Source organism: Aeromonas sp. 601027 (assembly GCF_049174455.1).
GTDB lineage: Bacteria > Pseudomonadota > Gammaproteobacteria > Enterobacterales > Aeromonadaceae > Aeromonas > Aeromonas veronii_A.
Genome location: NZ_JAAKTN010000012.1, coordinates 1 through 57671 on the forward strand (window position 1 = coordinate 1; position 57671 = coordinate 57671).

A 57671-nucleotide genomic window follows, 5' to 3' on the forward strand; every position below is an offset into this window, starting at 1 on the left:
TCCCATGCCGAACTCAGAAGTGAAACGCGGTAGCGCCGATGGTAGTGTGGCATTCGCCATGCGAGAGTAGGACACTGTCAGGCACCTATTTAGAAAAGGCCTCCCATTCGGGAGGCCTTTTTGCATTTCTGCAATTCAAAAACTGCCCTGCCGCCGGCATTTTAGTAAAAGTGCTGGGCTATCAAGGGATTGCCCGTTACTCTTTAGCCGTTGCCGATTAACACGTGATGCTGCCAGCGAGGTATTGATGGCTACGTTGAAGGAAATTGCACAGGAAGCGGGGGTTTCTCTCGCCACGGTATCCCGGGTACTGAACGAGGATCCCAGCCTGAGCGTCAAGGAAGAGACCAAGCAGCGGATCTTCGAGATTGCCGAACGGCTGGAGTACAAGACCAGCAGCGCCCGCAAGGGGGTACACAAGAGCAAGCTGCACTTTCTGGTGGTCTATGCCTATCCCCAGAGTACCGAGGTCAACGACCCTTACTATCTCGCCATCCGTTATGGTATCGAGACCCAGAGTGCCCGCCTCAATATCGAGCTGACTCATCTCTACAACTGTGGTGAAGGGCGCGAGCTGAGCGCCGTGGATGGCATTCTGGTGGTAGGCACCCTCACAGCCGAACGTCTCGTCCAGCTAAGGGCTTGTTCCAGCCAGCTGGTGTTTGTCGACTGCCGTTCACAAGGAGAGTTCGACTCGGTCGATGTGGATCTCGCCCTGATCAGCCAGCAAGTGGTGGATTATTTTATCGCTCAGGGACACCAGCGCATCGGTTATATCGGTGGCCAGGATGAGAATCCGGATCTGCGCGAACTGGCCTTCCGGGATTATGGTCAGCGGTTGGGGGTGGTGCAGGAGAGCGATCTCTATCGTGGGGACTTCTCCAGCGCTTCCGGCTACCAGTTGGCGAAGGAGATGCTGGCAGGGGATTGGCCCAAGGCGCTGTTCGTCGCCTCCGACTCCATCGCCATCGGTGTGCTGCGTGCCATTCATGAGAAGGGACTGGCGATTCCCCAGCAGATCGAGCTTATCAGCGTCAACGATATCCCGACCGCCAAGTTCACCTTCCCGCCGCTCTCTACGGTGCGGATCCACTCCGAGTTGATGGGCTCCCAGGGGGTCAATTTGCTGGTTGAGCGGCTGCGAGACGAGCGGGATATTCCCCTTCGGGTGCTGGTACCGAGCAAGTTGACCCTGCGTGGCACCACTCGCTGATTTTAGTAAAACATTCTGCTTTTTAGTCGCGCCATCTTGCGGTGGTGCGACTCCTCTCCCAAGTAAACTTATTTCCCATATCATCCCGTGACGTCATATCGTATTGTTTTATAGTTTATTTTATTGCAGTTCAGCCAACGGCTATCAACATCTATGCCACTCCTCCATATCTTGCTCTCCTTTATCTCCCGCTTCCGATCTCGCTCACAAAACCATCTGTTCATTGTGATCAGGTTAAAACTTTACCAATCCAAAGCTGATATTTAGTAAATGTTTATCTAGAGTTTACCCAGTTAACGTTGCCTTGTTCCGGGAGGACATGTGAATAACTGGGAAAACGTCCAATTCGTTGGTGAAAACAGGCTGGCCCCGCGTGCCTACTTCTTCTCTTATGCCGACCACGGGCTGGCGGCCACTATGCAGCGCGAGCTGAGCCGCCGTTTTCTGAGCCTTGGCGGCCAGTGGCAGTTCCACTACTTCGACCACCCCCTGCAGGTGCCGGAGGCCTTCTATCACAGCCCCATGAGCGAGTGGGGCCAGATCACCGTGCCCAACATGTGGCAGATGGAAGGACATGGTCAGCTGCAGTACACCGACGAAGGTTTTCCCTTCCCCATCGACGTGCCCTTCGTGCCGACCAACAACCCCACCGGCGCTTATCAGCGCAGCTTCATGCTGAGCCCGGCCTGGGACGGCGAGCAGGTGATCATCAAGTTTGACGGGGTGGAGACCTACTTCGAGGTCTATGTGAACGGCCACTACGTTGGCTTCAGCAAGGGCAGTCGTCTCACCGCCGAGTTCGATATCAGCGCCTACGCCAAGGTTGGCGAGAACCTGCTGTCGGTGCGGGTGATGCAGTGGGCTGACTCCACCTATATCGAAGATCAGGACATGTGGTGGATGGCGGGGATCTTCCGCGATGTCTATCTGGTGGGCAAACCGGCCGCCCATGTGCATGACTTCTTCATCCGCACCGCGCTGGCCGATGACAATCAGAGCGCTACCCTGAGCTGTGATATCCAGCTGGAAAATCTGGGGGCGCCCGTCCGTGATCACCGTCTGGTCTGGTCGCTCCTGGATCAGGGCAACGAGCTCGCCAGCGGTTTGCTCGATCATCTCGCCATCGACGGCAAGTGTGATTGCCGCTTCACGCTGGATCTGGCCAATCCCCATCTGTGGAGTGCCGAAGATCCTTACCTCTATCAGCTGCAACTCTCCCTCTACAACGGTCAGGGCGAGCTGCTGGAAGTGATCCCGCAGCGGGTCGGGGTGCGTGAAATCAAGGTCAAGGATGGCCTCTTCTACGTCAACGGCCACTACCTCAAGCTGCACGGTGTGAACCGTCACGACAACGACCACCTCAAGAGCCGCGCGGTCGGTATGGACCGTGTTGAGCGTGATATCGTGCTGATGAAGCAGCACAACCTCAACTCGGTGCGCACCGCCCACTACCCGAACGACCCGCGCTTCTATGAGCTGTGCGACCAGTACGGTCTGTTCGTGATGGCGGAGACCGACGTGGAGACCCACGGTTTTGCCAACGTCGGTGATCTCAGCCGCATCACCGACGACCCCTTCTGGGAGCCGGTGTTCGTGGATCGCATCGAGCGCCACGTGCACGCCCAGAAGAACCACCCCTCCATCATCATCTGGTCGCTCGGCAACGAGTCCGGCTACGGCTGCAACATCAGAGCCATGTACCAGCGCTGCAAGGCGATCGACCCGACCCGGCTGGTGCACTACGAAGAGGATCGCGATGCCGAGGTGGTAGATGTGGTGAGCACCATGTACTCCCGCGTCTCCCAGATGAACTGCTTCGGCGAGTTCCCGATGGCGAAGCCGCGTATTCTCTGCGAATACGCCCACGCCATGGGCAACGGCCCGGGTGGCCTGAGCGAATACCAGCAGGTGTTTGACCGTCATCCCCACATTCAGGGCCACTACATCTGGGAGTGGTGCGATCACGGCATTCTGGATCAGGACGAGCAGGGGCGCCCCGTCTACAAATACGGCGGCGACTACGGCGACTATCCCAACAACTACAACTTCTGCATGGATGGCCTCATCTATCCGGATCAGACCCCGGGGCCGGGCCTGCGTGAATACAAGCAGGTGATCTGCCCGGTCAAGGTGCGCGCGCTGGATCTGGCGAGCGGCAAGCTGGAAGTGGAAAACCGCTACTGGTTCTCCACTCTCGACGATATCCGCCTGCTGGTCGAGGTGAAGGCCGAGGGCGAGCTGCTGGCCAGCCAGCAAATCCGGTTGGAAGGGGTGGCTCCCGGTGCCATCACCGAGTTGCAACTCGAGCTGCCCACGCTCGATGGGCGGGAAACCTTCGTCCAGCTGCGGGTCATCAAGGCCACCGCCACCCGTTACAGCGCGGCGGAGCACCAGCTGGGCCAGTACCAGTTCCAGCTGAAAGAGTCGACTCGCCAGCTGCAGCCCTTTGCCAATCCCAACGCCACCCCGTTGCAGATTGCCGACGAACGGCTTGATCTGACCTTGAGCGGCAGCGGCTTCGCCCTGCGTTTCTCGCGCCTCGACGGCAAGCTGGTGAGCTGGCAGCAGGATGGTATCGAGCTCATCGAGCGCTCGCCGCGCCTCACCTTCTTCAAGCCGATGATCGACAACCACAAGCAGGAGTACGAGAGCCTGTGGCACCCGAACCACCTGCAGATCATGCAGGAGCACTTCCGCACTCTGAGCTGGCGTCAGCTGGGTGACGCGGTCGAGGTGACGGTGGAGAGTCTGATCGCGCCGCCGGTGTTCGACTTCGGCATGCGCTGCCGCTACGTCTACACCCTGAGCCCGAACGGTCAGCTGCATGTAGCGCTGTCCGGTCAGCCCTACGGCGGTTATGACGACATCATCCCCAAGATCGGCTTCGAGCTGGGCATTCGTCAGGATCTCGACCGGGTGCACTACTACGGCATGGGGCCGGGCGAAAACTATCAGGACAGCCGCCAGAGCAACTGGATCGACAGCTTCCAGAGCACAGTCAGCGAGATGTGGGAGCACTACCCCTTCCCGCAGGACAACGGCAACCGCCAGCAGGTACGCTGGGCGACCCTGACCAACCGTCACGGTGCCGGTCTCTACGTGCGACCCGATGCCCCCATCAACCTGAGTGTCTGGCCCTACAGCTGGGAGCATATCCACGCGGCGCAGCACATCAACGAGCTGGAACCGAGTGGCTATCTCACTCTCAACCTGGATCACAAGGTGCTGGGGCTCGGCTCCAACTCCTGGGGCTCCGAGGTGCTGGACTCCTGGCGGGTGCGCTTCGAGCCATTCAGCTTCGGCCTGACCCTGCTGCCCATCGCCCGTGGCAACCTCAATCCGGCTGCGCTGGCCGGGCTCGATCTCACCATCAACGGCGGGAGGAACCTCGCATGATCACCCTGGACAACCTGACCCTGTTCAAAAACATCTACCGGGAGGGCAAGAAGTGGGGCCGCTGCGTGGAGGCCATCAACAACCTGGCCAACCTCAAGCCCGGCATCTGCCACTCCATCGGTGACTCTCTCACCTACCGCTTGCAGGAGGGGGCCAGCCCGGCCACCTCACTGTTCGAGGGGCAGCGTCGCTACTTCGACGTCCACTACTACCTGGAAGGGGCAGAGACGGTGGAGTGGGCCCCCAAGTCGGATCTGCGGGTCGAGCAGGCTTATGACGACACCACAGACCGCGAGTGGCTGGCCGGCGAGGTGCGTGAGCGCCAGCAGGTGGGCAAGGGTCAGGTGGTGATCTTCGAGAACGACGAGGCTTACCGGTTTGTCGGTGATGCACTGGTGCGCAAGCTGATCATCAAGGTCACCGTCGAAGGCGGCTACTTCAAGAACAAATAACAAGCCGCTAGTTCTGCACTGACAAAGCCGAAAGGGCGGGGCTCACCCTACAAATCATGCCCCGCTCTTTCGCTGCAATAACTACAGGTCTGGAGATGCACCATGTCTGATTCCAAACGCAATACGATCGGCAAGTTTGGTCTGCTGTCGCTTACCTTCGCGGCGGTATTCAGCTTCAACAACGTCATCAACAACAACATCGAGATCGGTCTGGCCTCGGCCCCGATGTTCTTTCTGGCCACCATTTTTTACTTCATTCCGTTCTGTCTGATCATTGCGGAATTTGTGTCACTGAACAAAAACTCCGAAGCGGGGGTGTATGCCTGGGTGAAGAGCTCCCTCGGCGGTCGCTGGGCCTTTATCTCCGCCTACACCTACTGGTTCGTGAACCTCTTCTTCTTCACCTCGCTGTTGCCGCGGGTCATCGCCTACGCCTCCTATGCCTTCCTCGGCTACGAATACATTCTCACCCCGGTGGCGACCACGGCATTGAGCATGGTGCTGTTTGCCTTTGCCACCTACGTCTCCACCAACGGCGCCAAGATGCTGGGCCCTATCACTTCGGTGACCTCGTCCCTGATGCTGCTGTTGACCCTCTCCTACATCCTGCTGGCAGGTGCGGCACTGGTGGGCGGCGTGCAGCCAGCCGACCCCATCACGGTCGAGGCCATGGTCCCCGATTTCAGCTGGGCCTTCCTCGGCATCACCACCTGGATCTTTATGGCGGCCGGTGGCGCCGAGTCGGTGGCGGTCTACGTCAATGACGTGAAGGGCGGCTCCAAATCCTTCGTGAAAGTGATCATCGTCGCCGGGATCTTTATCGGCGTGCTCTACTCCATCGCATCGCTGTTGATCAACGTGTTCGTCCACAGCGACACCCTGAAATATACCGGCGGCTCGGTGCAGGTGTTTGAGGGGCTGGCAGCCCATTTCGGCTTGCCGGAGATCCTGATGAACCGCTTTGTCGGGCTGGTCTCCTTCACCGCCATGTTCGGCTCCCTGCTGATGTGGACCGCGACCCCGGTGAAAATCTTCTTCTCCGAGATCCCGGCCGGCATCTTCGGCAAGAAAACCGTCGAGCTGAACGAGAACGGCGTACCCGCCCGCGCTGCCTGGATCCAGTACCTCATAGTGCTGCCGCTGATGGTGATCCCGACCCTGGGCTCCAACACAGCGCAGGATCTGATGAACACCGTCATCAACATGACCGCCGCCGCCTCCATGCTGCCGCCGCTGTTCATCATGCTGGCCTACCTCAATCTGCGTCTGAAGCTCGACTACCTGCCGCGGGAGTTCAAGATGGGTTCGCGCACCACCGGCATCGCCGTGGTGTCGGTACTGATCGCCATCTTCTCGGTGGGCTTCCTCGCCTCCACCTTCCCGACCGGCGCCGACATCATGACCATCATCTTCTACAACGTCGGCGGGATCGTGATTTTCCTCGGCTTCGCCTGGTGGAAATACAACAGATACGAGGCCTCCCTCAGCGCCGAGGCGCGTGCCAAAGAGGCCCAGCCGACAGCGCAGGTTGCCATGCAGACGCCATAGGCACTGCAGTGAATCCGAATAAAACCGGGTGGCCGTTGGCCACCCGCAAACCGTTGAACCAGAAAAGGAAAAGAGCATGAGCGAGACGATCGAGTTTGCCGAATTCAAACGGGTCGAGATGAAGGTGGGCAAGGTGCTGGAGGTGGTGCGCCACCCCGGGGCCGACAAACTCTACATCGTCCAGATCGACGTGGGGGGCGAGCGACCGCTGCAGACCGTCACCAGTCTGGTGCCTTACTACAGCGAAGAGGAGCTGATGGGCAGCGAGGTGGTGGTGCTGACCAACCTCAAGCCCACCAGAATGCGCGGCGAGCGTTCCGAGTGCATGTTGCTCTGCGCCGAGATCCCGGACGAGAGCCAGAGCGTGCTGTTGCAGCCGCGGGTGCCGATGGCGCCGGGCACTCCGATCGTCTGACTGGTATTGCGAGCCGGTGCGGGAGACGGCACCGGTTCACCAACGAGGCCGTCCACGCGGCCCGATCATAACAAGAGAGTAAAGGGCGGGGCCGACAGACCCTTGCCAAACACATCACAGAGTCACAGCGTTACCCGCAGGGAGCGCGAGTCCACTGGAGGACACCATGTCTGAATCCGTACGCGGCACCATAGGCAAGTTTGCCCTGTTGTCGATGACCTTTGCCGCCGTGTTCAACGTGCGCAACATCGTCAACAACAACATCGAGCTGGGGCTCAGCTCCGCCCCCATCTTCCTGCTGGCGACCCTCGTCTACTTCATCCCGTTCGTCTTCATCATCGCCGAGTTCGTTTCGGCCAACAAAAACTCCGAGTCGGGGATGTACGACTGGCTTAAAAAACCGCTCGGCACCCGGATGGCCTATCTGGGTTCGTTTCTCTACTGGTTCGTGAACCTGTTCTGGTTTGTCTCCCTGCTGCCCAACGTCATCGCCTACGCCTCCTACGCCATGCTGGGCTATGAGTACAGCTTCTCGCCAATGGTCACCTCGATCATCTCCATCGTGCTGTTTGCGGCGGCGACCCACATCTCCACCAAGGGGGCGAGCTGGCTCGGCAAGATTGCCGAGATCGTGGCCTACGGTGTGTTTGCCCTGTTCGCCATCTATGTGCTGGGCGCCCTGATGGCCCTGAGTGGCGATCATGTGCCGGCCCAGCCCATCACGCTGGAGGCGATGACTCCCACAGTCAACTGGGCAACGCTGGGTATCATGTGCTGGATCTTCCAGGCGGCGGGCGGTGCCGAGACCGCAGCGGCCTACCTCAATGATGTCAAGGGCGGCCAGAAGTCCTTTATCAAGGTGATCATCAGTGCGGGTATCGTCATCGGTGCCATGTATGCGGTCGGTTCCCTTTTGGTGAACGTGTTCGTGCCGCGCGAGAGCCTCACCTATGCCGGCGGCATGGTGGAGATCTTCACTGGCATGGCCCAGTACTTCGGGCTTTCCGAGGCGCTGGTGGGCCGCTTCGTCGGCGTGGTGCTGTTTATCGCCATGTTTGGTTCCATGATGATGTGGACCTCGGCGCCGGTGAAGATCCACTTCTCCGAGATCCCGCAGGGGGTTTACGGCGAGAAGACCACCCAGCTCAACGAGCACGGCGTGCCGGTGCGCGCCGCCTGGTGGCAGTTTACCTTTGTGTTCGTGATGCTGGTGGTCAACGGCTTCGGTTCCGAGTCGGTGCAGCAGATGATGAACACCGCCATCAACCTCACCGCCGGCACCGCCATGTTGCCGCCGATCTTCATCATGGTGGCCTACTTCGTGTTCCGCTGGAAACATGACGATACCCCCCGTGACTTCCGCATGGGGTCGCGCAAGTTCGGGATGTGCGTAGTGTCGGTGCTGATCGCCATCTTCGTGGTGAGCATGAGCGCCTCCGCCTTCCCGGCCGGGGTGGATCTGGTGCGCGCCTTCTTCATCAACGTCTTTATGACAGCGGTCTTCTCGGCGCTGGCCTACTGGTGGATCTCCCGCTTCGAGAAGCGGCAGGCTCGCAAGCTCGCCGGCAATGAGAAGAAAACCGGCAACGGCAAGCTGGCCAGCCAGCACTGATCGGCAGAACGAAAAAGCGAGACGGACGGCCTTGGTCGCCCGTTTTTTATCCATTTAGCCGCGGTTTGGCGCTATCTGGCTGCGGGTCAGCAACTTCCGCTATTCGACAAAGCAAAGGCGTTAAGCATTGATGAACAATTAACCGCTGCACAACGTTGCGCCTCTCCGTTATCGGGGTAAGCTGGAGATTCGTTTTAGCGGGAGGTGCCAGACATCTCCCGCTCTGTTTCTTGTCCTCCCCAATCCTGACTGTCGCCATGGCTGCAGGATGCCCTTCTGATGGAGACCTTTCGTGCGTCTGGATCCCTTTACTGTTGTGCTGATTACGGTGGTCACTCTGGCCTCCCTATTTCCCTGCGAGGGGCAGGTGGCTGTCTGGTTCGGTCTGCTGACCAAGCTGGCGGTGGCGCTCCTGTTCTTCATGCATGGCGCCAAGCTGTCGCGCCAGAACCTGCTGGCAGGTCTCGGTCACTGGCGGCTTCATCTGGTGGTGATGCTCAGCACCTTCGTGCTCTTTCCGCTGCTCGGGCTGCTGCTCACCCCGCTGGTGCCGAGCTGGCTGAGCCCGGCCATCTACCTTGGCTTCCTCTATCTCTGCGCTCTGCCTGCCACCGTGCAGTCGGCTATCGCCTTTACCTCCATGGCTGGCGGCAATGTGTCGGCGGCGGTGTGCAGCGCCTCGGCCTCCAGCATCCTCGGTATCTTTCTCTCGCCGGTGCTGGTGGGGATGATGATCCACGTACAGGGGGAGGGGATCGACACCTGGCACTCCATCCAGTCCATCATGATGCAGCTGATGCTGCCGTTCGTGGTGGGCCACCTGTCGCGTCCACTCATCGGTCGCTGGGTCGACAGCCATCGTCCGCTCATCGGCAAGCTGGATCAGAGCTCCATCCTGCTGGTGGTCTATGTCGCCTTCAGCGAGGCGGTGGTGCAGGGGATTTGGCATCAAGTAGGTTGGTACGATCTGGCCAGTATCGTGCTGCTGAGCTGCGTCTTGCTGGCGCTGGTGCTCTGCTGGAACGTCTGGATCAGTCGTCGCCTCGGCTTCGACAAGGCGGACGAGATCACCATCGTCTTCTGCGGCTCCAAGAAGAGCCTCGCCAACGGGGTGCCGATGGCCAACGTCATGTTCCCGGCCGCAAGCGTCGGGGTGATGGTGCTCCCGCTGATGATCTTCCACCAGATCCAGCTGATGGTCTGCGCCGTGCTGGCACGCCGCTATCACGAGCAGGGGCATTGATACTCGCGCCGTTTTGATTGCCATAACAAGAGGGAGGCCCGTTGGCCTCCCTCTTTTCATCTGAATGCCGCTCGGCGGATTAGCGTTTGCGCCAGACGGTGAGCTGCGCCACCGTGTGCTGGTATTTGCGGGCGGTCTCGCGGATGACGAAGGGCACATCCCGGGGCGGGCAGTGCTCCTCGAACTCCGCCGCCAGCAGCCGTTGCAGCGCCTGATAGGTGGTGAGCGCCTCGCCGTTTTCGCGAATGCCGCCGAGCCAGTTGGCGGGCGGGGTATATTCCGCCAGCCAGGTATAGGGGCTGGTGAGCACCAGCAGGCCACCGCTGCGCAGCCGGGGGGCGATATCCCGCAGGAAGCGGGCGGGCTCCCGCAGCCGATCGATGAGGTTGGAGGCGAGCACCAGATCGTAGTGGTCATATTTGGGCTTGAGGTTGCAGGCATCCCCCTGACTGAAGTGGATGCGCTCCGCCTGGCTCGCCCCCAGCCCGTGGCTCGACAGGCGTGCCTCGCAATACTCCACCAGTTCACCCTCCAGCGGAATGGCGTAGCGGAAACTGTCCTGGCTGGCGAGGGCCAGCGCCACATCGATGAAGCGGGCCGAGTAGTCCACCCCGTCCACATGCTGGAAGTGGCGGGCCAGTTCGAAGCTGGCGCGGCCGGTGGCACAGCCGATATCCAGCGCCCGCTGGTGGTTGCTGCACAGCTCGCCAGCAAGATCCGCAAGCGTCTTGGCGTAGTTGGCTACCCCGAAGTGGCTCGGGCCGTACTGGAAGTCGAGGTACTGAGCGACCAGCGTGTCGGTTTCATAGGGATTCACGATAACGGGTTCCTGATAACGGGAGACCAGATAGCGGAAACCCGCATGCTGGAAGAAGTGACGCCGGAAGGCGTAACGGGATGATTTGAGCGCTTCGTTACCCGTGCTGATCCAGCTGCCGCCCTTGATCAGGGTGTGCTTGCCATCAAAGGTGGGGGTGGAGAAGTCGTCGTAGAGCGGGTGGATTTTAAAGCCGTCGAAGCCATCGATGGCGGTGCTGGTCCACTGCCAGACATTGCCCACCAGATCGAAGAACTCCCCTTGCGGGCAGGCATCCACCGGGCAGGAGGAGGCGAAACGTGCCAGATTGATATTGCCGGGGGCCTCCGTCCAGCCCGGCTGATCGCCGGATAGCTGCTCGCGCAGTAGCATCCACTCTGCCTCGCTCGGCAGCTGGATGGGGAGTCCGGTCCGGGCCGCCTGCCAGCGACAGAAGGCAGCCGCCTCCAGCTGATTCACCTCCACCGGCCAGTCCCATGGCATGGCGACCTGCTCGGTCATCAGCCGCAGCTGCAACTGCTCGGGTTCGGCGGGGTCGCCGACCCAGAAGGTGGGCATCTGCGCCTTGGCGTACTGGCACCAGCCCCATCCCTCCTCATCCCACCACTGTTGCTGGCCGTAGCCGCCCGCCTGTACGAAGGCGAGGTACTCGGCATTGCTCACCAGCATGCGGCTGGCCTGAAACGGGGCCAGCTCGATATGGCGCTCGCCATATTCGTTGTCCCAGCCGTAGGTGGCGTCCTGCTTGCCAAGGCGCACCTTGCCGCCGGCCACCGGCAGCAGGCTGTTGGCGGGCACCTGGTCAATGCGGTGGCGGGCTTCAGTGCAGGCGGGCCAATAAGGCTGCGGCCGCACCCAGGCGAGCGGCAACTGGCGGATCAACACGCTGGAGGTCTCGAGGTGGATGCGCTCGTGCTCTATCCCCATCAGGATCACCCAGGCAGGGCTCTGCCAGTCGATGGGCAGGGTGAGCGGCATCTGGCGAATAAAATCGCACACCAGCGAACGAACTTTGGCCCGATAGCTGCGCAGCTCGCTGACCTTGGGCCAGTCGTAGTGGGTCTCGTCCAGATCATCCCAGCTCATCTCGTCCACCCCGATGGCGACCATGGCCTCGATGCGGGCATCCAGCCGCTGGTCGATCAGGCGCGCCGCCAGCAGTTTATTGATGAAGAAGGCGGCGGTGTGGCCGTAGTAGAAGATGAGCGGATGGCGCAGCGGGATCGCCTTGTTGAACCAGGCGCGCTCATCGGTCAGACAGTCGAACAGCGAGTCGTAGAGATCGAAGGTCTGACAGAAGTAGGTGAGCAGCTCGCGCCGTTTCTGCTCGGGATCGCTGCCGGTCAGCAACGGGGTGCGAGTCGGCTCCGGCAGACCGGTGGCAGTGGAATAGAGAGGGCTTGCTTGGGTCACGCTCTGACTCCTTGTTGGCAGTGAAGACTGACAAGACAGTGGTAATGACATTACCGCAATGGAGAGCTTGGTACGCACGAAGTACCACTATTGGCTCAACAGGCCGGCAGGGCAATTAAAAACTTCCACGGCCTGTCAGCATAGTGACCGGCAGGACGACCCGCCAATCAGCCACAATTATATCCGTTCGAGAATGGTTATTTTCACCAAAATATGGTCTAAATGACTCTCTAAATTCTTCGTTCTGTTCTGGGCGAAACAGTTATTTTCTTTTGAATCATAATGTTAGTTTTTGGCTCGCGCTTTGCAGAGCATGAAAGCCAAGTGGCCCGGGATGGCCAACACATAAGGAGGAGAGTAGTGATGAAATGGATGATGGTTGTCATGTTGATGGCAGGGCTCAGTGGTTGTAACTGGCTGGATCAGACCAGAGTGACCGGAACGGGGGCTGTGGTCGAGCGCCAGCAGGCGCTCGGTGACGGGGTGACCCGTGTGCTGGCGGGGGTGCCTGCCACCCTCCATCTGGTCGCGGGGGAGCCGCGCGATATCCTGATCAAGGGGCAGGAGAACCTGCTGCCCTATCTGGTGCTGACCGAGAGCGGCGACAAGCTGGAGATCGAGGTGAAGGAGGGTTACCGGCTCGATCCTACCGAGCCGCTGGAGCTGACCATCACCTTGCCGGTGCTGAACGAACTGGCATTGGCCGGGACCGGCAACGGCGATCTGAGCGGCTTCAAGGGGGATTCGCTGGTGCTGTCGGTGGCCGGTACCGGTGACATCGTCGCCAGTCAGCTGGAGCTGAAACGGCTGGAAGGGAATATCGTAGGCACCGGCAGTCTGGAGCTGGGCAGCGGTTCGGCACAGGCCATCGAGCTGAACATTGCCGGATCTGGCGATGTGCTCGGGAGCGGGATGCACGGCAACGAGGTAGAGGTCAATATCGCCGGCAGCGGTGATGTGGCGGTGCGGGCGCAGGAGACGCTGAAAGTCGGCATCGCCGGTTCAGGCAACATCGCCTACTGGGGCGATCCCAAGGTGGAGCAGCAGATCGCAGGCTCCGGTGGAGTGACCCGAGCGGGCAGTTGATATCAACCGATCACCCCAACTGAAACAGGCCCGCAACGGGCCTGTTTTGATCAGAGGTGGCGGGCGTGAAAGCGCAGGTGCGCCTCGATAAAGCTCGCCACGAAGTAGTAGCTGTGGTCATAGCCCTCGTGGCGGTTGAGCTCCAGCGGCCACCCCTTGCTGGCGGCCACCTCGGCCAGCGCATCGATATGCAACTGCTCGGCGAGGAAGGGATCATCCAGCCCCACATCTACTAGGGTGGGCAGCGGCGTGACCGGCTGGTGGCGCAGCAGCTGGCAGGCATCCCACTCCTGCCACAGCAGAGGATTGCTGCCGAGGTAGGCGCCGAGCGCCTTCTGGCCCCAGGGGCTGCGGCTAGGGTGGCAGATCGGGCTGAACGCCGAGACCGAGCGGTAGCGACCCGGCTCCCGCAGCGCGGCGATCAGCGCACCATGACCGCCCATGGAGTGGCCGCTGATGGCGCGGCGGGTCGAGACCGGGAAGTGGGTCTCTATCAAGTCAGGCAGTTCGCGGGTGACGTAGTCATACATCTGGTAGTGCGCCTGCCAGGGGCTCTGGCTGGAATTGACGTAAAAGCCAGCTCCCATGCCGAGGTCATAACTGGGGTCGTCCGCTACGCCGTCACCGCGGGGGCTGGTGTCCGGCGCCACCAGTGCTATGCCCAGCTCGGCGGCGATACGCTGGGCACCCGCCTTCTGCATAAAGTTCTCATCGGTGCAGGTGAGGCCACTGAGCCAGTAGAGCACCGGCACTTTCTGGCCGGTGAGGGCCTGAGGCGGCAGATAGATGGCAAAATTCATCTCGCAGCCGAGCACGCTGGCGTTGTGGCGATAGCGCTTGTGCCAGCCGCCGAAGCTCTTGTTGCTGCTGATAATCTCCAGATTCATCGAAGGACTCCTGCACCCCGCCCACGATGGCGGGCGGGGTGATCATGCTCAGTAGTGGATGACGGTGCGGATGCTCTTGCCTTCATGCATCAGATCGAACGCCTCGTTGATCTGCTCAAGCCCCATGGTGTGGGTGATGAAGTCGTCCAGCTTGAACTCGCCCTGCATGTAGCGCTGCACGTAGCTCGGCAGTTCGCTGCGACCACGCACGCCGCCGAAGGCGCTGCCGCGCCAGACCCGGCCGGTGACCAGCTGGAACGGGCGGGTGCTGATCTCCTGGCCGGCGCCGGCCACGCCGATGATGACCGACTCGCCCCAGCCTTTGTGGCAGCACTCCAGCGCCGCGCGCATCACCTTGACGTTGCCGATGCACTCGAACGAGAAGTCGACGCCGCCGTCGGTGAGCTCGACGATCACCTCCTGGATGGGCTTGTCATAGTCGTTCGGGTTGATGCAGTCGGTGGCGCCCAGCTTGCGGGCCAGCTCGAACTTGCTCTCGTTGATGTCGATGGCGATGATGCGGCCGGCCTTGGCCAGGCGAGCCCCGATCACGGCGGAGAGGCCAATGCCGCCCAGCCCGAAGATGGCGACGCTCTCACCCTCTTTCACCTTGGCGGTGTTCATCACGGCGCCGATGCCGGTGGTGACGCCGCAGCCGAGCAAACAGACCTCTTCCAGCGGGGCGGCCGGGTCCACCTTGGCGATGGAAATCTCCGGCAGTACCGTGTATTCGCTGAAGGTGGAGGTGCCCATGTAGTGATAGATGGGCTGGCCATCCTTGGAGAAGCGGGTGGTGCCGTCCGGCATCAGCCCCTTGCCCTGGGTGGCGCGGATCTTCTGGCACAGGTTGGTCTTGCCGGATTTGCAGAATTTGCACTCGCCGCACTCGGGGGTGTAGAGCGGGATCACGTGATCGCCCACCTTGACGCTGGTGACGCCCTCGCCGACGGATTCGACGATGCCGCCCCCCTCGTGACCGAGGATGCAGGGGAAGACCCCTTCCGGATCTTCACCTGAGAGGGTGAAGGCATCGGTGTGGCAGACGCCGGTGGCGACGATGCGCACCCGCACTTCGCCCGTCTGGGGCGGCATGACCTCGATCTCTTCGATGGAGAGGGGCTGGCCCGGGCCCCAGGCGATGGCGGCCTTACACTTGATGCTTTGAACCTGTGCCATGACGGATGTCCTTATTGTTGAGCAGGGTGAGGTGAATGGGTTCGGACATCCAGTGTAGTTTCCCGCTTATTTGGTGATAATAAGGCGAAATCTGAAATCACTTTTACACATAGGTAATAATGTTCGGCTGGGAAGGGATCTGTGAATTTGTCAGCGTGGCGGAGCAGGGGGGCTTTACCCCGGCGGCGCGCAAGCTGGGGGTGTCGGTGGCGCAAGTGAGCCGGCAGGTGGCACAGCTGGAGGATCGGCTGCAGGCCAAGCTGCTGCTGCGCACCACCCGTCAGGTGCGGCTCACCGAGCTCGGCGAGATTTATTATCGCCACTGTCGCCAGCTGCTGGACAACCTCTATGAGGCGGAGCTGGCGGTGGGGCGCCATCAGGCGGTGCCGCAGGGCACCCTGCGCATCACGGCCCCGGTCTCCTACGGCGAGAGCCGCATCGCCCCGCTGGTGAACGACTTCATGGTGCGCTTCCCCCAGCTGGAGGTGACCCTCAACCTCACCAACCAGCTGCTGGATCTGGTACACGAGGGCTACGATCTGGCGCTGCGGCTCGGTCATCTCAAGGACTCCAGCCTGGTGGCGCGCAAGCTGGCGCAGCGGGTGCCCTATGTGTGCGCCTCGCCGGCCTATACCGCCCGCCACGGCATGCCCAACAGCCTCTCCGAACTCACCCGCCACACCTGCCTGGTGGGCAACAGCGACGAGTGGCACTTCACCCTGGATGGCCGTCCCCACAGCGTGCGGGTGCACGGCCTGCTGCACTGCAACAGCGGTCACGCCCTGCTGGATGCGGCGCTCAAGGGGATCGGCATCATCCAGCTGCCGGACTACTACGTCAGCGACCACCTGGCCCGGGGCGAGCTTATCGAGCTGCTGCCGGAGCTGCGGGCGCCGGCGGAGGGGATCTGGGCCCTCTATCCCCACAACCGCCACTTATCTCCCAAGGTGCGGCTGCTGGTGGACTATCTGGCCGAACGGCTGAGCGACCCTCACCAACCGGCGCTGGTGATGCCGATAGGCTAGGGTGTTCCCCGCCTGTTGACTCACTGGCGGCGGGCGACAGGTGCGATGGCCTGAAAATAAAAGAGCCCTTGAGGAATCAAGGGCTCTTTTGCAGGTAGCAACCGGATGGTCAGTGACCCATTACTCGATATTCTGGATCTGCTCGCGCATCTGCTCGATGAGGACTTTCAGCTCGACGGCGGACTGGGTCACTTCGGCATTGATGGACTTGGAGCCCAAGGTGTTCGACTCGCGGTTGAACTCCTGCATCATAAAGTCGAGACGACGACCGCAGGCGCCACCCTTCTTCATGATCTTGTTGGTTTCGCTGATGTGCATCTCCAGACGATCCAGCTCTTCGGCCACGTCGATCTTCTGGGCCAGCAGCACGATCTCCTGCTCGATGCGGGCCGGATCCAGCTCCACCTTGGCTTCGGCCAGACGGTCGGTGAGCTTCTGGCGCTGCCACTCGATGATCTGCGGCAGGTGGACGCGCACCTTCTTCACTTCCACCTGAATACCGGCCAGACGCTGTTCGATCAGCGCCTTGAGGTTGGCCCCTTCGCTGGCGCGGGAGGCGAGGAAATCTTCCATGGTCTGGTCAAACCCGCCGAGCAGCTCGGAGGCAACCGCGTCCATGTCCTGTTCGGCGGCAGCCATGACGCCCGGCCAACGCAGTACGTCGACCGGGTTGAGCTGGCCCTGGCCTGCTTCTTTCATTACCCAGTTGGCGCTGTCGATGATCAGCTTGGCCAGCTCTTCATTGATATGGAGTTGGCTGGCAGCGGCCTGAGCGGCTTCAAAACGCAGGTTGCACTCCACCTTGCCGCGCTGCAGCTTGGCGCGGAAACGCTCACGCAGTACCGGCTCCAGGCTGCGCAGTTGCTCCGGCAGGCGAATGTAGGTTTCCAGATAGCGCTGGTTTACCGAACGAATTTCCCAAACGGCTGTGCCCCAGTCGCCCTTGAATTCCTTGCGGGCGTAGGCGGTCATGCTGTGAATCATTGATTGTTCCGGGCTTGATGAAGTGTGGCGGGATTATACCCAGCTGGGGGCAGGGCGTCAGCCGAAGTGTTGGTTTTAGCGGCTGATATTTGGGGCGGGATCACTTATAATCCCCCGCCAATTTGAGCCAGCCCAGAGGTCCGTTCCATGTCACGTCCAAGCGATCGCAGTGCCGCGCAACTTCGCCCAGTTACCATTACCCGCAATTTCACCAAACATGCAGAAGGCTCAGTGCTGGTGGAGTTCGGTAACACTCGCGTGCTCTGCACCGCCAGCGTTGACACCAGCGTGCCGCGCTTCCTGAAAGGGAAGAATCAGGGCTGGGTAACTGCCGAATACGGCATGCTGCCGCGCTCCACCCACTCCCGGATGAACCGCGAAGCGGCCTCCGGCAAGCAGAGTGGCCGCACTCTGGAGATCTCCCGTCTGATCGCCCGCTCCCTGCGCGCGGCGGTAGACCTGACTGCGCTGGGCGAGCACTCCATCACAGTTGACTGTGACGTGCTGCAAGCCGATGGCGGCACCCGCACCGCTTCCATTACCGGTGCCTGCGTGGCGCTGGTGGATGCGCTGAACTGGATGGTCGAGAAGGGCATGATCAAGCAGAGCCCGCTCAAGCAGATGATCGCCGCCGTCTCCGTCGGTATGTATCAGGGTGAAGCCATCTGCGATCTGGAGTACATCGAAGACTCCGCCGCCGAGACCGACATGAACGTGGTGATGACCGAAGATGGTCGCATCATCGAGGTGCAGGGCACCGCGGAGGCCGAGCCCTTCACCCATGAGGAGCTGCTGGAGATGCTGGCGCTCGCCAAGGGCGGCATCGCCGACATCATTGCGCTGCAGAAGCAGTCGCTCTCCTGATACCAGGACCTGTTGATGTTTCGGCACAAGTCGCGTTGCAGTGTCAAAGGATGCCAGGCTAGGCGCAGGATGCCGCCAATGGTTATTCCCTTGGCAAGTCCTGCAACAACGCATGGCATCCTTTGCCACGCAACCCGTAGGGACGGGTCTGTTTTTGTGCATAACGTCGTTATTCGATGCCTCGTTTGGATTACCAAACTTCGCATCTCATGCCTAGTTCTGCGCAAAAACCGACTCCGTCGCGGCTGTGACGAAGCGTCAACAGATCCTGCAAACGCGGCATTGACCGCGTTTTTTTATACCCCCACACAAGACAACGACAAGCCAAGCAAGGAGCCAGAATGAAAGCCTACCAGCGTCAATTTATCGAGTTCGCCCTGGAGAAACAGGTCCTCAAATTCGGTGAATTTACCCTGAAATCCGGTCGTAAAAGCCCCTACTTCTTCAACGCCGGTCTGTTCAACAGCGGCCGCGATCTGGCCCGTCTCGGCCGCTTCTATGCCGCCGCTCTGATGGATGCCGGTATCGAGTTTGATGTGCTGTTTGGCCCGGCCTACAAGGGGATCCCCATCGCCTCCGCTACCGCCGTGCAGCTGGTGGAGCAGCACGATGTGGACGTGCCCTGGTGCTTCAACCGCAAGGAGGCCAAGGATCACGGCGAGGGCGGCAATCTGGTGGGCAGCCCGCTCAAGGGGCGCGTCATGCTGGTGGACGACGTCATCACCGCCGGCACTGCCATCCGCGAATCCATGGATCTGATCCAGGCCAACGGCGCCTCGCTGGCTGGCGTACTGATCGCGCTGGACCGTCAGGAGAAGGGCAAGGGCGAGCTCTCCGCCATTCAGGAGGTGGAGCGTGACTACGGCGCCCACATCATCGCCATCATTCAGATGAGCGACCTGATTGCCTATCTGGAAGAGAAGCAGGCCGAGCAGCCGGATCTGGCGGCGCAACTGGCTGCCATGAAGGCTTACCGCGCCCAGTACGGTATCTGAGTCGCAGTTCACACCGCACAATAGTTGAAGGCGGCGCCCGTTGGCTCTCTGGCAGCAAACGGGCGCCGTTTTTTTCATCTGCAAAAAGTGGATCATGTGGCTTGAGTTTACCCTTACAGTAAAGGTTAGGGTTTGCCAGTCGGCGTTTTGTGGTGCCGACGGGTTCCGGGGAGGAACAACATGACCACTCATCTTCAATCACCCATTCATCTGCAATTGCCGCTCAGCGGCATGAGCTGCGCCAACTGCGCAGGCCGCATCGCAGCCAGTCTCAACAAACTCGACGGGGTATCGGCCACCGTCAACTTCGCGCTGGAGCAGGCTGCCATCGAGCTGGCCAGCCCCGATCGCCTGCCTGCGGTGCTCGACAGCATCAAGAGTCAGGGTTACGACTACGGCAGCGAGACCATCCAGTTTCAAATCACCGGCATGACCTGTGCCGGTTGCTCGGCTCGGCTGAACAAGATGCTGGCCGCGCTGCCCGGCGTTATCTCGGCCGAGGTCAACTTCTCCATCGAACAGGCCCGCATCGTGCTGGTGCCGGGCGCCCAGAGCCCCGCCGCCCTGCGTGAACATATAGAAGCATTCGGCTTTGGCGCCAAACTGGCACAAGGTTCGGCCAGCGGCCGCCGCCAACAGTTGCTGGAGCGGGAAGCGCAGGAAGCCGCCACAGCCCGTCAGGCGCAGACCCGGGTCATCATCTCGGCGCTGCTGACTCTGCCGCTGCTGGTGGGGATGCTGGCCATGGCCGGACTGTTCCCCTGGCATCTACCCGCCTGGCTGGAGCTGGTGCTCGCCACCCCGGTGCAGTTCTGGATCGGGGCCCGTTTCTATCGCGGCGCCTGGCTCGCCATCAAGAACCGCGCAGCCAATATGGATGTGCTGGTGGCCACCGGCACCAGTGCGGCCTACTTCTACAGCCTCTATCTGTTGTTGACGCTGGGGATGGCCGCCAGCGGCAAGCTCTATTTCGAGGCAAGCGCCATCATCATTACCCTGATCTCCCTCGGCAAGTTGCTGGAGGCTCGGGCCAGACGCAGCACTCAGTCCGCTATTCGCGAACTGATGGCGCTGCGGCCGGAAACCGCCACCGTCTGGCGTGGTGAGAGCTGGCAGAGCGTCGCCATCGACGAGGTGCTGCGCGGCGATCGGCTGCGGGTGCTGGTGGGTGAGCGGGTGCCGGTGGATGGCAAAATCGTGAGCGGCGCCAGCGAGCTGGACGAGTCGATCCTCACCGGCGAGAGCCTGCCGGTGCCGCGCGGCGAGGGCGACAAGGTGCTGGGCGGTGCCATCAACCGCTCCGGCGTGCTGGAGATCGAAGCCACTACCGTGGGGGAGGATTCCAGCCTCAGCAAGATCATCGCCCTGGTGGAGAGCGCCCAGATGGGCAAGGCCCCGCTACAACAGCTGGTGGACAAGGTCTCTGCCGTGTTCGTGCCGGTGGTGATGGCCATCGCCCTGTTCACTCTGTTGGTGTGGTATGCCATCAGCAACGACTTCGGTCAGGCGCTGCTGGCGGCGGTAGCGGTGTTGGTGATCGCCTGTCCCTGTGCGCTGGGACTGGCCACGCCGGCTGCCATCGTCACCGGTACCGGAGTGGCGGCGCGCCACGGCATTCTGATCAAGGATGTGGATACCCTGCAAAAGGCTCACGCCATCAAGGCGCTCATCTTCGACAAGACCGGCACCCTGACTCAGGGGCGGCCTGTGCTGGCCAGCTGGAGCGGCACAGCCGAGCAGCTTCGTCTCGCCGCCGCCCTGCAGCAGGCGAGCGAACATCCGCTGGCGCTGGCCATGCGCGAGGCGGTCGGCAAGGAGGCTATACTGCCCCAGCCGGAGGCGGTCGAGGTGCGGGTCGGTGCCGGTATTGTCGGTCAGGTGGCGGGCCACAGGGTCGCCATCGGCAATCGTTCTCTGCTGGCCCAGCTCGGCATTGAGGTGCCACAACAGGATGAACAAGCCGCCGACGGTGCGACCCGGGTCTGGGTGGCCATCGACGGCGTGGTGGCCGGCATTGCGGCGCTGGCTGATACCCTGCGCCCCGAGAGCCCGGAAGCCATCGCCACCCTGCGTCTGCGCGGCATCGCCAGCTGGCTGGTGAGCGGCGATGCGCCGGCGCCGGTGGCCCATATCGCAGCCAAGCTGGGACTGGACGGAGCCTTTGACTCCGTGTTGCCGGCCGGCAAGGTGGAGAAGGTCGCGGCGCTGCGGGCGCAAACCCGCGGGCTGGTGGCCATGGTGGGGGACGGGGTGAACGATGCCCCGGCGCTGGCGGCGGCGGACGTCGGCATCGCCATGGGCTCCGGCTCCGACGTGGCGATGGAGACCGCCGCCATCACCCTGATGCGATCCGACCCGCGGCTGGTGGCCGATGCCATCGATATCTCGGCGGCCACCTGGCGCACCATACAGCAGAATCTGTTCTGGGCCTTCGTATTCAACATCATCGGCATTCCGCTGGCGGCGCTGGGCTACCTGAGCCCCGAGCTGGCGGGGGCGGCCATGGCCCTGAGCAGCATCACAGTATTGAGCAATTCCCTGTTATTGAAACGCTGGCAGCCCAGGGCGGCGCACGTGCCAGCATCCAACCCGATCAGTAAGGAGGCATAAATGAACATCAGCAAGGTTGCCAAGGCCACGGGGCTGACCGCCAAGACCATCCGTTATTACGAGAGCATTGGCCTCATCACAGCCCCGGTACGCAGTGACAACGGTTATCGCAGTTACACCGAGGGGGCGCTGCGTGAGCTGCGTTTCGTCAAACGGGCGCGGGAGACCGGCTTCAATCTGGAGGAGTGTCAGGAGCTGCTGGCGCTCTATCGGGACGAACACAGAACCAGCGCCCAGGTGAAGAAGCTGGCGCAGGAGAAGATCGTCGATCTGCGCGCCCGCATTGCCGGTTTGCAGGCCATGCTTACCTCACTGGAAGGGTTGGTTTGCTGCTGCCACGGGGATGAAAATCCCGAGTGCCCGATCCTCGACGAATTGGAGAAGGGGTGAGCAAGGACTCACCTGCCAGCGCAGAAGAAATCGTTGTTGATTGATTAACTTCTTAATAAGCGGCGCTTTATTGTTGCGGGTCAGGGGGTAATGGTAGACTGCTCGGCTCTTGTACAGGAGTACTCAGTTGACCCAGAGTGTGACACGCCAGGTTAAGCAGGCCATTATGGCCCAGCTCTATACCCATGCATCGTTCAGTCTCCCCTGTTTGGGCGTGTTGGCATTTGGCTGGAGTCTGCTGTTTCACGACTATCTACCCGCTATCGAAGCGCTCGGTTGGCTGGCAGGCACTTTTCTGTGGCTGCTTGGTCGGGGCTGGCACCTGCGCTGGCGCCGAGCCCGCCTGCACCAGACACCGTTGCCGGTGCTGGAGCGGGAGCTCTTTATCGGAGCCACCATCACCTCCATCATCTGGGCTCTCGGGGTGCTGCTCTACATGGACAAGCTGCCCGATACCTACCGGGCCGCCATGATGATGCTCTCCAGCCTCATTCTTACCGGCAGCGCCATCATGCTGTTTGGCAGCCGCCGCACCCTCTATGGTTCCGCTCTGCCACTGGGTATGGCGATGCTGTTCGAGCTGGGCAATGGCAACGAGCAGGAACGAATCGTCTCCTGCATGCTGGCGGGTTATCTGTTTGTCTTTCTGCCGACCCTGCTCCGCCGGATGCGGCGGGATCAGATCGCCTCGCTCCACCACCGTTTCTCCAACGCCGAACTGGTGGCCGAACTGAAGGCGGTCTCCGAGCATTTGCGTCTCACCTCTCGCCTCGACGGCCTGACCGGCATCGCCAACCGCGCCCATCTCGACGACTCTCTGGAGCGGGCCTGGCGGCGCTGTCACCGCGCCCGGGCGCCGTTGTCGCTGGTGCTGGTGGATGTGGATTACTTCAAGCAGTTCAACGATCTCTACGGCCATCAGCTGGGGGATGACTGCCTGCAACAGGTGGCTGGATTGCTGGCCGAAGTGGAGCGGCGCGAGGATGATCTGGCGGCCCGTTACGGGGGCGAAGAGTTCGCCTTGCTGCTGCCCTGCACCGGCATGCAGGGGGCACTGCAGGTGGCCGACAATGTGCGGCAGGCGCTCAAGGAGCTGGCCATCCCGCACCAGAAGTCACTGGTCTCCGGTCGGGTCACATGTAGTTTTGGTGTTGCGACACTGATACCGGACAACAGCATGAAAATCGCCGATTTGATCCAAAAAGCGGATGCGGCCCTGTATCAGGCCAAGCATAATGGGCGGGATCGAATCGAAGTAGCCTTGATGGGTAAGGTTGCCTGAATTTAACGTGACAGATTAAAGAGGTTGTCTATGCAATGTCATCGTATCGAAGAGCTGCTGGAGTTGTTGCAGCCTGCCTGGATCAAGGAACAGGATCTCAGCCTGGTGCAGTTTGTTGCCAAACTGGCCCAAGAAGCGGGATTTGAAGGGCCTCTGTCCGAGCTGACCGACGACATGCTGATCTATCACCTCAAGATGCGGGAATCCGACAAGCAGGCGATGATCCCGGGTCTGGCCAAGGATCATGTGCCCGATTTCAAAGAGGCGCTGCTCAAGGCGCGCGGTATCAAATAAGCCATTTAGCCGGTCGCATCAGAAAGGCCTCAATGGAATCTAAAAAAGGTGTTTCGTCAACAGGCGAAACGCCTTTTTTGTTAATGAAATTTGCGATCCAACGCCAACATTAGATACATCTAATCCACACGGTTAGCAGGTTGTTTAAGATATAATCCGCGCCATAACAATTAAGGGAGCGATGTCTTGCAATGGCCGACCACGATAAAATCGATATCAAGGACGTCACCGACAAGGGCGTAACCGGGACCTTCAACCCCAATACGTTCAAAGCCAGCGACGACAGATTCAATCCGGGCAACCGCATCTATGTGCGGGCCCAGAAAGGGTATTGGCAGCGGATGCGCAAGGCCATGGGCTGGTTCTTTGTGGCGCTGTTCGTGCTGCTGCCCTGGCTGCGTTACGACGGGCGACAGGCGGTGCTGTTCGACCTCGGTCACCAGCAGTTCCATATCTTTGGCGCCACCATCTGGCCGCAGGATCTGACCCTGCTCGCCTGGCTCTTCATGATCGCCGCCTTCGGACTCTTCTTTATTACCACCTTCCTCGGTCGGGTCTGGTGTGGCTATCTCTGCCCGCAGACGGTCTGGACCTTCATGTTCATCTGGTTTGAAGAGAAGCTGGAAGGGCCCGCCAACAAGCGGCGCAAGCTGGACGAGGCGCCCTGGAGCGGCGAGAAGCTGGCCCGCAAGGGAGCCAAGCATCTGGCCTGGCTGGCGATCTCGCTGGTGACCGGCCTGACTTTCGTCGCCTACTTCCAGGATGTAACTGAACTGGTGCCGGATCTCTTCACCCTGCAGGCCAGCGGATGGGTGCTGTTCTGGGTGCTCTTCTTCACCATCATCACCTACGGCAACGCAGGCTGGATGCGTGCCATCATGTGTATCCACATGTGCCCCTATGCCCGCTTCCAGTCCGCCATGTTCGACAAGGACACCTTCATCGTCGGCTATGACACCAAGCGTGGCGAGACCCGTGGCGCCCGCTCCCGCAAGGCGGATCCCAAGGCGATGGGGCTGGGCGACTGTATCGACTGCGATCTCTGCGTGCAGGTCTGCCCGACCGGTATCGACATCCGCGACGGCCTGCAGTACGAGTGCATCAACTGCGGTGCCTGCGTCGATGCCTGCGACCAGACCATGGAGCGGATGGGCTACCCGAAAGGGCTCATCAGTTACACCACCGAGCACAAGCTGGCCAACGACTCCACCCATGTGGCGCGGCCCAAGTTGATTGGTTACGGGCTGGTGATGGCGGTGATGCTGGGGGTCTTTGTCTACAACGCCATGTCCATCATGCCGATGGGGCTCGATATCCTGCGGGATCGCAACCAGCTGTTCCGCGAAAACAGCGAGGGGCTGATTGAGAACACCTACACCCTCAAGATCCTCAACAAGACCCTGCAGTCCCAGACCTACCAGCTGGATGTGGAGGGCTTGCCCGAGTATCAGTGGTTCGGCCCCCGTGAAGTGACCCTGAAGGCGGGCGAGATCTACACCCTGCCGGTCAGTCTGGCGGTCGATCCCTACAACCTGAAACGGCCGGCGCTGGATATCCAGTTCGTGCTGAAACGGGAGGGGGCGGCGCCCGACGACAGCAAGGGCAACCTGCGCCAGGGCAGCAAGTTTATCAGCCGGTTGTAACTGCGTGTGATTGCGGGCCGGGCGTGACACCAGTCCGGTCACCAGTGAGCACGGCAATGCCGGTCAGTAGTGATAGAATGGGGCGCAACGGCGCCCCTTTCTTATGGTGGATGACATGCGTTTCAACTATTCCGACCTAAATCCCGACCTCATCATGGATGCGCTCGATCTCAGTGGCCTGCGGCTCGACTCCGGCCTTATCGAGCTCAACAGCTACGAAAACCGGGTCTACCAGTTTCAGGATGAGGATCGTCGCCGCTATGTGGTGAAGTTCTACCGTCCCGGCCGCTGGAGCCGGGCCCAGATCCTCGAGGAGCACGAGTTTGCCACCCGTCTCGCGGAGGCTGAGATCCCGGTCGCCGCACCGCTCGCCTTCGCGGGCGAGACCCTGCTGGAGCACGAGGGCTACCCCTTTGCCATCTGGCAGAGCGTCGGTGGCCGCCAGTTCGAGGTGGATAATCTCGACCAGCTTGAGTGGGTGGGGCGTTTCCTCGGTCGCATTCATCAGATCGGCGCCAGCAAGCCGTTTCACCATCGGGTGCGGCTCGATGTGGAGAGTATGCTGCACGAACCGCGTCAGCTGCTGGCGTCTGGCGAGTGGCTGCCAAGCGGGCTGGCGAAGCAATTCTTCGGGGTACTCGACGAGCTGATCAAGCATGTGAGCGACGCCATGGCCCTGGATGTGGCGCAGATCTCCCTGCATGGCGACTGCCACCCGGGCAACATCCTGTGGCGCGATGGCCCCATGTTTGTTGACCTCGATGATTGCCGTACCGGCCCCGCGATTCAGGATCTCTGGATGATGCTGAGCGGCGAGCGCCACGAGCAGCAGATCCAGCTCGACACCCTGCTGGCGGGCTACGAGGAGTTTATGGAGTTCGACTCGCGGGAGCTGGCGCTGATCGAGCCGCTGCGAGCGATGCGCATCGTTCACTACATGGCGTGGCTGGCGCGGCGCTGGGAAGATCCCGCCTTCCCCCGTCACTTCCCCTGGTTCAATACCGATCACTACTGGCGTCAACAGATAGCGACCCTGCACGATCAGCTGGAGGCGCTCAAGGCGCCACCGTTGAGCCTTATGCCGGGGTGGTAACTTATCCGGCGGCCAGCAGATAGCCCCACCTTTGGCACGATCAGCTGGAAGTACTGAAGGCACCGCCGTTGAGTCTGATGCCAAACTGGTGAAATAGAAGGGATCTTGCGCGGCAAGGGGGACTCGATCTCCGGCCCTGACCATTGACGTCAGCATGGCGAAACAATAGGCTTGGCACTGCTTCGGTTCGCCGGGCGTGCCTCACAGTGATCCCTTAACAGGAAACATCATGAAAAAAGTTCTATTTTTCCTTGCTGCCATGCTGATGATCCCCATGGTTCACGCCGCCCCAGAGTTCAAGGAAGGCGTCAACTACGATGTGGTCAAACAGACTGGCAGTGCCCAGCCGGAAGTGATGGAGTTTTTCTCCTACTACTGCCCGCACTGCGCTACCTTCGAACCGATCGTTGAACAGTTGAAGGCCGGGTTGCCAGAGGGTGTGCCCCTCAAGAAGAACCCGGTTGCCTTCCTCGGCCGCGAAATGGGCCCCGAGATGCAGCGTGCCTATGCCGTTGCCAGCCTGCTCAATGCCGAAGCCAAGATGACTCCGGCCATCTTCACCAAGATCCACACCCAGCGTCAGCCGCCGATGAGCCGTGACGACGTGAAGAAGATCTTCGTGGACAACGGCGTACCGGCTGAAGAGTTCGACGGTGCCGTCGACAGCTTTGCCGTCTCCGGTATGGTCTCCCAGTTCGATCGCAACACCGAGAGCTACAACATTCGCGGTGTACCGGCCTTCCTGGTGAACGGCAAGTACATGGTGAAGATTGAATCCATCACCTCTCAAGAGCAGTTCAACAAGTTGGTGCAGTTCCTGCTGGCCAAGAAAGACTGATACCCCTTGAGTCGATAAAAAAGCCCGCCGGTGCGAACCGGCGGGCTTTTTGTTTTCTGGCGATCTCGAAGATCAGACCCCGACGTGGAACGCCTGTTTGAGGTTGCGGATAAACTCCGCATCCCGGCAGAGGGTCTTGCCCGGGCTGTCGGAGATCTTGGCGACCGGGCCGCCATTGCACTCGATCAGCTTGAAGACGATGTTCATCGGGCTGACACCGGGCAGATCGCAGGTGAGCTTGGTGCCGATGCCGAAACTGGTGTTGATGCGACCACGGAAGTGACGGAACAGCTGCACCGCCTTGTCGAGGTTGAGCCCGTCGGAGAAGACCAGGGTCTTGTCGGTGGGGTCGATGCCGAGGCGCTGATAGTGGCTGATCGCCTTCTCGCCCCACACCACGGGATCGCCGGAGTCGTGACGCAAGCCCTGATAGCTGCTGGCCAGCTCGAAGTCGAAGTCCCGCAGGAAGGCATCCATGGTGATGCAGTCGGTCAGGGCGATGCCGAGATGGTCGGTGAACTCGTCCAGCCAGCTGGTGAGGGCGGCGCGCTGGCTGTGCTCCAGCGGGAAGCCGAGCTGCTGGTGCGCCTGGAACCACTCATGGGCCTGGGTGCCGACCGCGGGCAGCTTGTACTTCTGGGCCAGCATGTAGTTGCTGGTGCCGCGAAATGCCGGCAGCCGCTCCTTGAGGCGACCCACTACCGCATCCTGCACCGCGTGGGAGAAGCGGCGGCGGGTGCCGAAGTCGATGAGGTTGAACTCGCTCATCTCATCGCGGCTCAGCTCCTTCTCCAGCTTGTCGATCTTCTGATCGAGCCGCTCCAGCGCGTGGCTGACGCCGAACTGGGGGTAGCGGAAGCGGTTGCGCATCTCGCTGATGATGGCGAGCACCGGGATCTCCCACAGGATCACATCCTGCCAGGGGCCCTCGACCCGCACATTGATGCGGCCATCCTGCTCGAACACCTTGAGCAGGGAGGCGTCGAGCGGCTTGCGGCGCAGGTGGTCGAGGTAGTCAGGGGTGAAGAAGGGACGCTCGGCCAGAAAATCGAGCTCTGGCCTGGTCAATCGCAGGGAACCGGCGAGGCGCAGTTGCTCCTCGATCTGCCCCATCATGGGCAGCAGATCCTCTTCATTGCGGCTGTGAAACTCGGCCACCACCTCGGCATCCGGATAGCGATGGAACACCGCCTGCTGCATATGCAGCTTGTAGGCGTCGGTGTCGAGCAGGCTGGTAAGAATCGGTGGCATATCAGGCTCCCCGCAGGCGGGCGAACGCCAGTTGCATAGGTAAATTGCAGGCGCCGCTATCGGACAGGCTGGTGAGGATGAGGGGCATATCAGGCGTCCAGCAGGCGTTGTACATCGATCAGGGTCTGGGCCAGTTCGGCGCCAGCCTCGATCATCTGGGTGTGGGCGCTGGCAACCGTCGCGGGGGCGATGCCACGACAGGCATCGAGATGGACGATCACCCGGAAACCGGCGCGGCGCAGTTGCAGCACGCTGGTTTTGACACAGTAGTCGGTGGCGAGGCCGCCGACCAGTACGGTATCGACCTGGCGGGCTTGCAGGAATTCGATGAGTCCGGTGCTGCGCCGTTCAGCCAGGTCGTGGAAGCAGGTGCCGTAGGGATGCAGATCCGGCTCGACCCCCTTCCAGACGAAGAAGTCATAGTCGATGGGGGCGGGCAGGCCGTCGAGCAGCTCGAAGCCCTTGCTGCCCGGAACGCAGTGCACCGGCCAGGTGAGGTCGGCGTTGGGCAGATCCAGCGGCAGCAGCATGCCTGCGGGGTCAGAAACGGCCCAGTCGGCATTGGCAGGGTGAGAGTCTTTGCTGCCGATCCGCAGCGTGGCGAGGGTGGCCTGAGCGTTTAGCGCAGCCACAATATCATCACCGCCCGCAACGGGCAGTTCGTTCGGGCAGAGGGGGGTAAAGCCCTTCTGCGCATCAATATCCAGGCTGGCGACGGTTCCCATGATTGGCTCCTGCACATACTATTCGTGTGATATTATCTACCAAACATTAATGGAAGGCGAGCAGGGCGATCGGCATGCTGAGAATGAGTCTGGATATGGTGGTGCTGCGGTTGCATGAGGAGCGGCTCGAGCTACTGCTCGAGACCCGCGATCGCCCCCCCTTTGCCCACTGCTGGCAACTGCCGGCGCTGCGCATCGACGAGACCCAGGATCGGGATCTGGATGCCGCCCAGCGCCGTCTGCTGGCGGAGTGGGGGCTCGGTCACTGCTACAGCGAGCAGGTCTGCACCCTCGGCAATCTGGAGCGGGATCCCCGCGGCTGGTCCACGACCCTGGTCTATCTCTGTCTGGTCGATCCGGAAGTGGAAGCGATCCACGGTTGCTGGCATCCGCTCGCCAACCTGCCGGGGCTGAGCCTCGCCTTCGACCATGTTCAGCTCATCGCCAAGGGGTTGGAGCGGCTGCGGATCAAGAGCCGCTACAGCACCCTGCCGCTGCAACTGCTGGGGCCCGAGTTCACCCTCTCCGAGGTGCAGCGCGCCTTCGAAATCATCCTGCAAACACCCATGAATACGGCGGCATTTCGCAAGCGGATCCATCGCGCCGACATTCTGGTTGATACCGGCCGCAAGCGCACCGGCAAACAGCGCCCCGCCATCCTCTACCGGCTGGAGAGCCCCTGCTGCGTGATGTTCGATCAGGTGATGCACGGAGCGGAAGCATGAGTGAGACCGGTGTGCACAAGGTGCTGGTGAGTGCCTGCCTGCTGGGTCAGCCGGTGCGCTACGATGGTCAATGCAAGGGGATCGTCAGCGACTGGCTGAGTGAGCTGGGTGCCGAGGGGCGGGTGCTGGCCTTCTGCCCCGAAGTGGCGGGCGGTTTGCCGACCCCGCGCCCTCCTGCAGAGCAGCAGGGTGAGCGGGTAGTGACGGCGAGCGGGCTGGATGTGACTGCCGAGTTCGACCGTGGCGCCGAGCTGGCGCTGGAAATCTGTCAGACGCAGGGCATTCGCTTCGCGCTGCTGAAAGAGGGGAGCCCCTCATGTGGCAGCGGCCGTATCTATAACGGCCGCTTTGAGGGGGTCTCTGTGGCGGGCGAGGGCAAGACCACCGCCCTGCTGCTGCGCCACGGGATTGCTGTCTTTTCCGAAAATCAGTTGGCCGAGTTGGCTTCTGCGCTCTCTTTGGATTCCTCCCCGGATTTGGCGGCAACCGGCAGCGGCACCTGACCGCTCTGCCACCCCTCCAGCACCTCGTCTTTCTCCTGCCAGCGCTGGTTTAGCCACTCCTGAAAACCGCGTTTGAACTGCTTGTCGTTGAAGTAATCCCCAATCAGCGCCTCATCCACCGGCAGCTCTTCAATCCGCACCTGAATGCGTTTTACCCGCCCCATCAGGAAGTCCTTGAACGGGGTCTCGGCGTTTTCCGGATAGCGGATGGTGACGTTGATCAGGCTGACGAACTGCTCGCCCATGGCGGCCAACGTAAAGGCCAGCCCCGCCGCCTTGGGCGGCATCAGATGGCGGTAGCGGGAGCGTGATGCGTCCCGTTTCTGCTCGGTGAAGCGGGTTCCTTCCACGAAGTTGATGACGGTAGTGGGGATGTGGCGAAACTTCTCGCAGGCGTTGCGGGTGGTCTCGATATCCTTGCCGCGCAGGTGCGGGTTCTTCAGCAAAAACTCCCGTGAGTAGCGACGCATAAAGGGCATATCGAGCCCCCAGCAGGCGAGCCCCAGCAGCGGGATGTAGATGAGCTCGTGCTTCATGAAGAACTTGGGCACCGGCAGCCTATCCCGGAACAGGTGGCCGAGCACCACGATATCGGTCCAGCTCATATGGTTGCTGATGATGAGATACCAGCCATCCTTGCGCAGCTTGGTATTGTCCTCCACCTGCCAGTCAATACGGGTGGTGAGGCGGATCACCAGCGCATTGCAGGCCAGCCACAGTCTCATGAAGCGGTTGTTGAGCCGGCTGCAGGCACGGCCAAAGGCCGGGATCGGCAGCAACAGTTTGGCCAGCGACACCAGCAGGATCAGACTGGCGCACAAGGCGGTGAAAAGGATGGTCAGGCCCGCGCTGATGATCAGCACCAGCGGGCCGGGAAGCAGGGATAGCATGAATGTTTACTGCGCCTTGGTTGCCAGCAGTTGGCTCAGGGTCTGGTCCTTTTCGTGCCAGATCCCGTTCAACCACTGTTGAAACTCTTGTTGGAACTCGGGGTCATTGAAGTAATCCCCCACCAGCTTGCGGTCGATCGGCAAATAGCGGACCTGAACCTTGATTTGCCCGACCCGGCCACACATGAAGTCCCAGTAGCTGGGGATGCCGTCCGGATAGGCGATGGTGACATCCACCAGTTGATGCAACTGGTCACCCATGGCTGCCAGGGTAAAGGCGATGCCGCCTGCTTTCGGTTGGAGCAGGTGACGATAGGGCGAACCCTGCTTCTGATGTTTGCCCTTGGTGAAGCGGGTGCCTTCGACGAAGTTCATCACACTCACCGGAATGTGGCGGAACCGGGCACAGGCTTTACGGGTTGTTTCAATGTCTTTTCCCTTCAGATGGGGATGCTTTTCCAGAAATTTCCTGGAATATCGCCGCATGAAGGGGAAGTCGAGCGCCCACCATGCCAGACCGAGAAAAGGTACCCAAATCAGCTCTTTCTTGAGGAAAAATTTCAGGAAGGGGATTTTTTGGTTAAAAACCCGCTGCAGTACCAGTATGTCGACCCAGGATTGATGGTTGGCAATCACCATATACCACTCATTCCGGCGCCCTTTGTCCACTCCGACCACCTCGAAAGGGGTTTTGATGATGGTTTTCTGGATCAGATTGTTGAAACCGATCCAGCAGCTGGCACAGCCATCCAGCAGCCAGTTGCAGAGGGTGCGCCACCCCTTGAGGGGGAGCAGGAGCTTGAGCAGACCCAGCGAGAAGATGGGGACAAACCAGAAGAGGGTGTTGAAAAAATAGAGCAGGGTGGAGAGGCTGCCGCGCAGTCGCTCTGTCAGCTTGTTGGGCATGAGTCGGGTCCGTCTTGCTGTCGATAAAGGGCCATCAAGTGGTCAGATCTGTGGCCATAATATCAGCCGATTGCCCGTGAGACCATTCAGAGCCGTTATGGGGTCGGACTCACCCTTTCCCTTCTGTCAGCTGCTGCGCAGTCGCGACAGCAGCCGGTCCATGGCGCGATAACCGAGCGCCTCGATAAGATGCTCCTTGCCGATGGCGGGTTGCCCGGCCAGATCGGCGATGGTGCGTGACACCCGCAGGATGCGATGCCAGGCCCGGATGCTGAGCCCCAGCTTCTGGATGGCGTTCTCCAAAAATTCGGCATCTTGCGGTGATAGGCGGCAAATATCCTCTATCTCACGGCTATCCAGCAGGTTGTTGAGCTTGCCGTTGCGACTCAGCATGCGCTCCCGTGCCACCAGTACCCGATCGCGGATCTGCTGGCTCGACTCCCCCCGCTCCGCCTTGCCGGTCAGGCTCCCCTTGGGTAGTAGTGGCACTTCCACAGTCAGATCGAAGCGGTCGAGAAAGGGGCCGGAGAGCTTGCCGAGGTAGCGCAAGATCTGATCCGGGCTGGAGCGGGTCTGGCCGTCGCCATAGTGGCCACAGGGGCTGGGATTCATGGCGCCGACCAGCTGGAAGCGGGCGGGAAAATCCACCTGGCGGGCGGCCCGGCTGATGGTGATGTGCCCCGTCTCCAGTGGCTCGCGCAGGGAGTCGAGCACCTTGCGCTCGAATTCGGGCAGCTCGTCGAGAAACAGCACCCCGTTGTGGGCCAACGATATTTCGCCGGGCCTTGGGTGGCTGCCGCCGCCCACCAGCGCTACTGCGGAGGCACTGTGGTGGGGCGTGCGATAGGGTCTGTGGTGCCAGTGACCGGCGCGCGGAGTGAGGCCGCCGATGGAGTGGATGGCGGCGGTCTGCTGCGCCTCCTGCTCGCTGAGCGGCGGCAGAATGCCGGGCAATCGGCTCGCCAGCATGCTCTTGCCGGTGCCGGGCGGGCCGATGAACAGCAGGTTGTGGCTGCCGGCGGCGGCGATCTCCAGCGCCCGCTTGGCCTGTGACTGGCCGATCACATCCTGCAGGTCCGGCACATTGGGCAGGCTCTCCGTGCTTTGGGGATCCGGCAGCGGCAGTTCGTACTGGCCTGCCAGCCAAGCTGTGACGGCCAGCAGCTGATGGGCGGTGCGCACTTCGGCATCCTGAATGAGGGACGCTTCGGGGCCGTTCTCCCGCGGTACCAGCAGAGTGCGCCCCGCATCCCGGCAGGCGAGCACGGCGGGCAGCACCCCGAGCACGGGGCGAATTTCGCCGGTCAGGGCCAACTCCCCCAAAAATTCATGATCGAGCAGGTATTTTGCCGGTATCTGCTTGGAAGCAGCGAGAATGCCGATGGCGATGGCCAGATCGAAGCGGCCCCCCTCCTTGGGTAGATCGGCGGGAGCCAGATTGACTGTGATGTGTTTGCTCGGGAACTCGAAATTGCCGTTGAGCAGGGCGCTGCGCACCCGGTCTCGCGACTCCTTCACCGAGGTTTCCGGCAGGCCGACCATGTTGAAGGCAGGCAGGCCGTTGGAGAGGTGAACTTCCACTGTAACTTGCGGGGCCGCGATCCCGAGGCTGGCACGGCTATAAACCACAGCTAATGACATAAATCCCGTCCTTGAGTTGATATATGTTCTGACTAACTGCTTGTTGTTGGTTTTTTATTCCAGAGTTCCGGCTGGGGAATAGCCAAAATCAGTGGGTTGTCACAGAAAAAAGGCTTGCCCAATAAAAATCACCGTGCTAGTTCTAATAGCCATTCGCGGTAGAAACCGCCCCAATTTCACAGGATTTCCGGTTGTAACTATGAACATGGCCTCCCGTTTCGTCAGCATTATTGTGGTCCTAGTGGTGATTATTATCTCACCGCTCGGGGCTCGTTTAGCTGCACGGAACAAGGGATAGACCCACCACCGGACAGAACGAAACAAGCGACCCCCGAGCCTCACAGCCCGGGGGTTTTTTTTCGACCAAAGGACAGGATTTTCCACATGAACGGCGCGCAGTTTTTGGTACAGGCTCTCAAAAAACAGGGTGTGACCCAGGTGTTTGGTTACCCGGGCGGGGCCATCATGCCGGTCTACGATGCCCTGTATGACGGTGGTCTGGCCCATCAGCTCTGTCGCCACGAGCAGGGTGCCGCCATGGCGGCGGTGGGTTATGCCCGCGCCTCCGGTCAGGTGGGAGTCTGCATCGCCACCTCCGGCCCCGGCGCCACCAATCTGGTGACCGGTCTGGCGGAGGCGCTGCTCGATTCGGTGCCTCTGGTGGCCATCAGCGGTCAGGTGCCCTGTTCCGCCATCGGCACCGATGCGTTTCAGGAGGTCGACGTGCTCGGCATGTCCCTCTCCTGTACCAAGCACTCCTTTATGGTGACCGATGCCGCTGATCTGGGGCGGGTGCTGGCAGAAGCTTTCGCCATCGCCACCGAAGGGCGCCCCGGGCCTGTGCTGATCGACCTGCCCAAGGATGTGCAGCTGGCCGCAGTGCCTCCCCAGAGCCCGCTGTTTGCGGTGGAAGAGCCGGAGGTGCTCAATCCCTCGGATCTGGCCGCGGCCCGCACCCTGCTGGCTGCCGCCGAGCGTCCGGTGCTTTACGTCGGTGGCGGGGTGGGTATGGCCAATGCCGAGCAGCAGTTGCGTGACTTTGCCGCCGCAACCGGCATGCCTGCGGTCACCACCCTCAAGGGGATTGGCGCGCTCGACCCCGATAGCGCCGTTTATCTGGGCATGCTCGGCATGCACGGCACCAAGGCCGCCAACTACGCGGTGCAGCAGTGCGATCTGCTGCTGGTGGTGGGCGCCCGTTTCGATGATCGGGTGACCGGCAAGCTGGAGGAGTTCGCCCCCGAAGCCAAGGTGATCCATCTCGATGTGGATGCTGCCGAGTTCGGCAAGCGCCGCGCCGCCGAGGTGGGTATCACCACGGATCTCAAACAGGTGCTGCCGCGCTTCGCCATGACTCTCGACATCGCCCCCTGGCGTGAGCACTGCGCCGCCATGGCCCGCGAATATGCCTTTCGCTACGACCATCCCGGTCATGCCATCTACGCTCCGGCTTTGCTCAAGCAGCTCTCCGCTAGGTTGCCGGAGAGCAGCGTGGTCGCCTGCGACGTGGGTCAGCACCAGATGTGGGTGGCCCAGCACATGCGCTTCACCAGTCCGCGCAACCACCTCTCCAGCGCCGGTCTCGGCACCATGGGCTTCGGTCTGCCGGCCGCCATCGGGGCCAAGATGTCGCGCCCCAATGATGAAGTGGTGCTGGTGAGCGGCGACGGCTCTTTCATGATGAACGTGCAGGAGCTTGGCACCATCCGCCGCGCCCAACTCAAGGTGAAGATGGTGCTGCTGGACAACCAGCGCCTCGGCATGGTGCGCCAGTGGCAGGAGCTATTCTTCGACGGCCGCTACAGCGAGACCATCCTTTCCGACAACCCCGATTTCGTCGCCCTGGCTGCCGCCTTCGGCATCCCCGGCGAAACCATCACATGCAAGGAGCAGATAGCCGGCGCCCTCGATCGCCTGCTGGCAAGCGAGAGTGCCTACTTGCTGCATGTGGCTATTTCAGAGGAAGAAAACGTCTGGCCCCTGGTTCCGCCGGGAGTCGCCAACCACCAGATGATGGAGCAACGCCCATGAACCCGCACACCCTTGCCCAGCCAGCATTTGCACAACACACCCTGCATATCCACGCCCAGCCCAGACCCGAAGTGATGGAGCGGGTGCTGCGGGTGGTGCGTCACCGCGGCTTCAATCTCTGCGCCTTGAATATGGAGCAGGATTGCCAACAGCTGCGGATCACGGTTACTGTCGAGTCGGTGCGTCCCATCCAGCAGTTGTGGAGCCAGCTGGTGAAGCTGGTGGACGTCTCCCGGGTCGATGCACTGGAACAGCAACCCCGGATCAGAGCTTAAGGAGCCAAGCCAATGTCACAGCCTTCCCAATCTGCCACTCACCCCCAATACATCTGGTTCAACGGCAAACTGGTGCCCTGGCAGGATGCCCAGGTGCACGTCATGAGCCACGCCCTGCACTATGGCTCCTCGGTGTTCGAGGGGGTACGCGCCTACGACACCCCCAAAGGCACCTGCATTTTCCGTCTGCAGGAGCACACCCGCCGCCTGTTCGACTCCGCCAAGATCTACTGGATGGACGTCCCCTACAGCGAGTCCGACGTGAATGAAGCCTGCCGCACCGTGGTGCGCGAGAACGGCCTGAAGAGCGGCTATCTGCGCCCGCTGGCCTTTGTCGGCAATGTGGGGCTGGGGCTGCATCCGCCACTGGATGCCAAGGCCGACCTGATGGTGGCTGCCCTGCCGTGGGGCGCCTATCTGGGGGAAGAGGGGCTGAAAAACGGGGTGGATGTCTGCGTCACCTCCTGGAACCGACTCGCTCCCAACACCATTCCCACCGGCGCCAAGGCGGGCGGCAACTATTTGTCATCCCAGCTGATCAGCCGCGAGGCCAAGCGCAACGGCTTCGCCGAGGGGCTGGCACTGGATGTGAACGGCTACCTGAGCGAAGGGGCGGGTGAGAACCTGTTCCTAGTGAAGAACGGCGTACTGTTCACCCCGCCTGCTACCGCCGCCATCCTGCCCGGCATCACCCGCGACACCATCATGACGCTGGCCCGTGATCTGGGTTACGAGGTGCGCGAGCAGGCACTGCCCCGCGAGGCGCTCTATGTCGCAGACGAGATCTTCATGACCGGCACCGCCGCCGAGGTGACCCCGGTGCGCTCCGTTGATCGAATGAAGGTGGGCGCTGGCAGCCGTGGCCCGGTGACCGAGCAGCTACAGAACGCCTTCTTCGGCCTGTTCAATGGCAAGACCGAAGACAAGTGGGGCTGGCTGACCCCAGTCAACGACTGATGAGAGAGGGGAGGCGTCATGCCTCCCCGAGTCGCTTCCGGTGAGCGCTTCCCAGAGGAGTCTTCACCAGGATCGATTCTGATCCACTCGTATCATCACCGCATAACGCATCGAGCCCATATGGGCATTCAGGGAGTAGAGACAATGCCGAAGTTGAGATCCGCCACCACCACCCACGGACGTAACATGGCCGGGGCCCGCGCCCTGTGGCGTGCCACCGGAATGACCGATCAGGATTTCGGCAAACCCATCATCGCCGTGGTCAACTCCTTTACCCAGTTCGTGCCGGGCCACGTGCATCTCAAGGACTTGGGGCAACTGGTGGCGCGCGAGATTGAAGCCGCTGGCGGGGTGGCCAAGGAGTTCAACACCATCGCCGTGGATGACGGCATCGCCATGGGCCACGGTGGCATGCTCTACTCCCTGCCATCGCGGGAGCTGATTGCCGATTCGGTGGAGTATATGGTCAACGCCCACTGCGCCGACGCCATGGTCTGTATTTCCAACTGCGACAAGATCACCCCGGGGATGCTGATGGCGGCCCTGCGCATCAACATTCCGGTGATCTTCGTCTCCGGCGGCCCGATGGAGGCGGGCAAGACCAAGCTCTCCGACCAGATCATCAAGCTGGATCTGGTGGATGCCATGATCCAGGGCGCCGATCCCAAGGTGTCGGATGCCCAGAGCGAACAGGTGGAACGCAGCGCCTGCCCCACCTGCGGCTCCTGCTCCGGCATGTTTACCGCCAACTCCATGAACTGCCTGACCGAGGCGCTTGGCCTCTCCCAGCCGGGCAACGGCTCGCTGCTGGCGACCCACAGCGACCGCGAGCAACTGTTCAAGCTGGCGGGTCAGCGCATCGTGACTTTGGCCAAGCGCTGGTATGAGCAGGACGATGCCTCGGCACTGCCGCGCAATATCGCCACCAAGGCGGCGTTCGAGAACGCCATGGCGCTCGACATCGCCATGGGTGGCTCCACCAATACCGTGCTGCACCTGCTGGCGGCGGCGCAGGAGGCCGGTGTCGACTTCACCATGGCCGACATCGACCGCATGTCCCGCAAGGTGCCGCAGCTCTGCAAGGTGGCGCCCTCCACCCAGAAGTACCATATGGAAGATGTGCACCGCGCCGGTGGCGTGGTCGCCATTCTGGGCCAGCTGGAAAAAGCGGGTCTGGTGCATGGGGATACCCGTACCGTGCTGGGTTGCTCCCTCGTCGAACAGCTCAATGAATATGATGTCAGCCGCCAGCCGAGTCAGGAGGTGGTGGACTTCTACCGCGCAGGCCCTGCCGGCATCCGTACCACCAAGGCGTTCAGTCAGGATTGTCGCTGGCCGGAGCTGGATCTGGACAGAGCCGAAGGGTGCATCCGCTCGCTGGACAACGCCTACAGCCAAGAGGGTGGTCTGGCGGTGCTCTCCGGTAACCTCGCGGTCAACGGCGCCATCGTCAAGACCGCCGGGGTGGATGAGGAGAACCTCACCTTCCGTGGCCCGGCCCGGGTATTCGAGAGTCAGGAGAGCGCGGTGAACGGCATCCTCGACGGCACCGTGAAAGCGGGCGAGGTGGTGGTGATCCGCTATGAAGGGCCGAAAGGGGGCCCCGGTATGCAGGAGATGCTCTACCCAACCACCTATCTGAAATCCATGGGACTCGGCAAGGCGTGTGCCCTGATCACCGATGGCCGCTTCTCCGGCGGCACATCGGGCCTCTCCATCGGCCACGTATCGCCGGAGGCCGCTTCCGGCGGCACCATAGGTCTGGTGGAGGATGGCGACATCATCAGCATCAACATCCCGGCTCGCAGCATGGTGCTGGAGGTGGCCGACAGCGTGCTGGCCGCCCGCCGTGTCGCCGTGGAAGCCCGTGGCTGGAAGCCGCTCGATCGTCAGCGTCAGGTCTCCTTTGCCCTGCGCGCCTACGCCATGTTCGCCACCAGCGCCGACAAGGGCGCGGTGCGTGATCGCACCCTGTTGGGGGAATAAACCATGGTCTCTGCGGCGGATTATCTACGCAAGGTGTTGCTCTCCCCCGTCTATGAGGCGGCGCGGGTGACCCCTTTGCAAACCCTGAAGAAACTTTCCGAGCGGCTCGGCAACCATGTCAGCCTGAAGCGGGAGGATCTGCAACCGGTCCACTCCTTCAAGCTGCGCGGCGCCTATCACAAGATCGCCACCCTGACCGAGGAGCAGAAGGCGCGCGGCGTTATCGCCGCCTCTGCTGGCAACCACGCACAGGGGGTCGCCCTGTCGGCCGCCAAGCTCGGCATCAAGGCGATCATCGTGATGCCCAAGACCACGCCGGATATCAAGATCGACGCGGTGCGCCGGCAGGGCGGCAACGTCATGCTGTTTGGCAACAGTTTCGACGAGGCCTACGGCGAGAGCCGCCGCCTCTCCGAGCTGGAGGGTTACACCCTGATCCCGCCGTTTGACGACGTCGAGGTGATCGCCGGGCAGGGCACCATCGGCAAGGAGTTGCTGGAGCAGGATACCCACCTCACTCACGTCTTTGTGCCGGTGGGCGGCGGTGGGTTGGCCGCCGGGGTGGCGGTCTATATCAAGCAACTGCTGCCGGATGTGAAGGTGATCGGGGTGGAGGCTGAAGGGTCTGCCTGTCTCAAGGCCGCGCTGGCGGCCGGCGAGCCGGTCAATCTGGAGCGGGTCTCGCTGTTTGCGGACGGGGTGGCGGTCAAGCGCATCGGCGAGGAGACCTTCCGCCTGTGCAACCAGTATCTGGACGAGGTGGTGACCGTCTCCAACGACCAGATCTGCGCCGCACTGAAAGACATCTTCGACGACTGCCGCGCCATCGCCGAGCCGTCGGGCGCCCTCTCGCTGGCGGGCCTCAAGGCCTACAGCGAGCGGGAGCAGGTCAAAGGGGGGCGGATGGCGGCCATTCTCTCCGGCGCCAACGTTAACTTCCACAGCCTGCGCTACGTGTCGGAGCGCTGCGAGATCGGCGAGAAGCGCGAGGGCATGCTGGCGGTGACCATCCCCGAGCGCAAGGGGGCCTTCCTCGACTTCTGTCGTCAGCTTGGCCCCCGCATGGTGACCGAGTTCAACTATCGCTACGCCGATGCCGAACAGGCGTCGCTGTTCGTTTCGGTGCGCCTCACCGGCGGTGACGAAGAGCTCGGCCAGATCATCGATCAGCTCGGTGGCAACGGCTATCCAGTGGTCAACATGACCGAGAGCGAGCTGGCCAAGAATCATGTGCGCTACATGATTGGCGGCCGCCCGGCCCGGCCCCTTGGTGAGCGTCTCTACAGCTTCAAGTTTCCGGAGCAGCCTGGCGCCCTGATGCGCTTCCTCGAGACACTGGGTTGTCGCTGGAACATCAGCCTGTTCCACTACCGTAACCACGGTGCCGACTACGGCCGCGTGCTCTGCGCCTTCGAGCTGCCGGATGAAGACGTGGCAGCCTTCCACGACTACCTGCGCGAGATTGGCTACGGCTGGAAAGAGGTGAGCGACGACCCCGCCTACCGGCTATTCCTGGCTAGTTGATGGCGGGATCGCGATGAAGCAGGAGGGAGGCGTTGTCCTCCCTCTGTTTTTAGGCTGCAATTGGGAACTTCTGTCTGAGCCATTGAAATCCATGGGCCAGTGCCATCAGCAGCAGGGTGCCGGGCAGCACCGTTTGCCACAGGAAGGCTGGCTCTTGTCCTGTCATCAGGATCAGCAAGGGATTGGCGCCCGCCGGAGGGTGAAGAATATTCAGTCCCTGCATCAGGGCGATGGCCAGCCCGGTTGCCAGAGCCATCTGCATTTCAGCAGGGAGGGGAAGCAGGCCGATGACCAGTCCGACGCAGGCCGTCAGCAGGTGTCCACCCAGCACGTTTTTGGGGCGCGCCAGCGGACTATCTGGCAGGGAAAACAACAACACACAGCTGGCCCCGAAAGGTGCCATGACTAGCGCGACATGCCAGCTCAGATTGAGCCATCCCAATATGCCGATGGTGAGTGCGGCGCCCACACCTGCCCATAACGGGCCATACCATTTTGTCATCATGCTTTCCTCTTGGTTTGCCAGAACTGATTAGGCACATTAGGTAGACAGATCGGTGTACTTCAAGAGGCAAATCATGAGTGAGAAGCGTCAACAACTGGTGGCGACGGCCTACCGTCTGTTCAACCGTCATGGCTTTCATGCCACCGGCATAGATCGCATCTGGGCCGAGGCGGGGAGTACCAAGCGCACCCTCTATCGCCACTTCCCGACCAAGGATGCCTTGATTGAGGAGGTGCTGCTCGCTCGTGACCGGGAGTTCTTCGCCTTGCTTGACCAGCGGCTGGCCGGTGTGAGCGGACGTGAAGCTCGCCTCCAGGCGCTGTTCGATGGTTTCGCGGCGTGGTTTGGCCGCTCTGATTTCTATGGCTGCAACTTTATCAACGCCAGCGCCGAGTTTGCCGACCCACGCCATCCGGTGCGCAAGCTGGTGATGGCCCACAAGCAGGCGTTATTGGGCTGGGTGATAAACCAGCTCAACTGTTCTCTGGCACAGGCCACCGAGCTTTGCCTGTTGCTGGAGGGGGCGATCGTGATGGCTCACAGCTATCAGCAGCCACTGGCGTTGGAGCAGGCCAGAATGCTGGCAAAGACCATTTTGGCCGACGATGGCGCGATAATGCAGGCCGCTTCACACTCCTGAGATGCTGGTCATTTGAGGCTGCGTTCGGATGGGATACCCTGAATAGCGGAGAGGCCGCCTGACGGCTTCACACAGGGAAGAGTGCGCACTCAGGCGCCCATAACGACTTATTGCAGAGGCGAAAATATGAATAAATCCATGCTTGCCGTATTGGTCAGTGGTTTGCTGGCGGCCGGAGCCGTGCAGGCCGCTGCTCAGGACAATACCTGGTATGTCGGTGGCAAGGCCGGTTGGTCCAATTACTATGGCGTTGACCACAACCAGTATGCCGAGTCGATTGCCCAGACGTTGGGTAATACCAGCGAGAACACGGATGATCTGGGTCTGGGTCTGTTCGCCGGTTACCAGCTCAACCCCAACCTGGGGTTCGAGCTGGGTTATGACTGGCTTGGCAAATACGACACCACCTCGGGCACCGGCGCCAATACTCTCAATACCGAAGCCAAGAGCCAGATGATTCAGGCCACCATGAAGATCAGCTTCCCGGCAACGAATGTGCTCGATCTTTATGGCCGGCTCGGCGGTGCCTATGCCTGGACGGATAGCGAGATCAGCTTCGCCAATAGCAGCGAGACCGGTAAAAAGCATGGCGCCGCATTTGTCGGGGCGCTGGGTGCCGAGTACGCCATCGATCGTGACTGGGCCGCCCGTCTGGAGTACCAGTACACTACGCCGCTGGGAGATGCCTCTCTCGATCGCTCAGGCATCGAGCTGGATAACGGCCTGATTTCGTTCGGCATGCTCTATCGTTTCGATCAGCAAGGGGGTGAGGTTGCTGTGCCGGCGCCAGCTCCGGCAGCCGAGCCTGCCCCGGCTGTGGTGGTGGAGCCCAAGACCTTCAGCCTTAGTTCCGATGTGCTGTTCGAGTTCAACAAGGCGACCCTGAAGCCGGCTGCCAATCAGGCGCTCGATGCCCTGTTCAGCCAGATTGTGGCGGCCAATCCGAAGGATGGCGTCGCGACCGTGGTCGGTTATACCGACCGCATCGGCTCCGATAACTACAACCTGGCCCTCTCCGAGAAGCGGGCCCAGAGCGTGGCCAGCTATCTGGTAGCCAAAGGCTTGTATGCTGACAAGGTGCGGGTCGAGGGGCGTGGCAAGGCCAATCCGGTCACTGGCAACAACTGCGCCAGCCGTTCCAAGCAGGAGCTGATCGCCTGTCTGGCACCGGATCGTCGGGTTGAAATCCATCTGGAAGGGGTTTCCCAGCCGGCGCAGTGATGCTGCGGCTAGAGATGGGATTCGAGAAGAACGGGAGGCCAGGCCTCCCGTTTTCTATGGTCAGCGTGATCGGATGGTGGTGCAGACCTGATTTGCCAACATCATGAGTTATCGAATCTTTTCCTAATAGGAATAGTTATTATATTTCCAGGAAATTACAGGATAAAAAAATAGAATTAAACTTTGCGCCTGAAGATCCTTTTGGTTAGAATCTCTGCGTGTTATCAATAGACAGGTAAATATTATGGACTGCGACAGTTGTAGCCGATTGCAAATCGCGATGCGGGTTTACCAGAGCTGAGGCCGAATATTTTATCTTCTCTCTCACTCTGATTGCTCGAATCACAAGCATAGAGTGCAGCATCTATATGAGTCAGCATCGACTCTCACAACCTCTTTATCCCGCCTTCATCAGGGATTCCGGTTGTAAATCTGGATCGTTCCGCTCATCTGCGAGCCATGCGAGCCATGCGCGCCATGCGACCCCTGCAATTGAACGCTTCATCATGCATCCCGGTACTGCCCGTCAGGGCCGTCACAGCGTCGGAACCATGCATCCGTGCCGTGGTCGGGAAGGGATCAAGCGTAAAATAACAAGATGGATAATCTCATATTGAAAACTATTTCGTTTTCGATATGGCAGGTTGCACATTAAAATAAATGATGTGATTGATTAATATATTTCGGCGGTGGCAAGGGTCGCGCTGTAATATTTCTATAGGCGTGGTTTTCTCCGATGTTCTTACCCGCCAGATATCACTGATACTATTTCCTGCCCGCATCCAGTTATTTCAAACTGTCGTAATCCTGATTTTCTTTATGGGTGATGCCGCTCTAGTTGCGGGATCACCGGATTGGTCCGCTGATAATGCAGACTCGCGGCCATGCCTGCCAACGACAGTGTGTATCGCTGTCCATGGTTCGTCCGGCCCTCTCTCCACCCCACTCGGAGGATATCGTATGACCGAAGAGCCCAAACCTCGACCCTCGGGGTTCACGCCTCCCCACTCCTGATCCCCCCTGCGGGGACGGGATGCGGTGTTCTGACCCCTGATCTGACCCAACCATGCTGGTTAGCTCGACGGCAGACATTTGTCTGACGAGCCGCCCCGTGCGCGCCAGTTGAGCGTGCCGGCAACGAGTCGGGTTCACAGCTTTCGATATCAGTACTGACGCCTGGCCTGGCCCGCGACAGGGCCCTTCTGCAAGCGAAAATCAGGATTTAAAGTTATGAAGCAACAACATACTGCCAGCCGGCACAAGCAACAGGGGTTCGTCGCCCCGGGCCGTGCCAATGAGAAGCTCTCCTCCCGGGTGCTCGACGAGGCCGACAAGTCCCTCGAATACACCCTCACTGCCGTGCGCGGCAATATCGACGGCCTGACCGCGACCGAGGCGGCCAATCGTCTGGTCCAGTTTGGCCCCAACGAGGTGACCCACGACAAACCGCCTCATCCATTGATCCAGCTGCTGCAGGCGTTCAAGAACCCCTTCGTGATGGTGCTGATCGTGCTCGGGCTGGTCAGTTACGTGATGGACGTGCTGATGGCTGAGCCCGGCGACGAGGACTGGGTCAAGGTGATCATCCTCGGTGTCATGGTGGGCTTGAGCGGTCTGCTGCGCTTCTGGCAGGAGTACCGTTCCGCCAAGGCGGCCGAGGCGCTCAAGTCGCTGGTGCGCAACACAGCCACCGTACAGCGTCGTCCCTCGCCGGGCGCCACCCCCCAGCGCAAGGAAGTGGCAATGACCGAGCTGGTGGCCGGAGACATAGTGCACTTGCAGGCGGGGGACATGATCCCCGCCGACATCAAGCTGATCGAATCCCGCGATCTCTTTATCAGCCAGGCGGTGCTGACCGGTGAAGCGTTGCCGGTGGAGAAGTACGACACCCTGGGCGCAGTGGCCGAGAAGTCGGCAGACGGCAACAGCACAGGGGACGTGGGGTTGCTCGACCAGCCCAACATCTGCTTCATGGGCACCAATGTGGTGAGCGGTACAGCCAAGGCTGTGGTGGTGGCCACCGGCAGCGACACCTACTTCGGTTCGCTGGCCCGCAACGTGGTGAGCCACAAGCGCATCGAGACCAGTTTCGATCGCGGCGTCAATAGCGTTACCAGGCTGCTGATCCGCTTCATGCTGGTGATGGTGCCCATCGTCTTTATGCTGAGTGGCATCAGCAGTGGTGACTGGATGTCGGCGCTCACCTTCGCGCTGGCGGTGGCGGTAGGGCTCACCCCCGAGATGCTGCCGATGATCGTCTCCGCCAACCTGGCGCGAGGGGCGGTGGCCATGGCCAAGCGCAAGGTGGTGGTCAAACGGCTCAACTCGGTGCAGAACTTCGGTGCCATGGACGTGCTCTGCACCGACAAGACAGGTACCCTGACCCAGGACAAGATCATCCTCGAGCACCACTACGACGTGCGTGGCAACCGGGACGACCGGATCCTGCAGCTGGCCTGGCTCAACAGTTATCATCAGAGCGGCATGAAGAACCTGATGGACATCGCGGTGATCGAGCATGCCGATGTGCTGGGAGCTGGCTGCAAGCCGGCTGGTTACAGCAAGGTGGATGAGTTGCCATTCGACTTCGTGCGCCGCCGGCTATCGGTGATCGTAAAGGATGAGCGTGGCCAGCAGCTGATGGTCTCCAAGGGGGCGGTGGAAGAGATGCTGGCCGTCTCCAGCCAGATCGCCGATGGCCAGGAGGTGCGGGATCTGACCGACGCCGATCGCCTTGCCCTGCTGCGCCAGAGCGAGGAGTTCAATGCCGAGGGCTATCGGGTATTGATCGTGGCGACCCGCGAGATCTCGGCAGGCGAGTGCAAGCAGAGCTATCGTACCAGTGATGAGGTCAATCTGGTGGTGCGCGGCTTCCTCACCTTCTTCGATCCGCCCAAGGATTCGGCCGCACCGGCCATCCGAGCGCTGAACGACTATGGTGTGGCGGTCAAGGTGCTGACCGGTGACAATCCCATCATCACCAGCAAGGTGTGTCGTGACGTAGGGCTGGAGCCCGGCTTACCGCTGCTCGGCAAGGATATCGAAGGAATGGATGACGTGGCGTTGTGCGAGGTGGTCAAGCAGACCACCATCTTCGCCAAGCTCACCCCGCTGCAGAAGTCGCGGGTGGTGAAGGCGCTGCAGGCCAACGGCAACACCGTCGGTTTCCTCGGTGACGGCATCAACGATGCGCCGGCGCTGCGGGATGCGGACGTAGGGATCTCGGTGGACAGCGGTGCCGACATCGCCAAGGAGACCGCCGACATCATCCTGCTGGAGAAGAGTCTGATGGTGCTGGAGGAGGGGGTGATCAAGGGGCGCGAGACCTTTGGCAACATCCTCAAGTACCTCAACATGACCGCCAGTTCCAACTTCGGCAACGTCTTCTCGGTGCTGGTGGCTTCCGCCTGGCTGCCATGGGCACCCATGCTGGCGATGCAGATGCTGATCCAGAATCTGGTGTATGACGTCTCCCAGATGCTGCTGCCGTGGGACAAGATGGATCCCGAGTTCCTCAAGCGACCGCGCAAGTGGGAGGCGAGCAACATCAAGCGCTTCATGCTCTGGCTTGGCCCGACCTCGTCGGTGTTCGATATCAGTACCTATTGCCTGATGTGGTTCGTGTTCGGTGCTGGCACCCTCTATGCCACCGCCAACGGCAGTATGGATCCGCTGGTCAACGGTCAGGCCATCATGAACTCCGGCTGGTTCATCGAGGGGTTGGTGTCGCAAACGCTGGTGGTACATATGCTGCGTACCCGCAAGATCCCGTTCCTGCAGAGTACCGCTACCCTGCCGGTGCTGCTCTCCACCTCGATCGCCATTGCCATCGGCTGCTACCTGCCCTTCTCGCCTGTGGCTGAGCACTTCGGTTTCATCAATCTGGATGGGCCCAAGTACTTCATGTGGTTGGTGATTACCATGCTGGCCTACATGGGGCTGACCCAGACCGTCAAGACCATCTACATCAAGCGCCACGGCCAGTGGTTCTGATGAAGAGTTAGCAAAAAGGCCGGGGTGATCCCGGCGCGACAGAAAAAAGAGAGCCAGTCCGCGCAAGCGGACTGACTCTCTTTATTTGGTGTGACCCGACTCCCTTGTTGGCGAGTATCGGTCTGTGACTCAGAGCTTGAACAGCGGGCGCAAGCGAATACCAATCAGGCTGCCGGCGAGGGCCATCAGCATCCAGACCCAGCCGTGCAGGCTGCCGGAGGCGGTACCGTCGAAGAAGCCGCCGAGGTTGCAGGCGCTGTACATGGCGCCCATCCCCATCAGCAGGCCGCCGAGGATGGAGGCCAGATTGTTGCCGATCCGCATCGGGGCGAAGTTGCCACCACCGCTGATGCAGCGCGCCAGCATGGCCCCCAGAATGCCGAGCCAGAACATGCCGACCATGGGGTTGATGAAGAGCGGCTGGGCCAGCTTGGGGTTGCCCTCGAACAGGCCGAACAGGGAGGCGCCGCGCAGCGCCATGTCATAGACGGCGCCAGTGATGGTCCAGGCCGAGCCGTGCAGGGCGACGACAGTGGAGTTGAGTATGGCGATGATGATGCCGCCGGTCAGTACGGTGAAGCGGCCATCGCGCCAGAACAGGTTACCGCCGCTGAAGAGGGGCTTGAGTTCGCCGGTACGCTTGAGTTCGCTCTTGCGAAACAGCAGGAACAGCACGGCGACCAGCGCCAGGTTGAGCAGCATGCCGCTCCAGATATTGCCGGTCAGGTCTTTTGCCAGCACCACTTGGCTGGAGAAGGTGGCCTCCAGTTCGGGGCGGAACTGGTTGCTGATAAGGGTGCCGATGCCGTAGCAGATCAGCACCAGCCAGAAGCGAGGTTGTCCCTCGCCGCAGCAATAAAGAGTGCCGGTGGCACAGACGCCTGCCAGCTGCATGCCGATGCCGAACAGGAAGGCACCGACGATGAAGGGAATGCCGATAGCCATCACGTTGCCCACCATGGCATCGCCAAACAGGGCGTGACTAAAGGAGAGGAAGGTGGTGAACAGCAGAATTTCGATGGCGATGGTGAGCAGGTGAACCCGCACATAGTAACTGTTGCGCTTGGTCAGCATTTCGCGCCAACCGAACACGATGCCGAAGCGGCTGAAGGAGAGGGTGAAGCCAAAGCCGAATCCGATCAGGGCCATCAGGGCCCATTTCATACCAAAGGTGTTGCCAAGCCAGAGTAACGCTCCCCCCGCGATTGCCACGATGGGGAGCGACCATTTTCGAGTCATAGCTGTAATTCCTTATAGCTGGATGGAGAATAGGGAGTGCGGATCCTATTCCCACATTGAGTCCAAGGCTACCGTTTTAACAGGTCAGGGGGCGAGAAAATGGCATATCGCTTCTGATGACTTTGTTAGCTACTGATTTGATTTTGAAGGCTTTATATTGCTCGTTGCAGCAGGACGCTTGCCGTTGCGCAGCCCATCCAGCGTGAAGATCAGCAGCGCGCTCCAGATACAGGCGAAAGTAAGAGCCTTGTCCATTGCCAGCTCCTCGCCGTAGAGAGTGACAGCGAGGATGAACATCAGGCTGGGGCCTATGTACTGGAAGAAGCCCAGGGTGGAGAGCTTGAGCCGTGTCGCGGCGGCGGTGAAGCAGAGCAGAGGGGCTGTGGTGACGGCGCCAGCAGCGATCAGCAGCAGGTTGAGGTGCCAGTCGTTCTGGGTGAGATGGCTGGTGGGGCTGTCGGCAATGCCCCACAGATAGATTGCTGCCGGTGGCAGCATGATCATGGTTTCGATCAGCAGACCGGTAAGTGCATCGAGGGCCAGTTTTTTGCGCACCAGGCCATAGATGGCGAAGCTCGATGCCAACACCAGTGCAATCCAGGGCAGGGAGCCAAAGGCGATAAGCTGGATCGTCACCCCGGCAAAGGCCAGCGCCACCGCCCACCACTGCAGGCGGCGCAGTTTCTCGCTCAGAAACACCATCCCCAGCAGCACGTTGAACAGCGGGTTGATGTAGTAGCCGAGGCTGGCATCCAGCATGTGGCCGTTGTTGATGGCCCAGATAAACAGCAGCCAGTTGCCGCCAACGGTGACCGAGGTAAACGCCAGGGTGAGCAGCACTTTTGGCTGACGCAGCACTGCCTGCACCTTGTGCCACTGGCGGCCAGCCAGGGTGAGCACCATCAGCAGCACGCAGGACCAGATCATCCTGTGGGTCAGAATTTCAGCGGCCGGGACGGCAGAGATGGTCTTGAAATAGATGGGGGCTATGCCCCAAAGGGTATAGGCGCACAGGGCGTAGATGACGCCCTGGCGCTGGATCTGTTGCGGCATGCGGATGACCTTTACTGATGCGTTGGATGCGGGAAAACATCGCAAAAAATCAGTGTAGCGATCCTTTATCGAGGAAAGAAGCGAATAAACGAAGTTTGAGAATACGGTTGGAAGCTGGTCAGCCTTTGCCGCGACGGATCTTGTCGACGTCCATCAACAGCCACAACATCAGGGCGATGGCGGAGATCCAGGGGCCCCAGGTCACGTAGGCCTCGCCGTGCCCCAGCACGAAAAACAGCAGGGGCAACCCGATCACCAGAAAAAGTACGCTTCCCAGAAAAAATAGCATTTTTGTCTTTATATTTAATGGTTTGCTTATTTGATGATTATATCGATTGTGCCGCCTGATGGAAGACCAAAATGCAAAAGGGGGGATTTCTCCCCCATTGCTGATGATGATGGCTATTTATACCTTTATTCGAGCTGGATCCAGGTACTTTTCAGCTCGGTGTACTTCTCCAGCGCGTGCAGCGACTTGTCACGACCGTTACCAGACTGCTTGAAGCCACCAAACGGCATGGTCATGTCGCCGCCATCCCAGTTGTTGACGAATACGGTGCCAGCACGCAGGGCGCGGGAACCCTTCACCGCCTTGTTGAGATCCGCGGTCCAGATCGCTGCTGCCAGCCCGTAGTCGGTGTCGTTGCCCAGTGCAATGGCCTCTTCGAGCGTGTCGAAACCGGTCACTGCCAGCACAGGGCCGAAAATCTCCTCGCGGAAGATCCGCATCTCGGGTGTCACCTCGTCGAAGATGGTGGGCTCGATATAGAAGCCGCCGCTCTCAAGATTGGTGCGTTTGCCTCCCAGCAGTAGCTTGGCTCCCTCCTGCTTGCCAATCTCGACATAGCGCAGCACCTGCTCCATCTGGATGTGATCCACCATGGCGCCGATGCGGGTCGCAGGGTCGAGCGGGTTGGCTGAGATCCACTCGCGGGCATGGGCCAGCAGTCGCTCCATAAATTGCGGCTTGATGCTGTTTTGCACCAGCAGGCGAGAGGCGGCGGTACACACCTCGCCCTGGTTGTAGAAGATGGCGCCAGCGGCGCTCTTGGCCGCGGTATCCAGGTCCAGCGCATCCGCCAGTATGATGTTGGGGCTCTTGCCGCCGCACTCCATAAAGGCGCGCTTGAGGTTGGACTTGCCGGAACACTCCACCAGGTGCTTGCCGATTTTGGTGGATCCGGTGAAGGTGATGCAATCCACATCCATGTGCATGGCCAGCGCCTCGCCCACGGTATGGCCAAAGCCCGGCAGCACGTTGAACACGCCGTCAGGAATGCCTGCCTCCTTGGCCAGACCTGCGATACGCAAGGCGGTCAGGGGGGACTTTTCGGAAGGTTTGAGAATGACCGAGTTGCCGGTAGCGAGCGCCGGCCCCAGCTTCCAGCAGGCCATCACCAGCGGGAAGTTCCACGGCACGATGGCGGCAACGACCCCGAGCGGTTCCCGGGTCACCAGCGCCAGGGCGGATTCCTCGACCGGCGCGACCTGATCGTAGATCTTGTCGATCGCTTCGGCGTTCCAGGCGATGCAGTTGGCGGCGGCAGGGGCATCGTAGCCCATGGCATCGCCGATGGGTTTGCCCATGTCCAGCGACTCCAGCAGTGCCAGCTCCACCTTGTTGAGACGCATCAGTTCGGCGAAGCGCTGCATGATCAGCTTGCGCTGTTTCGGCGGCAGGCCGCTCCAGCGCTTGTCGTTGAAGGCATCACGCGCGGCCTGTACCGCCAGCTCGGCATCGGCGGCATCGCAGGCTGCTACCTTGGTCAGCAGCTTGCCGTTGGCCGGGTTGATACAGTCGAAGGTGGCACCATTGACGGCATCCCGATAGCTACCGTTGATAAAGGCTTGTGAGGGCAGGGTCAGATGGGCGGCCTTGTGTTGCCACTGGGCCAGGGTCAGGTCACTCATGTTCACTCCTTGAACCGGCAAAAGTCATTGTCCGCGTATCAATATGCTAAACATCCTGCCACTTGTAAATCCATTTTGTAACAATTCATTAAACATTGGCGGCTGGCTGACCCCTTATCACCCTGTTAGAAACTGGCGGGGGTATTGGCCGAAATCAATACGCACTCCTGCTCGCCCACATTGCGAAAACGGTGAGGAGTGCGGCTGTCGAAGTAGTAGCCGTCCCCCGGTGTCAGCAGGTAGATCTGCTCACCCACGGTCACTTCAACCTCGCCCTTGATAACGATGCCGCACTCTTCACCCTCGTGGCTCAGCATGTCGTCGCCAGTGTCGGCGCCCGGTGGCAGCACCTCCTGCAACATGCCGATGGCACGGTTGGCACGGCTGTGGCCCACCAGCCGGTAGCTGATGGGGTGAGTGCCGAGATCCGGCATATCGGCGGCGCGAAAGATCACTTCGGAGTCCATTTCGGTCTCGTCAGTAAAGAAGCTGGCCAGTGACATGGGGATCCCTTCCAGCACCTTGCGCAGGGAGGCAACTGACGGGCTCACCTGATTCTTTTCGATCTGGGAGATGAATCCGTTGGTCACGCCCGAGCGTTTGGCCAGCTCGCGCTGGGAGAGGGCCGCCTTGGTGCGAACCGCCTTGAGACGGTGACCGATATCCATCGATAGACACTCCTTGACTGTTTACTATTATTAAATTTGTGTTAAATATCTTATACCACCCTGTAGAGTCATCTAGCTAGGGGTGGCATTAGACAGGGCGATAATGAGCCCTTTTTTATGGATTCAGGTGTTTAATTTAATAGGCAATGGCCAATAGTTGCTAAACACCTTAAGGATGAGGTGACCATGAAACCGATCAGCGACATCAATACTCCCTCCGACATGTCCGCCTTCTGGATGCCGTTCACCGCCAACCAGCAGTTCAAGGCGGCGCCGCGCATCCTGAAGTCGGCGGAGGGGATGTATTATCACTCAGAGGATGGCCGCAAGATACTGGATGGCACTGCCGGACTCTGGTGTTGCAACGCGGGCCATGGTCGGCGCGAGATTGCCGAGGCGGTCTCCCAGCAGATTTCCCACCTCGATTTCGCCCCCACTTTCCAGATGGGCCACCCGTTGCCGTTCGAGCTGGCCAACCGGCTGGTGGAGATCGCTCCCCAGGGCTTTGGCCATGTCTTCTATACCAACTCCGGCTCAGAGTCGGTTGATACCGCGCTCAAAATCGCACTGGCCTGGCAGCGGGCTCGCGGTCAGGGCACCCGCACCCGGCTGATTGGTCGCGAGCGGGGTTATCACGGGGTTGGCTTTGGCGGCATCTCGGTGGGGGGCATTCCTGGCAATCGCAAGTGGTTTGGCTCCCTGCTGACCGGGGTGGATCATTTGCCCCATACCCTCAACATCGCCAAAAATGCCTTCACCAAAGGGTTGCCTGAGGAGGATGTGGCGCTGGCCGACGAGCTGGAGAAGATCGTTTTTCTGCACGATGCCAGCAACATAGCGGCGGTGATCGTCGAACCCATCGCCGGCAGTACCGGCGTGCTGATGCCGCCCAAAGGCTACCTCAAGCGGCTGCGGGAGATCTGCACCAAACACGGCATCCTGCTGATTTTTGACGAGGTGATCACCGGTTTCGGTCGCCTTGGCTCTCCCTTCGCCGCGCAGGAGTTCGATGTCATCCCCGACATGATCACCTGCGCCAAGGGGCTCACCAACGGCGCTATCCCCATGGGAGCTGTGCTGGTGCAAAAGCATATTTATGACGACATGATGGCGGCAGGTAAGGGGGCTATCGAGCTGTTCCACGGCTACACCTATTCCGGTCATCCGGTGGCTGCTGCTGCGGGTCTGGCGACCCTCGAGATCTATCGCAACGAGAACCTGCTTAGCCGCGCCGCGGATCTGGCGGGCTACTGGGAGGAGGCGGCCCATTCGCTGAAGGGCTGCAAGCATGTGAAGGATGTGCGCAACTACGGGCTGGTGGCCGGTATCGAACTTGAATCCATGCCGGATGCGCCGGGCAAGCGCGCCTATGAGGTGTTTGTCCGCTGCTTCGAGAAGGGGGCGCTGATCAGGGTGACCGGCGACATCATCGCCCTGTCGCCACCCCTCATCATCGAGCGCAGCCAGATCGATGATCTCTTCACCCTGCTGCAGGATGCCCTGCAGGCACAACCCTAACCCATTTGATGGCCCCGCGCTGGCGGGGCCTTGCGTTGTCTTGTTCAGCGCAATCACCACATCAATTATCACGGAGGATACATGACATACAGGGTCAGCAACTTCATCAACGGCCAGCCGCAGGAGAGTCGTAGCGAGCGCCAGGGCGCCATCTTCAACCCAGCCTGCGGCAAGCAGCAGGGGAGCGTCGGGCTTTCCAGCGCCGCCGAGTGTCAGGAGGCGATCGCCATCGCCGAGCGTGCCTTTGCCGACTGGTCGCAAACCCCGCCGCTGGTGCGGGCTCGGGTCTTTTTCCGCTTCAAAGAGTTGATGGAGCAGCACAGGGACGAGCTTGCCCAGCTCATCAGCCGCGAACACGGCAAGGTCTTCTCCGATGCGCAGGGTGAGTTGACCCGAGGGCTGGAGGTGGTGGAGTTTGCCTGCGGCATTCCCCATCTGCTCAAGGGGGAGCACTCCCTCAACGTCGGCCGTGGGGTGGACAGCTACTCCATGATGCAGCCGGTCGGGGTCTGCGCCGGTATCACCCCGTTCAACTTCCCGGCCATGGTGCCGCTCTGGATGTTCCCGGTCGCCATCGCCTGCGGCAACACCTTTATTCTCAAACCCTCCGAGAAGGATCCCTCTCTCTCGCTGCGGATGGCCGAGCTGCTCAAGGAGGCCGGTCTGCCGGACGGCGTGCTCAACGTGGTGAACGGTGACAAGGAGGTGGTGGATGTGCTGCTGACCGACCCGCGAGTAGGTGCCGTGTCGTTTGTCGGTTCCACCCCTATCGCCCAGTACATCTATGCCACCGCCTCGGCCCACGGCAAACGGGTGCAGGCGCTGGGCGGCGCCAAGAATCACATGGTGGTGATGCCGGATGCGGATCTCGATCAGGCGGTCTCTGCCCTGATGGGGGCCGCTTATGGGGCCGCGGGCGAGCGCTGCATGGCCATTTCGGTAGCCGTGGTAGTGGGTGACGAGACCGCCGATGCCTTGGTAGCCAAACTGAAACCGCTCGTTGAGAAGCTGCGGGTGGGCCCGGGGCTGGGCCAGAGCCCGGAAAACGAGATGGGGCCGCTTATCAGCAAGGAGCATCTGGCCAAGGTGCGCGGTTATGTGGATCAGGGGGTGGCCGAAGGGGCCGCGCTGCGAGTCGATGGTCGCACGCTGAGCCACGACGAGGGTTACTTTATCGGTGGCTGCCTGTTTGACGAGGTGACCCCCGAGATGCGCATCTATCGCGAGGAGATCTTCGGCCCCGTGCTCTCCATCGTGCGGGTGCCGGACTACGAGACGGCGCTGCGACTCATCAATGAACATGAGTACGGCAATGGCACCGCCATCTTTACCTGCGACGGCGACACCGCGCGGGACTTCACGGCGCGGGTACAGGTCGGTATGGTAGGGGTGAACGTTCCCATTCCGGTGCCGATGGCGTTTCACAGCTTTGGCGGCTGGAAGCGCTCCATCTTCGGGCCGCTCAACATGCACGGGCCGGATGGGGTTCGCTTTTATACCCGGATGAAGACGGTGACGGCGCGCTGGCCCCAGAGCCTGCGCAGTGGTGCCGAATTCTCCATGCCAACCATGAAGTGATGAGCCCAGGGCTCACCACCATGATTTGATTCTCTTGCCCCCGCAGATCGCTGGTCTGCGGGGGCACTTCTGTAAAGGAGCAACAGATGCGATTGGGAATTCTCGATTGTGACCGGCTGGATCCCGATCTGGCGGATCGTTTTGGCCCCGTCTACTCCGAGATGTTTATCAGGGGGTTTCAGCCGCTGGCACCCGAGCTGGAGTTTCGGGTCTGGTCAGCCATCGATGGGGAGTTGCCGGAGGATCTGCACGAGTGCGATGCCTGGCTCATCACCGGCTCGCGCCACGATGCCTATAGCGATATCCCTTGGATCCAGGCGTTGCGTGGCTGGATCCGTCGGGCCCATGATGCCGACGTCAAGCTGGCCGGGATTTGTTTTGGTCATCAGGTGATCGCCCAGGCGCTGGGGGGCGAGGTGGTGAAGTCTACCAAGGGGTGGGGGCTGGGAGTGTCGGTGCACCCCATGTTGGCTGATGAGCCCTGGATGGCGCCGTCTCGTGATCAGATCCGTATTCTGGCCAGTCATCAGGATCAGGTGGCCCTGCTGCCCCCCGGAGCGACCCGGCTGGCGGGCAACGATTTTTGTCCCAACTTCATGTTCCTGCAGGGGGACAACATAGTGGCCATTCAGGGGCACCCCGAGTTCTCGGTGGAGTACAACCGGGCGCTGATCGAGCGACGCCGTGGCCTGCTGCCCGACGAGCGTTACCAGAGCAGCCTCTCCTCGCTGGAGGGGGAGGTGGATTCGACCACCATGATGCAGTGGTTGCTGCAGTTTTTGGGGATCCTGCCGCTGCAGGCCGGCGCGGCCTGAGCCCGGTTTGTCAGCGACCCCCTTCGGGTGCTAGATTTTGTAGCAAAATGAAGGATCAAGCGCTGCGATGTCGGGATCGGATGATACACTGGCCGCCCTTTGTGGCGGCCTGTTTGTCTGGCGTGATCGCCGCACCAGCTTGAGAGGGTGAAGCCTTGAAACTACAGCAATTGAAGTACTTGATCGCGATCCGGGACCACAACCTCAACGTCTCGGTGGCGTCCGATGCGCTCTATACCAGCCAGCCCGGGGTCAGCAAGCAGATCGGCCTGCTGGAGAGCGAGCTGGGAGTGCGGATCTTCGAGCGCCGTGGCAAGCATCTGCATCGTATCACCCCGGTGGGCGAGGAGATCATCAAGTGTGCCGAGGCGATGCTCAACATCGAGAGCAAGATCAAGGCGATCTCCCGCGAGTATCTGGATCCGACCGTGGGCACCCTCAACATCCACACTACCCACACCATCGCCCGCTATCTGCTGCCCAAATCGGTTACCTACTTCACCAAGAAGTACCCCAAGATCTCGTTCCACCTCCATCCGGTGATGTCGGCGAGCAAGGAGCAGATCAGCAAGGGGTACTCCGATTTCTCCATCGTTGCCCACGAAATTGGCTTCGACAAGGAGCTGATCGCGCTGCCTGCCTACCTCTGGACCCTCTCGCTGGTGGTGCCGCAGGATCACCCGCTGGCCAAGGTGAAGAAGCCGACGCTGGAGCAGCTCTGCCACTACCCGATCCTCAGTTACGAGAGCGGTGCCACCGGTCGGCAGGTGCAGGACGAGGTGTTTCAGGCGGCGGGGCTGACCCCGAGCTACTACATGACGGTAATGGATGCCGGAGTGATCAAGCGCTACGTGGAGCTGGGCTTTGGCATAGGCATCATCTCCTCGCTGGTGGCCAACGACAATGACACCCCCGGGCTGGTCTCCATCAATCTGGAGCACCTGTTCAAGCCCTGCCCGGCCCAGATCTGCTTCAGCAAGAGTATTCTGCTGCAGAACTACATGTATGACTTCATCAGCTCCTTCTCGCCCCACCTCACCAAGGAGGTGATCCAGAGCGTGATGCAGCAGCCGACCCAGGCGCGCATCGACGAGCTGCTGGCCGGGGTAGAGCTGCCCATCTATTGATCCCGATCGGATTCCCGATCGCTGCCGGTTGTCTCTTCTGTCAGGCTGGGCTCTACTCGGGGTTAGCCTGTCTCTTTTGGGCTATCTCCATCGTCCGAGGTCTCTATGTCCCGCATTCTGCTGCTTGCCAATCTCAACTGTGATCATGTGCTCTCCCTCTCCGAACCGCTGGTGGCGGGGGCCCGGCTGCAATATGTGGATCAGGGGCGCAGGCTCGGCGGTGGCGCCGCCAATACCGGCATCGGGCTGGTGTGGGCAGGTCACGAGGTGACCATTGCCTCCCGCATCGGGCTGGACGAGACCGGCGACTGGCTGCTGGAGCAGGCGGCCGGTTACGGGCTGGATTGCAGCCATGTGGAGCGCTTTGGCGGCGAGACCGGCGAGCTGCTGATCCTGGTGGACTCCACCGGCGAGCGCACCATACTGCGCCGCCCGCGGCGTCCCGACCTGCCCGGCGATCTGCCGCTGGATGGGGTGGATTGCCTCTATGTGAACTATCCCGGCACCGCCATCATCAGTTACATGCGCCAGATGCTCGGCAAGAGCTTTGTGTTGGCCCAGTATCCCAAGGGCGGCCAAGCGCGCCGCCCCTGTCATGTACTGGTGGCCTCCCGCTCCGATCTCGGCGAGGTGAGCGACCCTTGGCAACACGCCCGACAGCTGGCGGGGGAGCAGCTCGAATGGCTGGTGCTGACCGAAGGAAAGGCGGGGGC

General features: G+C 60.9%; 48 protein-coding genes (1 of these 48 running past the window's edge). 33 read left to right on the forward strand and 15 right to left on the reverse strand.

Annotation, left to right across the window (positions count from 1 at the left end; translation table 11 throughout):
• Positions 1-247: 247 nt before the first annotated feature.
• The 7 genes from ebgR to G5193_RS15240 all read left to right on the forward strand — a co-directional run bounded on the left by ebgR (position 248) and on the right by G5193_RS15240 (position 9879).
• Complete coding sequence (gene ebgR, locus G5193_RS15210; protein WP_005342046.1) at positions 248-1213, forward strand: transcriptional regulator EbgR; 966 nt, start codon at positions 248-250, stop codon at positions 1211-1213.
• 321 nt (positions 1214-1534) lie between these two features.
• The gene (gene ebgA, locus G5193_RS15215; protein WP_421206284.1) at positions 1535-4609 is read left to right on the forward strand and encodes a beta-galactosidase subunit alpha; all 3075 of its coding nucleotides are present in this window, start codon (positions 1535-1537) and stop codon (positions 4607-4609) included.
• Positions 4606-5061 carry a beta-galactosidase subunit beta gene (locus G5193_RS15220; protein WP_421206285.1) on the forward strand — a complete coding sequence of 152 codons (456 nt, stop codon included), beginning with the start codon at positions 4606-4608 and terminating at the stop codon, positions 5059-5061. Before ebgA ends, G5193_RS15220 begins: the two co-directional genes overlap by 4 nt.
• 102 nt (positions 5062-5163) lie before the next feature.
• Complete coding sequence (locus G5193_RS15225) at positions 5164-6609, forward strand: amino acid permease (RefSeq protein ID WP_421206286.1); 1446 nt, start codon at positions 5164-5166, stop codon at positions 6607-6609.
• Positions 6610-6685: 76 nt separating this feature from the next.
• The gene (locus tag G5193_RS15230; protein ID WP_162895417.1) at positions 6686-7024 is read left to right on the forward strand and encodes a tRNA-binding protein; all 339 of its coding nucleotides are present in this window, start codon (positions 6686-6688) and stop codon (positions 7022-7024) included.
• A gap of 166 nt (positions 7025-7190) precedes the next feature.
• A complete protein-coding gene (locus G5193_RS15235; RefSeq protein WP_421206287.1) occupies positions 7191-8636 on the forward strand; it encodes an amino acid permease in 1446 nt (481 codons plus the stop codon).
• A gap of 292 nt (positions 8637-8928) precedes the next feature.
• Positions 8929-9879, forward strand: coding sequence for a bile acid:sodium symporter family protein (locus tag G5193_RS15240; RefSeq protein ID WP_421206288.1), 951 nt, complete (start codon positions 8929-8931; stop codon positions 9877-9879).
• Between the two features lie 79 nt (positions 9880-9958).
• On the opposite strand, the gene ovoA is transcribed toward G5193_RS15240, so the two are convergent.
• Positions 9959-12109 carry a 5-histidylcysteine sulfoxide synthase gene (gene ovoA / locus G5193_RS15245; RefSeq protein ID WP_421206289.1) on the reverse strand — a complete coding sequence of 717 codons (2151 nt, stop codon included), beginning with the start codon at positions 12107-12109 and terminating at the stop codon, positions 9959-9961.
• Between the two features lie 363 nt (positions 12110-12472).
• Between ovoA and G5193_RS15250 the strand changes: the two genes are divergently transcribed.
• Positions 12473-13195, forward strand: a complete 723-nt coding sequence (locus G5193_RS15250) for a head GIN domain-containing protein (protein ID WP_421206290.1) — start codon at positions 12473-12475, stop codon at positions 13193-13195.
• Positions 13196-13245: 50 nt separating this feature from the next.
• Here the strand turns inward: G5193_RS15250 and fghA are convergent, their stop codons facing one another.
• Both fghA and G5193_RS15260 read right to left on the reverse strand, forming a co-directional pair.
• On the reverse strand, positions 13246-14082 hold the full coding sequence (gene fghA / locus G5193_RS15255) for an S-formylglutathione hydrolase (protein ID WP_257701249.1): 837 nt from the start codon (positions 14080-14082) through the stop codon (positions 13246-13248).
• Positions 14083-14130: 48 nt separating this feature from the next.
• Positions 14131-15258 carry an S-(hydroxymethyl)glutathione dehydrogenase/class III alcohol dehydrogenase gene (locus G5193_RS15260; protein ID WP_421206291.1) on the reverse strand — a complete coding sequence of 376 codons (1128 nt, stop codon included), beginning with the start codon at positions 15256-15258 and terminating at the stop codon, positions 14131-14133.
• Positions 15259-15377: 119 nt separating this feature from the next.
• On the opposite strand from G5193_RS15260, the gene G5193_RS15265 reads away from it, so the two are divergent.
• The gene (locus G5193_RS15265) at positions 15378-16283 is read left to right on the forward strand and encodes a LysR substrate-binding domain-containing protein (RefSeq protein WP_270905556.1); all 906 of its coding nucleotides are present in this window, start codon (positions 15378-15380) and stop codon (positions 16281-16283) included.
• Between the two features lie 120 nt (positions 16284-16403).
• On the opposite strand, the gene G5193_RS15270 is transcribed toward G5193_RS15265, so the two are convergent.
• Positions 16404-17267, reverse strand: coding sequence for a YicC/YloC family endoribonuclease (locus G5193_RS15270; RefSeq protein ID WP_421206292.1), 864 nt, complete (start codon positions 17265-17267; stop codon positions 16404-16406).
• Positions 17268-17414: 147 nt separating this feature from the next.
• Here G5193_RS15270 and rph point away from each other — a divergent pair, with 147 nt between their 5' ends.
• From rph to G5193_RS15315, 9 genes are all read left to right on the forward strand, one after another.
• A complete protein-coding gene (gene rph / locus G5193_RS15275) occupies positions 17415-18131 on the forward strand; it encodes a ribonuclease PH (RefSeq protein ID WP_005339589.1) in 717 nt (238 codons plus the stop codon).
• A 341-nt stretch (positions 18132-18472) separates the two neighbouring features.
• Positions 18473-19126: an orotate phosphoribosyltransferase gene (gene pyrE, locus G5193_RS15280; RefSeq protein ID WP_421206293.1), complete on the forward strand. Its 654-nt coding sequence runs from the start codon at positions 18473-18475 to the stop codon at positions 19124-19126.
• Positions 19127-19306: 180 nt separating this feature from the next.
• A complete protein-coding gene (locus G5193_RS15285) occupies positions 19307-21736 on the forward strand; it encodes a heavy metal translocating P-type ATPase (RefSeq protein ID WP_421206294.1) in 2430 nt (809 codons plus the stop codon).
• The gene (gene cueR, locus G5193_RS15290; RefSeq protein ID WP_005356117.1) at positions 21737-22126 is read left to right on the forward strand and encodes a Cu(I)-responsive transcriptional regulator; all 390 of its coding nucleotides are present in this window, start codon (positions 21737-21739) and stop codon (positions 22124-22126) included. It begins immediately after the preceding gene.
• 127 nt (positions 22127-22253) lie between these two features.
• Entirely contained in the window at positions 22254-23408 is a 1155-nt protein-coding gene (locus tag G5193_RS15295) for a GGDEF domain-containing protein (RefSeq protein ID WP_005339596.1), read from the forward strand.
• A 30-nt stretch (positions 23409-23438) separates the two neighbouring features.
• Positions 23439-23702, forward strand: a complete 264-nt coding sequence (locus G5193_RS15300; protein ID WP_005339598.1) for a YihD family protein — start codon at positions 23439-23441, stop codon at positions 23700-23702.
• Between the two features lie 191 nt (positions 23703-23893).
• On the forward strand, positions 23894-25345 hold the full coding sequence (gene ccoG, locus G5193_RS15305; protein WP_005356121.1) for a cytochrome c oxidase accessory protein CcoG: 1452 nt from the start codon (positions 23894-23896) through the stop codon (positions 25343-25345).
• Between the two features lie 103 nt (positions 25346-25448).
• Positions 25449-26438 carry a serine/threonine protein kinase gene (locus tag G5193_RS15310; protein WP_266135707.1) on the forward strand — a complete coding sequence of 330 codons (990 nt, stop codon included), beginning with the start codon at positions 25449-25451 and terminating at the stop codon, positions 26436-26438.
• 229 nt (positions 26439-26667) lie between these two features.
• Entirely contained in the window at positions 26668-27276 is a 609-nt protein-coding gene (locus G5193_RS15315; protein WP_266135706.1) for a thiol:disulfide interchange protein DsbA/DsbL, read from the forward strand.
• A 72-nt stretch (positions 27277-27348) separates the two neighbouring features.
• Here G5193_RS15315 and pncB read toward each other — a convergent pair whose 3' ends face one another.
• Together pncB and G5193_RS15325 are read right to left on the reverse strand one after the other, a co-directional pair.
• Positions 27349-28527: a nicotinate phosphoribosyltransferase gene (pncB, locus tag G5193_RS15320; protein WP_047439055.1), complete on the reverse strand. Its 1179-nt coding sequence runs from the start codon at positions 28525-28527 to the stop codon at positions 27349-27351.
• Between the two features lie 89 nt (positions 28528-28616).
• The gene (locus G5193_RS15325; protein WP_005356142.1) at positions 28617-29252 is read right to left on the reverse strand and encodes a nicotinamidase; all 636 of its coding nucleotides are present in this window, start codon (positions 29250-29252) and stop codon (positions 28617-28619) included.
• A gap of 74 nt (positions 29253-29326) precedes the next feature.
• On the opposite strand from G5193_RS15325, the gene G5193_RS15330 reads away from it, so the two are divergent.
• Both G5193_RS15330 and G5193_RS15335 read left to right on the forward strand, forming a co-directional pair.
• Complete coding sequence (locus tag G5193_RS15330; RefSeq protein ID WP_201953894.1) at positions 29327-29977, forward strand: NUDIX hydrolase; 651 nt, start codon at positions 29327-29329, stop codon at positions 29975-29977.
• A complete protein-coding gene (locus G5193_RS15335) occupies positions 29974-30480 on the forward strand; it encodes a DUF523 domain-containing protein (RefSeq protein ID WP_421206295.1) in 507 nt (168 codons plus the stop codon). The genes G5193_RS15330 and G5193_RS15335 overlap by 4 nt, the downstream gene beginning before the upstream one ends.
• On the opposite strand, the gene G5193_RS15340 is transcribed toward G5193_RS15335, so the two are convergent.
• From G5193_RS15340 to G5193_RS15350, 3 genes are all read right to left on the reverse strand, one after another.
• Positions 30405-31370, reverse strand: coding sequence for an acyltransferase (locus tag G5193_RS15340; protein ID WP_421206296.1), 966 nt, complete (start codon positions 31368-31370; stop codon positions 30405-30407). The genes G5193_RS15335 and G5193_RS15340 overlap by 76 nt on opposite strands.
• Positions 31371-31376: 6 nt before the next feature.
• Positions 31377-32276, reverse strand: coding sequence for an acyltransferase (locus tag G5193_RS15345; RefSeq protein ID WP_005356150.1), 900 nt, complete (start codon positions 32274-32276; stop codon positions 31377-31379).
• 126 nt (positions 32277-32402) lie between these two features.
• A complete protein-coding gene (locus G5193_RS15350) occupies positions 32403-33917 on the reverse strand; it encodes a YifB family Mg chelatase-like AAA ATPase (protein ID WP_421206298.1) in 1515 nt (504 codons plus the stop codon).
• Positions 33918-34301: 384 nt separating this feature from the next.
• Between G5193_RS15350 and ilvG the strand changes: the two genes are divergently transcribed.
• The 5 genes from ilvG to ilvA all read left to right on the forward strand — a co-directional run bounded on the left by ilvG (position 34302) and on the right by ilvA (position 40690).
• Positions 34302-35948 (forward strand): acetolactate synthase 2 catalytic subunit, encoded by a 1647-nt coding sequence (ilvG, locus tag G5193_RS15355; protein ID WP_227341747.1) that lies wholly within the window; start codon positions 34302-34304, stop codon positions 35946-35948.
• Positions 35945-36223, forward strand: coding sequence for an acetolactate synthase 2 small subunit (gene ilvM / locus G5193_RS15360; protein WP_005342011.1), 279 nt, complete (start codon positions 35945-35947; stop codon positions 36221-36223). The genes ilvG and ilvM overlap by 4 nt, the downstream gene beginning before the upstream one ends.
• Positions 36224-36235: 12 nt before the next feature.
• On the forward strand, positions 36236-37180 hold the full coding sequence (locus tag G5193_RS15365; protein ID WP_005357461.1) for a branched-chain amino acid transaminase: 945 nt from the start codon (positions 36236-36238) through the stop codon (positions 37178-37180).
• 144 nt (positions 37181-37324) lie between these two features.
• Positions 37325-39166 carry a dihydroxy-acid dehydratase gene (gene ilvD / locus G5193_RS15370; RefSeq protein WP_041209479.1) on the forward strand — a complete coding sequence of 614 codons (1842 nt, stop codon included), beginning with the start codon at positions 37325-37327 and terminating at the stop codon, positions 39164-39166.
• Between the two features lie 3 nt (positions 39167-39169).
• Entirely contained in the window at positions 39170-40690 is a 1521-nt protein-coding gene (gene ilvA, locus G5193_RS15375) for a threonine ammonia-lyase, biosynthetic (RefSeq protein ID WP_167570662.1), read from the forward strand.
• 49 nt (positions 40691-40739) lie between these two features.
• Here ilvA and G5193_RS15380 read toward each other — a convergent pair whose 3' ends face one another.
• Positions 40740-41192: an HPP family protein gene (locus G5193_RS15380; RefSeq protein ID WP_227342965.1), complete on the reverse strand. Its 453-nt coding sequence runs from the start codon at positions 41190-41192 to the stop codon at positions 40740-40742.
• Positions 41193-41268: 76 nt separating this feature from the next.
• On the opposite strand from G5193_RS15380, the gene G5193_RS15385 reads away from it, so the two are divergent.
• From G5193_RS15385 to mgtA, 3 genes are all read left to right on the forward strand, one after another.
• Entirely contained in the window at positions 41269-41835 is a 567-nt protein-coding gene (locus G5193_RS15385; protein ID WP_182963048.1) for a TetR/AcrR family transcriptional regulator, read from the forward strand.
• 126 nt (positions 41836-41961) lie between these two features.
• On the forward strand, positions 41962-43056 hold the full coding sequence (ompA, locus tag G5193_RS15390; protein WP_421206301.1) for a porin OmpA: 1095 nt from the start codon (positions 41962-41964) through the stop codon (positions 43054-43056).
• A 1230-nt stretch (positions 43057-44286) separates the two neighbouring features.
• Entirely contained in the window at positions 44287-47049 is a 2763-nt protein-coding gene (gene mgtA / locus G5193_RS15395) for a magnesium-translocating P-type ATPase (protein WP_421206303.1), read from the forward strand.
• 129 nt (positions 47050-47178) lie between these two features.
• On the opposite strand, the gene G5193_RS15400 is transcribed toward mgtA, so the two are convergent.
• From G5193_RS15400 to G5193_RS15420, 5 genes are all read right to left on the reverse strand, one after another.
• The gene (locus G5193_RS15400; RefSeq protein WP_421206305.1) at positions 47179-48288 is read right to left on the reverse strand and encodes a YeeE/YedE thiosulfate transporter family protein; all 1110 of its coding nucleotides are present in this window, start codon (positions 48286-48288) and stop codon (positions 47179-47181) included.
• A 129-nt stretch (positions 48289-48417) separates the two neighbouring features.
• Positions 48418-49341 (reverse strand): EamA family transporter RarD, encoded by a 924-nt coding sequence (rarD, locus tag G5193_RS15405; RefSeq protein WP_216952315.1) that lies wholly within the window; start codon positions 49339-49341, stop codon positions 48418-48420.
• Between the two features lie 118 nt (positions 49342-49459).
• Positions 49460-49630 carry a hypothetical protein gene (locus tag G5193_RS15410; RefSeq protein ID WP_005341999.1) on the reverse strand — a complete coding sequence of 57 codons (171 nt, stop codon included), beginning with the start codon at positions 49628-49630 and terminating at the stop codon, positions 49460-49462.
• 125 nt (positions 49631-49755) lie between these two features.
• Positions 49756-51252: an aldehyde dehydrogenase gene (locus tag G5193_RS15415; protein WP_421206307.1), complete on the reverse strand. Its 1497-nt coding sequence runs from the start codon at positions 51250-51252 to the stop codon at positions 49756-49758.
• A 125-nt stretch (positions 51253-51377) separates the two neighbouring features.
• The gene (locus G5193_RS15420) at positions 51378-51920 is read right to left on the reverse strand and encodes a cupin domain-containing protein (RefSeq protein ID WP_042012327.1); all 543 of its coding nucleotides are present in this window, start codon (positions 51918-51920) and stop codon (positions 51378-51380) included.
• 186 nt (positions 51921-52106) lie between these two features.
• On the opposite strand from G5193_RS15420, the gene G5193_RS15425 reads away from it, so the two are divergent.
• The 5 genes from G5193_RS15425 to G5193_RS15445 all read left to right on the forward strand — a co-directional run.
• The gene (locus G5193_RS15425; RefSeq protein ID WP_216952313.1) at positions 52107-53438 is read left to right on the forward strand and encodes an aspartate aminotransferase family protein; all 1332 of its coding nucleotides are present in this window, start codon (positions 52107-52109) and stop codon (positions 53436-53438) included.
• A gap of 81 nt (positions 53439-53519) precedes the next feature.
• Positions 53520-55016, forward strand: a complete 1497-nt coding sequence (locus G5193_RS15430) for a CoA-acylating methylmalonate-semialdehyde dehydrogenase (protein WP_421206309.1) — start codon at positions 53520-53522, stop codon at positions 55014-55016.
• 86 nt (positions 55017-55102) lie between these two features.
• Entirely contained in the window at positions 55103-55831 is a 729-nt protein-coding gene (locus G5193_RS15435; RefSeq protein ID WP_227341756.1) for a glutamine amidotransferase-related protein, read from the forward strand.
• Between the two features lie 155 nt (positions 55832-55986).
• Positions 55987-56958, forward strand: coding sequence for a LysR substrate-binding domain-containing protein (locus tag G5193_RS15440; protein ID WP_227341757.1), 972 nt, complete (start codon positions 55987-55989; stop codon positions 56956-56958).
• 105 nt (positions 56959-57063) lie between these two features.
• Positions 57064-57671, forward strand: partial view of a PfkB family carbohydrate kinase gene (locus G5193_RS15445; protein WP_421206312.1) — the 5' portion only. Its footprint extends 232 nt past the window's final position; the window shows 608 of its 840 coding nt (coding positions 1-608); the start codon lies at positions 57064-57066; its stop codon lies off the right edge, out of view.

Excerpts from the sequence above, each read along its gene's own strand:
- cueR (WP_005356117.1), top strand. The coding sequence starts at position 21,737 with ATGAACATCAGCAAGGTTGCCAAGGCCACGGGGCTGACCGCCAAGACC.
- ilvA (WP_167570662.1), top strand. The coding sequence starts at position 39,170 with ATGGTCTCTGCGGCGGATTATCTACGCAAGGTGTTGCTCTCCCCCGTC.
- pncB (WP_047439055.1), bottom strand. The coding sequence starts at position 28,527 with ATGCCACCGATTCTTACCAGCCTGCTCGACACCGACGCCTACAAGCTG.
- G5193_RS15325 (WP_005356142.1), bottom strand. The coding sequence starts at position 29,252 with ATGGGAACCGTCGCCAGCCTGGATATTGATGCGCAGAAGGGCTTTACC.
- G5193_RS15400 (WP_421206305.1), bottom strand. The coding sequence starts at position 48,288 with ATGACTCGAAAATGGTCGCTCCCCATCGTGGCAATCGCGGGGGGAGCG.
- ilvM (WP_005342011.1), top strand. The coding sequence starts at position 35,945 with ATGAACCCGCACACCCTTGCCCAGCCAGCATTTGCACAACACACCCTG.
- pyrE (WP_421206293.1), top strand. The coding sequence starts at position 18,473 with ATGAAAGCCTACCAGCGTCAATTTATCGAGTTCGCCCTGGAGAAACAG.
- G5193_RS15365 (WP_005357461.1), top strand. The coding sequence starts at position 36,236 with ATGTCACAGCCTTCCCAATCTGCCACTCACCCCCAATACATCTGGTTC.
- G5193_RS15430 (WP_421206309.1), top strand. The coding sequence starts at position 53,520 with ATGACATACAGGGTCAGCAACTTCATCAACGGCCAGCCGCAGGAGAGT.
- G5193_RS15340 (WP_421206296.1), bottom strand. The coding sequence starts at position 31,370 with ATGCTATCCCTGCTTCCCGGCCCGCTGGTGCTGATCATCAGCGCGGGC.
- G5193_RS15425 (WP_216952313.1), top strand. The coding sequence starts at position 52,107 with ATGAAACCGATCAGCGACATCAATACTCCCTCCGACATGTCCGCCTTC.
- ebgR (WP_005342046.1), top strand. The coding sequence starts at position 248 with ATGGCTACGTTGAAGGAAATTGCACAGGAAGCGGGGGTTTCTCTCGCC.
- mgtA (WP_421206303.1), top strand. The coding sequence starts at position 44,287 with ATGAAGCAACAACATACTGCCAGCCGGCACAAGCAACAGGGGTTCGTC.
- G5193_RS15315 (WP_266135706.1), top strand. The coding sequence starts at position 26,668 with ATGAAAAAAGTTCTATTTTTCCTTGCTGCCATGCTGATGATCCCCATG.
- G5193_RS15235 (WP_421206287.1), top strand. The coding sequence starts at position 7,191 with ATGTCTGAATCCGTACGCGGCACCATAGGCAAGTTTGCCCTGTTGTCG.
- rarD (WP_216952315.1), bottom strand. The coding sequence starts at position 49,341 with ATGCCGCAACAGATCCAGCGCCAGGGCGTCATCTACGCCCTGTGCGCC.
- G5193_RS15330 (WP_201953894.1), top strand. The coding sequence starts at position 29,327 with ATGCTGAGAATGAGTCTGGATATGGTGGTGCTGCGGTTGCATGAGGAG.
- ompA (WP_421206301.1), top strand. The coding sequence starts at position 41,962 with ATGAATAAATCCATGCTTGCCGTATTGGTCAGTGGTTTGCTGGCGGCC.
- G5193_RS15265 (WP_270905556.1), top strand. The coding sequence starts at position 15,378 with ATGTTCGGCTGGGAAGGGATCTGTGAATTTGTCAGCGTGGCGGAGCAG.
- G5193_RS15285 (WP_421206294.1), top strand. The coding sequence starts at position 19,307 with ATGACCACTCATCTTCAATCACCCATTCATCTGCAATTGCCGCTCAGC.
- ccoG (WP_005356121.1), top strand. The coding sequence starts at position 23,894 with ATGGCCGACCACGATAAAATCGATATCAAGGACGTCACCGACAAGGGC.
- G5193_RS15230 (WP_162895417.1), top strand. The coding sequence starts at position 6,686 with ATGAGCGAGACGATCGAGTTTGCCGAATTCAAACGGGTCGAGATGAAG.
- G5193_RS15225 (WP_421206286.1), top strand. The coding sequence starts at position 5,164 with ATGTCTGATTCCAAACGCAATACGATCGGCAAGTTTGGTCTGCTGTCG.
- G5193_RS15420 (WP_042012327.1), bottom strand. The coding sequence starts at position 51,920 with ATGGATATCGGTCACCGTCTCAAGGCGGTTCGCACCAAGGCGGCCCTC.
- G5193_RS15410 (WP_005341999.1), bottom strand. The coding sequence starts at position 49,630 with ATGCTATTTTTTCTGGGAAGCGTACTTTTTCTGGTGATCGGGTTGCCC.
- rph (WP_005339589.1), top strand. The coding sequence starts at position 17,415 with ATGTCACGTCCAAGCGATCGCAGTGCCGCGCAACTTCGCCCAGTTACC.
- G5193_RS15250 (WP_421206290.1), top strand. The coding sequence starts at position 12,473 with ATGAAATGGATGATGGTTGTCATGTTGATGGCAGGGCTCAGTGGTTGT.
- G5193_RS15380 (WP_227342965.1), bottom strand. The coding sequence starts at position 41,192 with ATGACAAAATGGTATGGCCCGTTATGGGCAGGTGTGGGCGCCGCACTC.
- G5193_RS15335 (WP_421206295.1), top strand. The coding sequence starts at position 29,974 with ATGAGTGAGACCGGTGTGCACAAGGTGCTGGTGAGTGCCTGCCTGCTG.
- G5193_RS15345 (WP_005356150.1), bottom strand. The coding sequence starts at position 32,276 with ATGCCCAACAAGCTGACAGAGCGACTGCGCGGCAGCCTCTCCACCCTG.
- G5193_RS15415 (WP_421206307.1), bottom strand. The coding sequence starts at position 51,252 with ATGAGTGACCTGACCCTGGCCCAGTGGCAACACAAGGCCGCCCATCTG.
- G5193_RS15310 (WP_266135707.1), top strand. The coding sequence starts at position 25,449 with ATGGTGGATGACATGCGTTTCAACTATTCCGACCTAAATCCCGACCTC.
- ilvD (WP_041209479.1), top strand. The coding sequence starts at position 37,325 with ATGCCGAAGTTGAGATCCGCCACCACCACCCACGGACGTAACATGGCC.
- G5193_RS15260 (WP_421206291.1), bottom strand. The coding sequence starts at position 15,258 with ATGGCACAGGTTCAAAGCATCAAGTGTAAGGCCGCCATCGCCTGGGGC.
- ilvG (WP_227341747.1), top strand. The coding sequence starts at position 34,302 with ATGAACGGCGCGCAGTTTTTGGTACAGGCTCTCAAAAAACAGGGTGTG.
- G5193_RS15385 (WP_182963048.1), top strand. The coding sequence starts at position 41,269 with ATGAGTGAGAAGCGTCAACAACTGGTGGCGACGGCCTACCGTCTGTTC.
- G5193_RS15350 (WP_421206298.1), bottom strand. The coding sequence starts at position 33,917 with ATGTCATTAGCTGTGGTTTATAGCCGTGCCAGCCTCGGGATCGCGGCC.
- G5193_RS15300 (WP_005339598.1), top strand. The coding sequence starts at position 23,439 with ATGCAATGTCATCGTATCGAAGAGCTGCTGGAGTTGTTGCAGCCTGCC.
- G5193_RS15270 (WP_421206292.1), bottom strand. The coding sequence starts at position 17,267 with ATGATTCACAGCATGACCGCCTACGCCCGCAAGGAATTCAAGGGCGAC.
- G5193_RS15220 (WP_421206285.1), top strand. The coding sequence starts at position 4,606 with ATGATCACCCTGGACAACCTGACCCTGTTCAAAAACATCTACCGGGAG.
- G5193_RS15435 (WP_227341756.1), top strand. The coding sequence starts at position 55,103 with ATGCGATTGGGAATTCTCGATTGTGACCGGCTGGATCCCGATCTGGCG.
- fghA (WP_257701249.1), bottom strand. The coding sequence starts at position 14,082 with ATGAATCTGGAGATTATCAGCAGCAACAAGAGCTTCGGCGGCTGGCAC.